Origin of the sequence: Lichenibacterium ramalinae, assembly GCF_004137085.1 — a bacterium.
GTDB classification, from domain to species: domain Bacteria; phylum Pseudomonadota; class Alphaproteobacteria; order Rhizobiales; family Beijerinckiaceae; genus Lichenihabitans; species Lichenihabitans ramalinae.
Genome location: NZ_QYBC01000026.1, coordinates 1 through 57671 on the forward strand (window position 1 = coordinate 1; position 57671 = coordinate 57671).

49 protein-coding genes, 1 tRNA gene and 1 pseudogene (1 of these 51 running past the window's edge) are annotated in these 57671 nt (G+C 69.5%); 23 read left to right on the plus strand and 28 right to left on the minus strand.

Going from position 1 to position 57671, the window contains the following annotated elements; all coding sequences use genetic code 11:
• Nucleotides 1–88 precede the first annotated feature (88 nt).
• Nucleotides 89–394 (plus strand): annotated as a pseudogene (locus D3272_RS23560) (zinc-binding dehydrogenase); the annotation flags it as partial.
• A gap of 1097 nt (nt 395–1491) precedes the next feature.
• Here the strand turns inward: D3272_RS23560 and D3272_RS23565 are convergent.
• From D3272_RS23565 to D3272_RS23590, 6 genes are all read right to left on the minus strand, one after another.
• The gene (locus tag D3272_RS23565; protein WP_129221663.1) at nt 1492–2247 is read right to left on the minus strand and encodes a hypothetical protein; all 756 of its coding nucleotides are present in this window, start codon (nt 2245–2247) and stop codon (nt 1492–1494) included.
• A gap of 769 nt (nt 2248–3016) precedes the next feature.
• Complete coding sequence (locus D3272_RS23570; protein ID WP_165361499.1) at nt 3017–5014, minus strand: DEAD/DEAH box helicase; 1998 nt, start codon at nt 5012–5014, stop codon at nt 3017–3019.
• A 752-nt stretch (nt 5015–5766) separates the two neighbouring features.
• Nucleotides 5767–6873, minus strand: a complete 1107-nt coding sequence (locus tag D3272_RS23575; protein WP_129221665.1) for a hypothetical protein — start codon at nt 6871–6873, stop codon at nt 5767–5769.
• Between the two features lie 1333 nt (nt 6874–8206).
• Nucleotides 8207–10639 (minus strand): AAA family ATPase, encoded by a 2433-nt coding sequence (locus D3272_RS23580; protein WP_165361500.1) that lies wholly within the window; start codon nt 10637–10639, stop codon nt 8207–8209.
• Nucleotides 10636–11205, minus strand: a complete 570-nt coding sequence (locus tag D3272_RS23585; protein WP_129221667.1) for a hypothetical protein — start codon at nt 11203–11205, stop codon at nt 10636–10638. The genes D3272_RS23580 and D3272_RS23585 overlap by 4 nt, the downstream gene beginning before the upstream one ends.
• Complete coding sequence (locus tag D3272_RS23590; protein WP_165361501.1) at nt 11202–12755, minus strand: SIR2 family protein; 1554 nt, start codon at nt 12753–12755, stop codon at nt 11202–11204. The genes D3272_RS23585 and D3272_RS23590 overlap by 4 nt, the downstream gene beginning before the upstream one ends.
• Nucleotides 12756–13163: 408 nt before the next feature.
• On the opposite strand from D3272_RS23590, the gene D3272_RS23595 reads away from it, so the two are divergent.
• Complete coding sequence (locus tag D3272_RS23595; protein WP_129221669.1) at nt 13164–13367, plus strand: hypothetical protein; 204 nt, start codon at nt 13164–13166, stop codon at nt 13365–13367.
• A 21-nt stretch (nt 13368–13388) separates the two neighbouring features.
• Nucleotides 13389–13658 (plus strand): hypothetical protein, encoded by a 270-nt coding sequence (locus D3272_RS23600; protein WP_129221670.1) that lies wholly within the window; start codon nt 13389–13391, stop codon nt 13656–13658.
• A 37-nt stretch (nt 13659–13695) separates the two neighbouring features.
• On the opposite strand, the gene D3272_RS23605 is transcribed toward D3272_RS23600, so the two are convergent.
• Together D3272_RS23605 and D3272_RS23610 are read right to left on the minus strand one after the other, a co-directional pair.
• On the minus strand, nt 13696–14268 hold the full coding sequence (locus tag D3272_RS23605) for a metallophosphoesterase family protein (protein ID WP_207210301.1): 573 nt from the start codon (nt 14266–14268) through the stop codon (nt 13696–13698).
• On the minus strand, nt 14265–16274 hold the full coding sequence (locus D3272_RS23610; protein ID WP_129221671.1) for an AAA family ATPase: 2010 nt from the start codon (nt 16272–16274) through the stop codon (nt 14265–14267). The genes D3272_RS23605 and D3272_RS23610 overlap by 4 nt, the downstream gene beginning before the upstream one ends.
• 186 nt (nt 16275–16460) lie before the next feature.
• On the opposite strand from D3272_RS23610, the gene D3272_RS23615 reads away from it, so the two are divergent.
• From D3272_RS23615 to D3272_RS23655, 10 genes are all read left to right on the plus strand, one after another.
• On the plus strand, nt 16461–16700 hold the full coding sequence (locus D3272_RS23615) for a hypothetical protein (RefSeq protein ID WP_129221672.1): 240 nt from the start codon (nt 16461–16463) through the stop codon (nt 16698–16700).
• Nucleotides 16701–16883: 183 nt separating this feature from the next.
• Nucleotides 16884–17060, plus strand: coding sequence for a hypothetical protein (locus tag D3272_RS27520; protein ID WP_165361502.1), 177 nt, complete (start codon nt 16884–16886; stop codon nt 17058–17060).
• Nucleotides 17061–17138: 78 nt separating this feature from the next.
• On the plus strand, nt 17139–17654 hold the full coding sequence (locus tag D3272_RS23620; RefSeq protein WP_129221673.1) for a hypothetical protein: 516 nt from the start codon (nt 17139–17141) through the stop codon (nt 17652–17654).
• A 529-nt stretch (nt 17655–18183) separates the two neighbouring features.
• Nucleotides 18184–18492 carry a hypothetical protein gene (locus D3272_RS23625; RefSeq protein ID WP_129221674.1) on the plus strand — a complete coding sequence of 103 codons (309 nt, stop codon included), beginning with the start codon at nt 18184–18186 and terminating at the stop codon, nt 18490–18492.
• Between the two features lie 306 nt (nt 18493–18798).
• Nucleotides 18799–19077 carry a helix-turn-helix domain-containing protein gene (locus D3272_RS23630; RefSeq protein ID WP_129221675.1) on the plus strand — a complete coding sequence of 93 codons (279 nt, stop codon included), beginning with the start codon at nt 18799–18801 and terminating at the stop codon, nt 19075–19077.
• A 12-nt stretch (nt 19078–19089) separates the two neighbouring features.
• Nucleotides 19090–19365: a hypothetical protein gene (locus tag D3272_RS23635; RefSeq protein WP_129221676.1), complete on the plus strand. Its 276-nt coding sequence runs from the start codon at nt 19090–19092 to the stop codon at nt 19363–19365.
• A 161-nt stretch (nt 19366–19526) separates the two neighbouring features.
• Entirely contained in the window at nt 19527–20234 is a 708-nt protein-coding gene (locus tag D3272_RS23640) for a hypothetical protein (RefSeq protein ID WP_129221677.1), read from the plus strand.
• On the plus strand, nt 20231–20797 hold the full coding sequence (locus tag D3272_RS23645) for a type IV toxin-antitoxin system AbiEi family antitoxin domain-containing protein (protein ID WP_129221678.1): 567 nt from the start codon (nt 20231–20233) through the stop codon (nt 20795–20797). Before D3272_RS23640 ends, D3272_RS23645 begins: the two co-directional genes overlap by 4 nt.
• A 176-nt stretch (nt 20798–20973) precedes the next feature.
• Nucleotides 20974–21426, plus strand: a complete 453-nt coding sequence (locus D3272_RS23650; protein WP_129221679.1) for a hypothetical protein — start codon at nt 20974–20976, stop codon at nt 21424–21426.
• 297 nt (nt 21427–21723) lie between these two features.
• Nucleotides 21724–22422, plus strand: a complete 699-nt coding sequence (locus D3272_RS23655; protein ID WP_129221680.1) for a hypothetical protein — start codon at nt 21724–21726, stop codon at nt 22420–22422.
• A gap of 120 nt (nt 22423–22542) precedes the next feature.
• On the opposite strand, the gene D3272_RS23660 is transcribed toward D3272_RS23655, so the two are convergent.
• From D3272_RS23660 to D3272_RS23685, 6 genes are all read right to left on the minus strand, one after another.
• Nucleotides 22543–22619 (minus strand) — tRNA-Pro (locus D3272_RS23660).
• Between the two features lie 105 nt (nt 22620–22724).
• Complete coding sequence (locus tag D3272_RS23665; RefSeq protein WP_129221681.1) at nt 22725–23612, minus strand: MBL fold metallo-hydrolase; 888 nt, start codon at nt 23610–23612, stop codon at nt 22725–22727.
• 62 nt (nt 23613–23674) lie between these two features.
• A complete protein-coding gene (locus D3272_RS23670; protein ID WP_129221682.1) occupies nt 23675–24670 on the minus strand; it encodes an ABC transporter permease in 996 nt (331 codons plus the stop codon).
• Between the two features lie 22 nt (nt 24671–24692).
• Nucleotides 24693–26231: a sugar ABC transporter ATP-binding protein gene (locus tag D3272_RS23675; protein ID WP_129221683.1), complete on the minus strand. Its 1539-nt coding sequence runs from the start codon at nt 26229–26231 to the stop codon at nt 24693–24695.
• 131 nt (nt 26232–26362) lie between these two features.
• Complete coding sequence (locus tag D3272_RS23680; RefSeq protein ID WP_129221684.1) at nt 26363–27328, minus strand: ABC transporter substrate-binding protein; 966 nt, start codon at nt 27326–27328, stop codon at nt 26363–26365.
• Between the two features lie 175 nt (nt 27329–27503).
• Entirely contained in the window at nt 27504–28544 is a 1041-nt protein-coding gene (locus tag D3272_RS23685) for an aldo/keto reductase (RefSeq protein WP_129221685.1), read from the minus strand.
• Nucleotides 28545–28706: 162 nt separating this feature from the next.
• Between D3272_RS23685 and D3272_RS23690 the strand changes: the two genes are divergently transcribed.
• The 5 genes from D3272_RS23690 to D3272_RS23710 all read left to right on the plus strand — a co-directional run bounded on the left by D3272_RS23690 (nt 28707) and on the right by D3272_RS23710 (nt 31984).
• A complete protein-coding gene (locus D3272_RS23690; protein WP_129221686.1) occupies nt 28707–29399 on the plus strand; it encodes a FadR/GntR family transcriptional regulator in 693 nt (230 codons plus the stop codon).
• Between the two features lie 87 nt (nt 29400–29486).
• A complete protein-coding gene (locus D3272_RS23695; protein ID WP_129221687.1) occupies nt 29487–29882 on the plus strand; it encodes a RidA family protein in 396 nt (131 codons plus the stop codon).
• Nucleotides 29883–29893: 11 nt separating this feature from the next.
• On the plus strand, nt 29894–30712 hold the full coding sequence (locus D3272_RS23700) for a creatininase family protein (RefSeq protein WP_129221688.1): 819 nt from the start codon (nt 29894–29896) through the stop codon (nt 30710–30712).
• Nucleotides 30713–30855: 143 nt separating this feature from the next.
• Complete coding sequence (hutC, locus tag D3272_RS23705; protein ID WP_129221689.1) at nt 30856–31596, plus strand: histidine utilization transcriptional repressor HutC; 741 nt, start codon at nt 30856–30858, stop codon at nt 31594–31596.
• A 205-nt stretch (nt 31597–31801) separates the two neighbouring features.
• Nucleotides 31802–31984: a hypothetical protein gene (locus D3272_RS23710; RefSeq protein WP_129221690.1), complete on the plus strand. Its 183-nt coding sequence runs from the start codon at nt 31802–31804 to the stop codon at nt 31982–31984.
• 24 nt (nt 31985–32008) lie between these two features.
• Here D3272_RS23710 and D3272_RS23715 read toward each other — a convergent pair whose 3' ends face one another.
• On the minus strand, nt 32009–34942 hold the full coding sequence (locus tag D3272_RS23715) for a bifunctional [glutamine synthetase] adenylyltransferase/[glutamine synthetase]-adenylyl-L-tyrosine phosphorylase (RefSeq protein ID WP_129221691.1): 2934 nt from the start codon (nt 34940–34942) through the stop codon (nt 32009–32011).
• 73 nt (nt 34943–35015) lie between these two features.
• Nucleotides 35016–38618, minus strand: a complete 3603-nt coding sequence (locus D3272_RS23720) for a hydantoinase B/oxoprolinase family protein (RefSeq protein WP_129221692.1) — start codon at nt 38616–38618, stop codon at nt 35016–35018.
• Between the two features lie 110 nt (nt 38619–38728).
• Between D3272_RS23720 and D3272_RS23725 the strand changes: the two genes are divergently transcribed.
• Entirely contained in the window at nt 38729–39253 is a 525-nt protein-coding gene (locus D3272_RS23725; protein ID WP_245496755.1) for a winged helix DNA-binding protein, read from the plus strand.
• Between the two features lie 21 nt (nt 39254–39274).
• Here the strand turns inward: D3272_RS23725 and D3272_RS23730 are convergent, their stop codons facing one another.
• Both D3272_RS23730 and D3272_RS23735 read right to left on the minus strand, forming a co-directional pair.
• A complete protein-coding gene (locus D3272_RS23730) occupies nt 39275–41626 on the minus strand; it encodes a xanthine dehydrogenase family protein molybdopterin-binding subunit (protein ID WP_245496756.1) in 2352 nt (783 codons plus the stop codon).
• Between the two features lie 42 nt (nt 41627–41668).
• Nucleotides 41669–42628 (minus strand): pirin family protein, encoded by a 960-nt coding sequence (locus tag D3272_RS23735; protein ID WP_129221694.1) that lies wholly within the window; start codon nt 42626–42628, stop codon nt 41669–41671.
• Nucleotides 42629–43033: 405 nt separating this feature from the next.
• Between D3272_RS23735 and D3272_RS23740 the strand changes: the two genes are divergently transcribed.
• Genes D3272_RS23740 through D3272_RS23750 form a run of 3 tightly spaced genes read left to right on the plus strand, consistent with a single transcriptional unit; the run spans nt 43034 to nt 45698 of the window.
• Nucleotides 43034–43588 carry a TadE/TadG family type IV pilus assembly protein gene (locus D3272_RS23740; protein WP_129221695.1) on the plus strand — a complete coding sequence of 185 codons (555 nt, stop codon included), beginning with the start codon at nt 43034–43036 and terminating at the stop codon, nt 43586–43588.
• Nucleotides 43588–44301 carry a TadE/TadG family type IV pilus assembly protein gene (locus D3272_RS23745; protein WP_129221696.1) on the plus strand — a complete coding sequence of 238 codons (714 nt, stop codon included), beginning with the start codon at nt 43588–43590 and terminating at the stop codon, nt 44299–44301. Before D3272_RS23740 ends, D3272_RS23745 begins: the two co-directional genes overlap by 1 nt.
• Complete coding sequence (locus D3272_RS23750) at nt 44286–45698, plus strand: pilus assembly protein TadG-related protein (protein WP_129221697.1); 1413 nt, start codon at nt 44286–44288, stop codon at nt 45696–45698. The genes D3272_RS23745 and D3272_RS23750 overlap by 16 nt, the downstream gene beginning before the upstream one ends.
• Nucleotides 45699–46157: 459 nt before the next feature.
• Here D3272_RS23750 and D3272_RS23755 read toward each other — a convergent pair whose 3' ends face one another.
• The 10 genes from D3272_RS23755 to uxaC form a co-directional block, all read right to left on the minus strand.
• Nucleotides 46158–46820: an ABC transporter permease subunit gene (locus D3272_RS23755; protein ID WP_129221698.1), complete on the minus strand. Its 663-nt coding sequence runs from the start codon at nt 46818–46820 to the stop codon at nt 46158–46160.
• Nucleotides 46817–47461: an ABC transporter permease subunit gene (locus D3272_RS23760; protein ID WP_129221699.1), complete on the minus strand. Its 645-nt coding sequence runs from the start codon at nt 47459–47461 to the stop codon at nt 46817–46819. Before D3272_RS23760 ends, D3272_RS23755 begins: the two co-directional genes overlap by 4 nt.
• Nucleotides 47458–48255: an amino acid ABC transporter ATP-binding protein gene (locus tag D3272_RS23765; protein WP_129221700.1), complete on the minus strand. Its 798-nt coding sequence runs from the start codon at nt 48253–48255 to the stop codon at nt 47458–47460. Before D3272_RS23765 ends, D3272_RS23760 begins: the two co-directional genes overlap by 4 nt.
• A gap of 313 nt (nt 48256–48568) precedes the next feature.
• Entirely contained in the window at nt 48569–50095 is a 1527-nt protein-coding gene (locus tag D3272_RS23770) for a UxaA family hydrolase (protein ID WP_129221721.1), read from the minus strand.
• Nucleotides 50095–51573 carry a mannitol dehydrogenase family protein gene (locus D3272_RS23775; protein WP_129221701.1) on the minus strand — a complete coding sequence of 493 codons (1479 nt, stop codon included), beginning with the start codon at nt 51571–51573 and terminating at the stop codon, nt 50095–50097. The genes D3272_RS23770 and D3272_RS23775 overlap by 1 nt, the downstream gene beginning before the upstream one ends.
• A 2-nt stretch (nt 51574–51575) precedes the next feature.
• Entirely contained in the window at nt 51576–52418 is an 843-nt protein-coding gene (locus tag D3272_RS23780; protein ID WP_129221702.1) for an ABC transporter permease, read from the minus strand.
• A complete protein-coding gene (locus tag D3272_RS23785) occupies nt 52415–53317 on the minus strand; it encodes an ABC transporter permease (RefSeq protein WP_129221703.1) in 903 nt (300 codons plus the stop codon). The genes D3272_RS23780 and D3272_RS23785 overlap by 4 nt, the downstream gene beginning before the upstream one ends.
• Nucleotides 53314–54405 carry an ABC transporter ATP-binding protein gene (locus D3272_RS23790; RefSeq protein ID WP_129221704.1) on the minus strand — a complete coding sequence of 364 codons (1092 nt, stop codon included), beginning with the start codon at nt 54403–54405 and terminating at the stop codon, nt 53314–53316. The genes D3272_RS23785 and D3272_RS23790 overlap by 4 nt, the downstream gene beginning before the upstream one ends.
• 48 nt (nt 54406–54453) lie before the next feature.
• On the minus strand, nt 54454–55626 hold the full coding sequence (locus D3272_RS23795) for an extracellular solute-binding protein (protein WP_129221705.1): 1173 nt from the start codon (nt 55624–55626) through the stop codon (nt 54454–54456).
• A 50-nt stretch (nt 55627–55676) separates the two neighbouring features.
• The gene (gene uxaC, locus D3272_RS23800) at nt 55677–57077 is read right to left on the minus strand and encodes a glucuronate isomerase (RefSeq protein WP_129221706.1); all 1401 of its coding nucleotides are present in this window, start codon (nt 57075–57077) and stop codon (nt 55677–55679) included.
• 160 nt (nt 57078–57237) lie between these two features.
• Here uxaC and D3272_RS23805 point away from each other — a divergent pair, with 160 nt between their 5' ends.
• Nucleotides 57238–57671 carry the 5' portion of a GntR family transcriptional regulator gene (locus tag D3272_RS23805; RefSeq protein WP_129221722.1) on the plus strand. The gene runs 238 nt beyond the window's last position, so 434 of the gene's 672 nt are visible here — the first part of the coding sequence; it begins with the start codon at nt 57238–57240; its stop codon lies off the right edge, out of view.

The window sequence follows — 57671 nt, forward strand, 5'->3', positions numbered from 1 at the left end:
ACCGGCGCAAGCCATCGTTGCACAAAGGCGCTATCTACCCGACTCCGGTCACCTCACGCCACCCCGTGGGTAATTACTCGAGCAGAGCCTCGCCGCCCTGGCGCCGTTCGGCCGCGTCGTGGTGTACGGCACCGGAGGTGGCGAGACCTCGTTCTCGCCACGGTCCTTGCTCGGCAGGAACCAGACCGTCACCGGCTACTACGTCTCCCATTGGTTCCAGACCCGTCCCAAGCAGTCGATGGAAGCCTTCCGAGCGCTGGTCGATCTGATCACGTCGGGGAGGATCCCCGACCCGGTCGCGCTCCGCCTGCCGCTCGAGAGGGTCGGCGAGGCGCACCGAATGATGCAGGCGCGCGAGGCCCTCGGGAAACTGGTGCTCGATCCCTGGTTCTGAACGGCCGGATGCTAGGCCGGCCCTGAGCGATCGGTCCCTGGCACGGCGAGCCTCCGCTCGCCGTGCCGGCGCTCCCGGGCGGTAGCGGGTGGCGGCGCCATTCCGCCGTCACGGTGACCCGGGCGAGTGTCATGCCCAACGACGGTTTCCGGACGAGCAACGGCCCAGCATGCCGAAGAAGCGGATCTCGGCCGATAGGGTGGCGCTCATCATCAGTGGCGAACGCCGATCGGGTCACGGGCCGCCAGGGGGCGCTTGGCCCCGCGATCGCGATCGTCGTCCTCGACAGCTGCGCTCCGGGCAAGAAGTCCCTCGGCGTGGAGGATCTATCCCGGGGCGCCGCACGGCCTCTGTTCGACGCACAAGAACGACGTCAACGCCGATCACCTGGCGTTCGCGAGAGGCTGAGCCCCTCCCGGTCGCGCCGGCTCACCCGAGCCGTCGCTTCCGCGCGCTACTGAACCGCGGGAGAGACAGCTATCGCAGCAGGGGCGGTGAACTGGGGATGCGCAGAGCCGTTGGAGAAGTTCAACGTGTTCCTGTCCCCAGGCTGAATCGCAGTGGACGGGGTGTTGCGGGGAAGCCGTGTCACCGAATGACCGACCAACGCCTGACCAGCCTTGACGGTCTGTCCAGGCTCGATCGACCCTTCTTGCGCCGCTGCCATGCCTACGAGCAGCGCAAGGAATGCCGTCGTGCAGAGTGAGCGCATCGCAGTACCCTCCAGAACACGATAGGTAGCGGTTCGTTCGACTTTGTAAAGGGTCTAAGGCCTACTTGTACGAAGGCAGGTCGATGGGCGTCTTGGTGCTGATCTTCGAATTCCCTGTCTTGGCACCGTTGACCATCAACGCGTTCGGCGTGTTAAACACCAGTTGCACATTGGTGATGTGGTCCAGGGACGTATTGAGTTCGGGAACGTATCCGCTCGCCGAGGCTAGGAGTGTGTACTTCAAATCAACCCCGAGCTTGGCGTCTAAGGTGAATTGCGGGAAGAACTCACCTAGTACGACGACATTGGACGGTTCGAATATGGTATGGGTCTTGCTAACCCAATCTGCAGCCTTGATTTGGAACCACTCTGCGAGGGTGCTGTTCTAGATGTATATCCTATCGAAGTTGACGAACTTCGCGAGCCTGTTCGAGTTGAGCAGCAGATCCTGTACGTCCTTGGCCGCGTCCTCCTTCGTCACGCTCGTCTCGAGCGGATAGAGGGACTTGTAGCAGTAAAATCCAGCGTCTTCCTCAGGTATCTGATTATATACGGTAGAATACCTTACCGCTCTCGGAACGTCAGGGTCATTCCTATTGATCAAACTCTCTTTCGGCCCGAGATCACTGTACTGCGCGACGCCGATCGGCGTGCCGAACTCGGCCGTCAAGGTGTCGACGTACGACGGGCCGAAGTGAGCATCCCGCAGATCTCCGGAGCGGAGCAGTTGCCCCAATGTCGTTCCCTTCGGATCGGACGAAGGCTTCTTCCAGTCGAGCCCGAAGCTGGCATTGTTTACGATAATATTCTTGGTATCCATGAAGACATATGATAGCTGCTTCGAATCTAGGGCGATATTCGCGTTGCTGCGAATGATGTCCACGTGCCTGTGATAGGAATTAGGGCTATCGAGAAACTCCGACTTCAGATTACGCGAAGCCTCCTCTGTTATGAGGCCCCTCAGCTTATTCTCTACGATGAATGTCGTGATCTCGCACCGAAGAGACTTGACGTAATCAGGATACCTTGGATGTTGTCCGTATAGAGGAATGTTACTCGGATCGGGGATCCTGTAAGGATCCAGCGCGCACGCGGAGATCGACAGAGACAGGGTCAAGGCGAAAAACAGTGCTGGCTTCATGGCAGCGACTCAATAAAAAAGGCGAGTATAGGACGATGTCTGTAGGTCCGCTGTGGCGTCCACGCCACACTTGGTAGAGATTATGGTTCGTCGTGCGGTCGAACTGGGCGCCGCATGACGACGCCGCCTTCCGATGAGGCCGATCCCATTCGCGTCCTCCCGACCCGATGCCGGCCGTCGCCGGCACCGTGCGAAGAGGCGCCATCGGCTGAGCCCCGGCCGCGTCGCGCCCGATCCTCCGCCGCGCCGAGATCGGCATGCACCATGACGTCGCCGGGCCCTACCTCGCCAACCACCCGCTGGAGATGGCCAGGCGCAAGGATGCCAGGCGGATCGACAACGGCATTTAGGTGCCGCTGTCGATAGCCGCCGGACAGACGACCGCCCCTTCGTCGTTCCGCGGCTACTCTCTCTCTGGTGTCGGAGAGACTTGGAGACCCTCCTGGTCACCTCCGTCAGGAGCCTTCGGTCGGGACATCGTCGCCCCTCCGCGCGAGGATGTCGTTGGCCAGTGCACGCGACGTCAGGACCGTCGGCGTCCCCCATCTCGCGCATCGAAGGCGCTCGTGAGCTCGCCCTGGGCGAAGATGACCTCGCGCTTCTGGCGTGGCATCACGGCGTCGAGGTCTCCGGTGTGTATCAGCGCCGAACTTTGACCCCACTCCTTACCCGCGCCAAGCCGCTGTAATGGCACAAGAAAACCATGTTGGGATGGGGTCACGATCGGCGCCGATCGTGACCCCATCCTAAAAGGCGAATCTACGAACTTTTACAGAAGGTTGAACGTGGAACTGAGAGGGGTCAAAGTTCGGCGCTTATTTACAACCTGCGGCCAGCCACGCTCAAGGCCGGCCGGCTCCAGACGCGCCGGAGGCCGGACGTCGAGGCTGCGGCACTCGGGGCACCGCCCGCAGCGCGGCGGGTCGGCCCCGGGCTCGATCGTCCCGAAGACGCCCGTCATCAGACACTCGCGACGCCGCCCCGCCATGAGGGCGAGGAAGGATCCGAACTCACGCGCGGCCTCGGCGACCTCCCTCGACCGCACGGCGAAGATCCGATCCCACGCCGCGGCGAGTTCCGAGCCCTGCCCGAGCAGGGCGTCGTCGAGCAGCACGAGGTCCCAGGAGGGTGGGCCGGCCTCGCGCTCGCCGACGGAGTCGACCCTCAGCGCCCCGGCGCGTTGCATTAGAGCAAGCAGGCTCCGGTTCCAGCGCCGGTTCTTCTCGCCCGTGCGCCTGCCGAGGCCCTCCCTCGCGGCGTCGAGCGGAAGTCGCAGGCGGCGGCGGTCGCGGTCCCACGACGCCGTCGCGGCCGCGGCCAGCGCCTGCCACCGGGCCTCTGCCAGGTCACGCGTGAGCCAGGACGACCTCGCCATGCGGGAGGCGTCCTCCTCGTCGCTGCCGTCGACCCCGGCCACCGTGCGCGTCCACAGCGTCACCGACACGCCCTGGTGACCGTCGCGCGACGCGCGCCCGACCTCCTGGTACCAGCGCGCGGGAGACTCCGGCAAGCACGCGTGGACCACGCTCCGCACCCCCGCCTTGTCGATGCCGAGGCCGAAGGCCGAGGTGGCGACCACGAGGTCCAGGCGGTCCGCCGCCCAGTCCTCGATGATCCGACGCCGCGCCGCGGGATCGGCGAGTTCGCCCGTGAACAGGGCCATCCGCTCGTAGCCCCGCTCGTCCCGGAGGCGATCGTGCAGCGCCTCCGCGTGCGTCACGCGGGTCGTGTAGACGATCGCCGGCCGGGGCACGAGGTCGATCGTCGCCAGGAGGGCCGCGTCGCGGGCCTCGGCGGCGTCGAACGGCGCCACGACCAGGTCGAAGTCGTACCGGGGGACGCGGGCGTGGATCTCGCGCCACTCGCCGTGCCCGTAGGCCTGACGCAGCGTTCTGCGGGCACCGTCGCCCAGCGTCGCAGACAGGAGCACCGTCCGGATTTCGGGGTTGCGGGCGCGGAGGGCCTCGACGAGCCCCGGGAGACGCTGGAAGTCGGGTCGGAACGAGCGGCCCCAACTCTCGACGACATGGGCCTCGTCGACGTAGACGGCGACCAGGCGGCCCGCGAGGCCGAACTTGTCCGCGGCCGGCGACGAGGCCTCGATCAACGCGTCGCGCGCGGCGCCGAACGCCGTCTCGGGCGAGAGCAGCAGGACGGGCACCTCGCCCCGCCGGAAGGCGTCCACGACCTGCGTCCGCGCGGCCGGGCCCATGTCGCCCGTGAGGCAGCGGCTGCCCTCGAGTCCGGGGATCCCGCCGAGGGTCCGCGCGTGGTCCTCGGCCAGGGCGATGGTCGGCGTGATCACGATGGCGCACGCGCCGGGGTCGGTCAGCCGCCACCAGGTCGGCCCCAACTGGAACAGGAGGCTCTTGCCCGTGCCGGTGGGCATGCTCACCAGCATCGAGGCGCCTCCAGGCATCGTCAGGAGGGCCCCGACGGCCGCCCGTTGCGTCTCGCTCCGGTAGGAGGCGTGTCCCGAGGCCCTTCTCAGGGCCGCGTCGGCGAGCGCGTCCGAGAAGGTGGTGCGGACGGTGGGGTCGACGCGAAGGGCCGTCGCGAGGCCGGGGGCGACGTCGGCGAGGCCCTCCTCGACGAGGCGCACCGCGCGGCCGCCGTCGGCCTGCGCCAGATGAAAGCGGCGCAGCGCCGCGAACTCGGGGGGCCGCAGCGCGAGGCCCTCGACGGCGAGGTCGCTCCGCCCGCCCGAGAGCCTCGCGATCTCCCTCAGGAGCGCCAGCCTGTCCCCGACCGCGGTCGCCGCCGCCATCGCCGACCGCGCGCGGGTCAGCGAACGCTCAAGCCACTCCGCCGCGGGGCTCAATCGGCTGGCCCCGTCCCGCGACCCGCTTGGCACCGCTCCGGGCGGTGCCAAGCGGGCGACGCGGACGTCGTCGCCTTGAGGCTCGGCGCGGGACCGTAACCGCCGCACTGCGCTTCCTGACCGATCAGGCGATCTATTCGTCCCATGCTCTCCGGCACCCGACCCTTCTCTGCCGCAGCATCCATCCGCAAACCCTACGAAACGGTAGCGCTGCGGACCAGGGCCCAACGTTAACGTGTGTAAAATCCAGAAACGTGAGACCGTCTGCGGGACAGCGCCGCGTGCTCGTGATCCCGGCTGCCGTGCCTCTGTCGAGCGTCGTACAGGCATGCCTGAGCAGATGACATATTGAAACAGCCTTGGCATCGGCCTGTTTAAGGGCTGGATGGCCCCGGTCAGGACGAGGTCCTGTGAGGCTCGGCGTCGAGCGGTGTCAAGCGCCATCCAAAACTGAATTTTGAGGAAACAAGGAACTGACCTTCGTGTATATCCCTCAGGTTAGGCAGATAAAGGTTAAAGCTAAGCACTTTTTGAGAGTATTTTGCTACGCTGTTTCCAGCGGAGTTGATAGTTATCACCGCGAATGGTGATCACAAAACTATTAACGTGGGCGGTCCAGAAGCGCTGCCGTGCTTCTCGCGAGTTTCCCGGAAAGCTGGGTTACGCGTCGCAAGATCACGCCGGACACCCAAAGCGGGTTAGTCGATGGAAGTCCCCACAGCAATGAATTCCTCGCGCTGGTTATCGATTTCATTCGTTTGTTCTTCATCTCCGCACTCACCCTCGAGGTACGTCTCGTCATTCAGGTCAATATCCTGATTATAAAATTCCTCGATGAAATATCCTTCGAGCGGCTTGTCTTTAGCTTCTAGTATCGGCTTAGTTACTCCAAAAAATGGAAGAACAAAGGGCTCGCCCCTCAATATACGGGCCTGCATTTTGCCCTCAGCGCGGTTTGCGTTTCGTTTCCACTTGACGACGTGTATATCAACGATCGGGACGCGAGTGGGAGGCGCTTCGGCTGTAGGCGCAGCGGCCGATTTTTGCGGCCGATGTAATCCAGCTGCCTTCGTGACTCTCGTCTTAATTAAGACGTCACCGGGTCGTATCTTCTGATATTCATTTGAACTCTGTTCGTTCAAAGTCCAGAGAAAATCGACATATAGGCGATCGTTGCCACCATAGTCATCAGGGTTAAGGTCTTCCTGCTCTTTCGTTACCCTCTCCGGCCTAGAGAGATCGAGATCGATTTGGGAGACAACATCTCGGTTGAATTCGCCATCGCGCTTGGTATAATTCGGCGCGATTATTGACCTGAAATAAAATCTTGGCATCACAATCCATAAACGCCCCCCGACTCGACCCCAAGTACCTTCGGCACAGTACCCCATGGTCATTAAATAAAATCGCAACCCGTACATCGATTTCATAGATAATAACGTCTTGAGATTGATGTGCGAATATTTGTCCTCACCCAATATCGCTTGGTACAAAGGACGTGACAGGCTGAATTCCAGTTCGCCCGCTTCTAGCCCAGCTTTAAGGATGAGTGGCGTAGCGGACTTAATTTTCTTTTGCGGACAGATCACGTCCTGGGTCGCTGTGATGCTTGTTGAAATCAGGCGCGTCAAAGATGCGTTCAACCTCTGACGGTTACCATGGAAGAGTTTGTGTATCAGCGGCTTGAACGGCACTTTCCATGTCAGATGACTCGGTGCGTCAGCGTCCGATTGCCATGTGGAACCGGCGATCTCCTGATCGGACATAAACTCATTGCAAATCGCCGCGAGCTTGAAGAATAGCACAAGGTCTCTTGTATTGGCGCCGCCCCTTAAAATGAGACTCCGCAGAAGCCACCCGGGGAAGGGAACCTCTATCGAATCATTGTCATGCGTATCGTCAGTAGGGTGAAAAAGAACGCCTCGAATTCGGGGTATACCGAACCTGAAAGTTGCCTTTCGATTGATTATTATCCGACGTTCAACTGCCCTAGCCAGTGACAGGATCTTGTCCGCATCCCAACCCGCGAAGCCGGTGGCTACGGCGCCAGGCTCGATGGACTCGCTGTCTAGCGGGAATGACATCAGGAATTGTCGTGCCGTTTCGCCGTCCCTGGGTGAAGGGGGCAGTGCGTCGTGGGCGGAGATTTGCGTGCTGCCGGGATAAGGACGACGGTGCGGCCGACGCAACCGGCCCCGTAAAGGCGGGAGGGAGGGAAAGGGACGTACATGATCCAACGGTCGACACTCTGGGATGAATGGACGAAAACGGCTTCGGTCGCGCATCATCCCGCGAATTGCAGGTCTCGTCGAGGTCGTCGCGAGATACACTCTCCTGGATGTGACCCACGTGAGGAACGATCCTGCCCGGCACGTAGGTGCGACGCAACGGACGCAGGTGCGACTCCGCGCTCAAAAGCGAGGCGGAATGCGGACCATCCATAAGTTGCATAAACAGGTAGAAAGCGGCCGATCCGAGTTGTCTGAACAAACTCTCTCATCGTATCCCTCATGCCGCGTCGAAATACCTTCGGAATAACCTTGGAGTTTTATGATCATTGCGGGAGGTAAGTGCCTTCGTACCCTCCGACGGGCTGTGGGATTTTGTAAGCGAGGGGGAGGACGGAAGGCTCGCCGGTTTATAGCGGCCCATTGCCCGGCGAGGCAGTTGCCGCGATTTACCTGCACCGGGTGAGCGGTGATAGCGGCCACAACCGATTGATAACAAGGCCGATGCGCGACGACGCGGGAAAGGGCCATCCCGGAAACTCCTTGCCTTGGTTCGGGTCGGTTCGAACAAAGTGGCTCACCTCCATCCACGCTGGAGGTGAAGTTAGCTCCTGAATGGCCTCAACGATCTTTGCTTAATTCCGGGGGTAATTGGCCTAAGCTTCTCGCGCTAGCATGTGAAAGTTTGTGTTAAATCGTGAGGCATGACTCTCGCTCCCGTGGTTCGGGCAGTTGGGCCTCGTTCGTGCCCTTCAGGCCGCGCCAGTCGGAAGGTACTGGTCCGCTCGTCTACGAGGCGCAGCGTCGATGCGCAGACCCGGAGACTTCGAAGCCGACATGGCCTACGGCCGAGTCTGATCATGGTGATCGTCCACTAGCAGGGAACGCGCGCCGCAAACTCACCCGGATGTCACGCCGCGATGGCGTTGTCCTCCTCGTAGATGACGGGCTCCCACGAGCATGTCGTCTCGCCATGCATGGAGCGACCCAACTCCACTTTAATAAGACGGTCACCGACAAAGGTGGGGCTGAGTTCAAGGGCGAGGTATTCAAACAGGGCTCGATCATGCACGGCGAGAACAACGCGCCGTCCGTGTTGTCGCTTCAATGTCCTGAGCAGCGCAGCGAATTGCGAGATATGTACATCATCCATGTTCTGCACTGGGTCGTCGATCAGCAACCAGGGAAGATCCGGCTCAACAGATAGATTGAGCGCCAGGAACAGCGTAAGGGCCGCGGTGTTGAGATTGCCCGCGCTCAGCATCGCCTTGGGATTTCCGCCCTTCCTACCCTGGCGATAGATGGTCTCCAGCTTGGCTTCCATGACTGTGCCGATCCTGCTGGGCATCGCGAAGGCGGGGACGAAGGGCTCTTCTGGTGCCAGGCGGATGAAGAGTTCCCGCCAGACCGCGTTCAGCCGTTCGTCGAAGACCTTTCGCACGATACGCGAGCGGCTCTCGTTGACCGTCCTGATCAGGCCCTTGGCCAACTCGATACGGCGGTCGGCCTCGTCCTTTGCCTTCTCAAGCCGGTCAAAGGCTCGTTGCTGGGTCTCAAGGGCTTCCCTTGCCGACTTGAGCTTCGCATCGATCGCCCGAAGCGAGACGAGCGCGAGCGTAGCCTTGCGGCGGCTCTCCTGTCGTTCGGCGAGCGAGGCCTCACGCTGAGCCACGGTTGATGCAAGTTGGGACAGCGCGTCGCCGATGGCGTCGTCCGTGCCCAGCGGCGCCTCGCCCGCTTGGACCGCGAGATCGGACGCGATCTCCCGCAACGTCGAGACGGCATTGTCGCGTCCGGCAAACTCGGCGAGGCGCTTCTCGGACGCCTGCGCCTTCGAGCGAAGCCTGTCACCCTCCGCCGCCTCGACCATCCGTGACTCGAGCGCCAGCCTGGCTTCCGACAGCGTCGCCCTACGCTCCTTCAAGGCGTCCCTGACGCCGTCCTCCACAAGTCGACCTGAGACCGCATCACGCTCCCGTTCGGCTTGCAGGAGCGCGCTCGCCGTCGTCGAACGATCCTTCGCCACGGCCTCAAGTCGCCCAGCCTCCTGTGTCAAGGCCGCGATACGTCTGGACAGGTGCGCAGCCAACGGCACGGACGAGACCTCTCGAAAGTTCCGGCCACAAACCGGGCAGTCGTCTTCATGCACATGGGGCACGACCTGAGTCAGAGCGCGGGCGAGTTGCTGGGCTACTCCCACGCTCTCCCCGACGGATCGGTCGAGCAAGGCGAGCCTGGCCTGGCCGCTGCGGATGTCCGAGGCGATCTGCTCCAACCGCGTATGATCGATGTCGTGTCCGTTTAGAACCTCGGTGCATCGAGCAACTTCTGCATCCACGCGAGCCGACGCGACCCGACATGCGTGCTGGTAGGTGACATCGGCCGGGTTTTCGGCGATGCCAAGGGCTCTCCCGATGTGGCCGAGCACATTTTCGAGTTCGCCACCGACCCCGTCGCGCCAAGCTCTTAAGGCCGAGTCGTTGGCACGGTGTTCCGCCTGCACGACGGTCAACGCAATCATGGCATCGGCACCCGACAGAACGCCCCACTCCTCCATCGCGACTGCTATCCGCCGACGCAACCTCGCCTGCTGCAACAGCGACGGCTCCTCGGATTGCTCCTTCAGGCGCTGAGCGAGGCGTTCGCGATCGTCGAGCAAGATCGTCAAACCCTCGTCGATCCCGGCGATGAACAGGCGCAGTTGTTCCTTCGCGAGTTCCAGGTCCGCTTCCGACGCGGCGACCCCGGCCCGGTCCGCGCGCAGCCTGTCACGTAGCCTGGGAATTTCGTCCTTGGCCGCAGCATACTGGGGCACCGGTTCGCGAAGACGGAGGACGTTCCCCGCAGTCCGCAGGCCGTCCGTAAGGGCATCGAGGCGGTCGAGGCCGAGAAGGTCCTTGACGAACCGCTGCAGGGCCGAGGGGCCCGACTTGCCATCGGGCGCCTCGTAAATCTCCAGCAACCGACCCAGCGTGGCCTGGGACAGGTAACAGCGTTCGCCATAGAACCTGGCAAGCCGGCCGCCGAGCGCAGGGGCACCTTCCACGCCGGCGGACGTGACCTTCAGCGACGTCTCGCCGATCCCGCCCGCCATCCGGGTCCGCAAACGCACCGAACCCGTGCCAACGGCCTGGTGCGGCAGGTACTTCAAATAATCCGGCTCCACCCGACTCATGGACGGCACGTCCCCCGTCAACGCGAGTTCGATGGCCGCCATGAGGCTCGTCTTGCCGGTCCCGTTCTGGCCATGGATCAAGACTACCGGTGCGTCGAGGGAAAGTGAGACGTGACCGCGAATGCTGCGGAAGTCCTCGACCGTCAGGTGTTCGATGGCGGACGTCACGAGGAGCCGCCCCGGTCGTGCCAAGCTTCCGCGAACGGTTCCGCGACGAGCGAGTGGAGCAGCCTCGCGACCGCAGCCTCCCCTCGCAGCGACGCGGCAACCAGGGCGGCAGACATCTCATCGTGCGTCTCCGGGACGGCGTCGCCGCCGGCCAGGACGTCATCTGCCGCGGGGTCGGGCAACCGGAGGGGCAGGAGAACGGCCAAGCGGTTGCGTAGGTCCGCCTCGTCCAATAAGTGTTCCACGGGTAGGACGCGGCAAACCCGGGCCATCCCCGACAGGTCCTCGGCACTAGGACGGCTTCCGACCACGACCGTGGTCAAGGGCCGGCGGGAGCCCATGACGTCCAGCGCCCTAGCGACCCCTTCAACCTTCTGCCTTGCTCTTTTGTCGAGGCCGGTCCCCATTTCCACGACCAAGACCAAATCGGTCGAGTGATTGCCGCCGAGTAGGGCCGCCGTGAAGTCGAAGTCGATCCCTCCGACTTTTATAGGCATTTTCTGGGGGCGATATCCTGCTTCCGCAAGAAGCCTGACCACTTGTTCGGCAGGTGTCGTCGCCATCATAATGCGGTCTCCTCCCGAAACCTGACCATGAGCATGTCAGCATCCCGGTTGGACGCAAGCAAGGCGCCGATGCTCACCTCGCGCACCCATGTCTTCCCTCGCCGGCCAAAAGAGCCACTCGGCGACCGCACCGAGGTCGGTGGGAGGGCCGAGCTGTGGACGATGATGGCATCGTCTTTGTCCTCCACGATTCCTAAGGCGCGCAACTGGATCGCGGACTCCGCGGTCGCCGAAAAGTAGATCCGCGCGGAACCGGTGCCGCTTTTCAGGACGGCTGCGGCGGCCTTTGGTAGGACCGGGTCGTCCGATGTTATGCTCCAATCGCCGGCCTCCAACCCCATCCCGAGAAGCCCGGCGCCGACTGACGCCTCCGGCAGCCCCGACGCCCGAACGTCGGCGTCATCCATGAACTGCTGGACCGGCGTGCTGGTGATGGGCTTGTAAATCCCTTCGCTTGGGCGGCGTCCTCTTCCCATGTGCAGCAAGGACATGACGTACCCGACCCTTCGGAGGAAGGATTTCGTCGACCCGTCATCCCACGCGTTGGATGACGCGATCTCATCCCTGAGCCTTGCCAAGCCCGCGGCGATCCGGGCCCCTTCCGGCCCAGGCAGCCGCGCCTCAGCCAAGTCGGCCAAGAAGCGCGCCTTCGTCGTGAGCACGTGGAGGAGGAGCGCCGGCAGGAGGCGGGACGCGTATGCGCGGACGAGTGCCTGCTCCTTAATGGCCGCCCTGGTGTAAGGTTTATATGCAGCCCCGTAGACGTTTTGAAGGAGCGCTTCCTGGTTCAGTCCGAGGGCCTGCTCGGAGAAGGCGTACGCCGGCGGGTCGCACGGCCATCCCCAGGCCATGTCCTTGGCCCCCGCCACGAACAGGTCCTGAATGTCGGCGTCCTGCGCCGAGAGCCCAAGCATTAGAGTGTGGCGGGTCGTCGCCAGTCCGACGAGGCAGTTTCGCATCGGGGCCGCCGGGTGGGGGAACGCGGTGACCTGCGGCTGCCTGCCGATTAATGCTTCCCTGTAACGGGCCGGGTCAGCCTTGGCCTTCACCGCGCAGCCATGAAACTTGTAGAGGTTCGCCCGAAGCGGCGTCTGCCGAAGGTCCATGGAGTCGGCGTGCGTCCGCATGACCAGGGCGGCCCCGACGAGTTCGGCCAGCGCCTTCTCCACGAGCCCATCCCAGTTCGCGCTGACGACCTCGGACGCCACGCCCTCCACGATCAGGGTCGCGACGCAGAGATGCTCGACATCCGGTTCCTTGCCGGGATCCGCATAGGTGTTGGGCACGTCGACGGCTTCCCAGAGCAGGTAGTCCTGGGGCTCGCCGTCGACCTCGACGTTCAGCATCTGCGCATACTGGTTGACTAGCCTTCCGGCGATGACGTCGAGGTCGGGCCAGGTGGCTGGGTCAGCATCGAGGTCGCAGCGGGCAAGCTCGTCCTTGGTCGGCCCGGCGACTGCCAGGACCCGGCCCAGCGCATCCCTGAACCGGCAGGCCGGGTTGCCCAGCTCGACCCGGGACTGGAGGAACCCGATGACCTTCTTCGTCACCGCCCTCAGGCCGGGCAAGCGATTCAAAGAGATCCCTGATCCCAACCACAAGGCGTAGTGGTCATGCGCCACGGCTTCAGCCAAGCCCACATGCGGGCCGTCCAGAAGGGTAAGCATCTCGGGAATGGTGATCGTTGCTGCTGTCGGAGGCATGACGGTCGGGTGAGGCCGCCCTGGAAAACCAGCGACGGCTTGGCTATGGATACGCCATTATATCGAAGGTTGTGCGGGTCAGGCCAGCCCTCGTATCCAAACTATCGATGTACCCGGTGGCTCGAAAGCTGCGGCACGCACGCCGCGATCTGCCATGCGGGCGCAAGGTCCACGCGAGCCAAGTCCGCGCCACTGGTCGATGTAGGCCGATGATCCCATCTTAATCGATCCGGCGAATGGTCTAGGAGCGAGAGCGTGATCCGCATCCTCCACACCGCCGATTTGCACATCGGGGCAACTCTCCGCAGACACGGCAGGGAGAGTGAGCAGTGTGCCGTGCTCGACTTCGTGGTCCCGGACCTGCGCAAGGCGCACACCGACGCGGCGCACGGGATCGCCGACCTGTCCAAACCGCGAGGGCTTGCCACGCCCATCTCGCGGCGACGCGCGACGTCCTGAATAGCAGACATCATCGGCAACGTGGGGCTCCGCCGTGACGACGCTCAGCGCATCTCCGAGGGCCGCTTCACCCGGGTCGAGGCCGACGTCGATCGCTTGCAGGGCGCCATCGTGCCCCGGGGCGAGCACGACGCCCACTGGGCCGACCAGCGCTCCAGGCACACCGAGATCCAGCGCCAGGTCGACGATCTCAGGGGCCGGATGGAGGGCATCTACTCGCCCAAGGACCAGATTCAGAGCATGCAGCGGCACATCGAGGACCTGGAGGCGAGCCGGGCGCGAGGGCGGTGAATAAAAGCTAAGCGGACGTAGCTTTCCTTTACTCCGCCTACAGTGACCCAGCGCGCATCGTCGCCCGCACCCCAGCGACCACGGCTTCGGCGGCCACCGGCGCCATGGATTGCATGTCGACGCCGACATCGATCCGGAATGCATCCTGGTGCGGTAGCCTGGAATTGCTCGGCGTCCCGTGGACGTGGCCATGGCACATAATACTCGTCACCGTTGCAGGTTGGCCCGAGACATGGTGCTGCCCGTTGTACGACGACCCTGGCCAAGACAGCATAGGGTAGTGGCACAGGACGAGTTTAACCCCATCCACGCGCTGAGACGCCATGTCGTGCACGCTGGCCCAAGCGCACCTCTTCACGTCATCGCCATCGTGGTTGCCGACGATCAGGTGCTTCGACCCGTTCAAGCGGCGGAACACCCGCTCGGCCGTCCCTTTCGGGCCGAGCGCGAAATCGCCCAGGTGCCACACCGTGTCTTTGCGGCCGACGACCGAGTTCCAGATCGAGATCAGGCCCTCGTCCATCGCGGCCACGTCGGCGAAGGGCCGGTCGCACATCGCAAGTACGCCAGCATGTCCGAAATGGGTGTCGCTCGTCAGGTAGATCGTCACGGTGTCAGATCCTGATAACGGCCACGGCGGCCTGCGCGGGTCGTGGTGTTTCCGGCCGCCGTCCGCTCGGGCGCCGGTCGCGGGCCGTCCACAACCGCACGCACCTCCGCCGCATCGAGGAAGCGCTGCTCCTGGAGGACGCCGGCCAGCCGCACCACCGCCTCCCTGCTCTCCGCGACGAGCGCCGTCGCCCTGGCATGGGCAGCTCTGAGTATCGCCTCCACCGCCGCCTCGATCCCCGGGTCGCTCAGGGCGTTGGCTACGGTATGCGCCCTCAGAGTCTCGCCCATGCCCCACATCGCCTGGGCCGAGGCGGCGAGGTTCGTGGCCTGGTGCAGGTCGATCTGCACAGTGGATCCGTGATCGCCGAGCAGCATGACCTCGGCCGCCATCGCCGCGAGCAAGACCGTCAGTTGCCTCTCGACGCCATCGCGCGTCGACAAGGGAAACGAGCGCGTGCACATTTCGCCTTCGTCGACGTCGAGATGGACGAGCGTGTGCGGGTCGGTCTGCAGGAGAGCCACCGCGTGACCGGCCTCGTGGATCGCAACTCGCCTATCGACCTCCGCCATACCCGGCCTTTGCAATCTCTCGATGCGCCGAGCCGTTAAAACGCTCACCAGATCACCTGGAGTGACGCGCCTCGCGTAGGTACGCCGCGCCAATCTCCTGGCATCACGCGAGGCCTGCTCGACCTCGGCCGGAGACATCCCCCGGCAAACTCTCGCCGCGCGGGCCAACTCCCCGTCGTCGATCACCGCATCGGGCCCGAGATGATGCCTGACGATGCCGACCATCGCCGCAGCGTCCGGGTAAGGCAGCACGACGTGACGATCGAGACGGCCAGGCCGCAACAGGGCCGGGTCGATCCGATCCGGGTGGTTCGTCGCCGCGACGACGATGATGCCGTTGCGCGGTACGGCCCCGTCGAGGAAAGCGAGCCAGGCATTGATGATGCTGCCATACCAAGAGTCATTCTGCGCGTTCAAACCTCTCACGCCCATTGTGTCGATCTCGTCGACAAACAGGACGAACGGGCCTTCCTTCGCTTTCTTGCGCCACGTGTCGAAGAATTTGGTCAGGCCCTTGGACATGCTGTCGCCGATGCTGCCACCCGCCGACGACCACTCCGTGTATGTCGTCGTGACCAGATCGACGCCGGCCTCCATCGCGAAGGCGCGGGCGAACGTGGTCTTGCCCGAGCCGGGCGGGCCGGAAATGAGGATGCCCCTGTCAACCTCGCTCCACGCCAACTGCCCGGCCGCATAGGCCCGCACGTCGACGGCGGCTTGCTTCCCCCATTCCCCGGCCGCGCCGAAGCCGGTCATCTCCGACAGGCGCTTGACCACGCCACTCGCGGCCCGACCCAGGGGCGCGGGCTCGTCGAGGCGACGCATCTCGTCCTCGACGGACTCGCGCTCGTCGTCGCGGGCCTTCGAAACGAGCTTGTATAATCGGCTGGCGCAGGTGATCGCGGTGCTGCCCTTGGCGATGCAGGCAACCGCATCCGAGAAACACACCGGAGGCCAATGGTCCTCAAGCTCGACGTGCTCGCCCGTGACCATGCGGATCGCCGCTTCCAGTCCTTCGGGGTGGTAGCGGTCCAGCAGCGGGACATATCGATCGGCGGTCACGGCGGCCTGCGCGGGGTGCACGTCGGAGATCTCGCCGACAATGACGACCGCCGGACGGCCCGTGTCCGACGCATCCTGCCGCCAGCCCGCGTGCCGCTTGCACTCGCGGACGATGACGACCGCCTCCTCGACGGGCACGTCGGGCCACCCCGAGGGGATGCGGCGACCGGAGTCGAGGACGGCCAGGATCAGGGACTCGATCGCCTCGCGCATGGGAGCCGCCATCGACGTGATGATCGTCACGCCCGCCATCAGTTCCTCAACCGAGATCTCCGCGTCGTCGAGCGCCACGGCGGCGAGGCACAGTGAGGGCCTGAGCAACTTTTCGTTGCGTTCTGTGGCGGCCATCAATGCGGGGACCCAGGCGCTCATATCGCTCTCCGTCGATTGTCGAGCGATAGATTGGCATGGAACGATTCAAGAACGGTTTCGGGCTTCGAACACGAACGCTTAATTCGACTCAACCAAAAATTTATATTGGTCGACTTGTAACCAAATCATTGTCGCTGGCTAGTGCCGGCCGGATCATCACTCCAACGCAGGAGTGGAGATCGGGCAATGGACGGTTCGGAGGCAAGGTCGGGCGACCACAACGACGCCGAGATCGACATCATCTCGCTCGCGATGGGTTGGGCCTGCCTCGGCCTGACGAGCGGCGTCCTCGCCGAGGGCCGGCTCAACGGCGCGCTCGACATCTCATGGGTGACCGTCGTGCTGCCGGTCCTGCTGCCGCTCTCCATGGCGATGGCGTACGCGACCGTGCTCACGCTGCGTGACCTCAGGGCGGCCCGCGCATGAGCATCACCGTGCAGCCCATTGAGACGGACGGCGCCCTCACGAAGGACGAGCGCGACCTGATCGCCGACGCACAGGCGGACGTTCTCGCCACGTTCCTTCGCCATCCGCTCGACCTCAATGGCGACATCGCGGTCCTCTCGGCCGTGGTCGGCTATCACCAACGCCGCCCGGACGACCGTCGACATGCTCCGCTACCGCGAGGGACTCGGCGAAGAGCCTGCCCCGGCAGCCTTGCTGGACTGGCGCGAGAGGGGCACCGACGAGGAACTGCTCGACATCGCCCGCGTCCTCGGGTGCGAAGAGCGGATCAGGGATGACCTCGACCACGTACCGCCCCGCGGCATGTGCTGGCGGTACTGACGCCGCGCAAATCGTTTGCCCTATTCGGGTAGCAGATCGACCATCCAACGTGCCCCATCGTGGGGCCAGGAGTTATTCATGTCCGAACGATCGCTCCGCATGCTGCCCGGTACCTCGCCCGATATGGTCATCGCCGCGTTCAACGCCCTGGCCGATCGCGTGGACGCCCTGGAGGCCAATGGCGAGGCCCACGAGGGCGGCGGGTCACTTCCTCTCACCCCCGAAGACGTCCGCCACGCAGCCGAGCACGCGGCGCACGAAACCCGTACCGCCTGCCCCGACTTCACCGCGCCTTGGACGCTGCACCTCGCGCCGGGATGCATCGCGGAGAACACCGAGAGCGGCAATCGTTTCGCCGTCGAGGCGACCGCGATCGTGCTGCGGGACCAGGTGAAGACCCAAGTGCTCAACCAAGCACTGGAGATGATCGACCCGGACGCGAAGGCGCGATGGGAGCCCGACCTCTATCGCACCCGCGAAGTCCGCAACGCGGTGGCCAACCTGCAACGCGTGCTCGGAATGGCCGAGAATGGTCTTGTGGATCGGCACACGGTCGACGCCGTGTTGCTCCTCGCTGAACTCGCCAAGCGTTGACGCCCTCGTCCCAGCCGGCGGTGGCCACTCAGTAACACCGGCAGTCCGCACGGCGCTCCATCAAGGCGCCAGGTGCGGGCAGAGCGCGACACTCAGGGGCCCGGAGACCACGGCCATGGTCCGGGCCCTTTCCGAAAACACCCAGAATATTGGCCATTCCGGCCCGATCCGCCCCGAATACCCAACTCTGGGTGTTCCGCCGGGAGCAGGGTATAAATAAGCGCCGAACTTTGACCCCGCTCCTTACCCAAGCCAAGCCGCTGTAATAGTAGAAGAAAACCATGTTGGGATGGGGTTACGATCGGCGCAGATCGTGACCCCATTTTAAAAGGCGAATCTACGAGCTTTTACAGAAGGTTGAACGTGGAACTGAGAGGGGTCAAAGTTCGGCGCTTATTTACAGTGGACGGCGTGTTCCGCACCCGGGGCCATCCCGACACCCACACGGCGTTCGCGTTCCAGGACGTCGACGAGGTCCGCGACCCCCTGGGCGGCATCCTGGCGACCACCATGATGGAGGCAGACTGACATGAAATCTTACCCGTACCTCGTGCTCGGCGAGACCAAGCACGAGTTCTTTCACGACGCTCTCACGAACACGTGGTGGGTGGAGGCGACCAGCACGGCGTGGGCCGTCGAAAGCGACGGCTCGAAGGGGGTGGCGCTCCGGGAGAGTCGGGGCACTCGGTCTGCCGACATCCGCCAGGCGATCGCCGAGGCAACCGACGCCGCCGTCAAGGCGAGGGCCACTGCGCTCCTCGCGGGTCCGTGGGCCGATGATTACCGTCAGATCATCGCCGACCCCACCCTGGTCGACGCGGCGGAGAAGACAGTATGAGGCCGCCTTCCAGCATCCGTCCGATCCCCATCGTGGTCCAGGCCTTCAGCACGTCAGCCGATCGGGCCGCACATGAGTTCGTGACGTCGACCACGAACCTCACCCCCGAGGAGCGCCGGAGGTCGACCGCGTACAACGGCAGAACCTCGCCCGGGCCCGTGAGGACCTCGCAGCCGCCGTCCGGGCCCAGGACCGTAACCGGCACTTCCAGGGAAAGAAGGAAAGCCCCGCGGTCTTCGCGGCCTACGACGCGGTGCGCGCGGCCGAGATGGCTATCGCGCGGCTGGAGAAGCAAAGGAGGGCGGCATGAAGGGGACACGCTGGACAAAACAGGATGTTGCGACGCTGACCCGCATGCACTCCGAGGGACGTACCGACATCAAGATCGGCGCGGCCATTGGCCGGATGAATAAGGCTGTCCATGCCCAGATCCATCGCCTCAAGGCTCACGGGGACGGCGAGGAGATCGAGAGCCACAAGCGGCGCTCGACGTGGACGCCGGCGAACATCGCCGAGGCTCATCGCCTTATAGCCGAGGGACAGACGCAGATGCAGGTCGCACGTCGTCTCGGCACGACCGAGTAATATGTGCGCAAAATGCTGGCCACCGCCGCCGACTCGGTGCCGGACGAGCCCGTGTCCGTCACCCGCATGGGACCCCGGCAGGTCTTCCGCGAACTGGAACAGGCCCGGGCGTCGATAACCTGGGCCGAGCGCAGGTACGCGGAGATGATGGCACCCGCCTACCAGGCGCTCGGGGATGCTCTCGATGTCGTCCACCAGATGTCCTCGCCCCAGCGCGATGCCGCGGCGGACATCTGCGCTTCACTGAGGGATCGCGGCTTCACGATGGTCGAGGCGTCGCGGGCCTGAGGAACAAGGAATGTTGCCGGTTGGCGAAATTGGATGTCCTTGAGCCCGAATGTTGCCGATCGGCGGCAGCGCCCTGACCACTCCCTACCGAATCATTTGTCGAATGCGACATGCCGCCTGACCCTGATCGTGCCCCGTGAGGCCAGCAGGGACGCCAACTGATGAGCAAGCACAGGACCCACAAGTTCGAGGATAACATCCGCCGGAATGTCCTCGCCGAGCAGCCGACCGCGCCGTCCGAAGTCGTGAAGGGCGAGGTCCGTCACCGGCTAGGACAGGAAGCCTTGAAAATGCGTCGGAACGGCGTGCCGCTGGCCATTGTCTCTACGGTCATCGGGTACAGCCGGACCTACCTGCATAGCGTCATCCTGGCAGTCGCGGAGCGACGCGCCGACCTCGCAACGAAATTCGTTCCACCGCTTGAAGCTTGGCTCGCCACCGACGCCGCGCACGAGCCCGCGCCGGAGCCCGAGGTGGCCTTCGAGCCCAGGGTCCGCTCGATTAGCTTCGAGGTGAAGAGCGAGTCAGAACCGACGGTCGCGGAACTGAAGGCTCGCATTAAGGCGCTCATGGATGAGGGTGAGGACAACGACGCCCCCCGGCGGAAGGTCAAGGCCAAGGACGAGAACGACGACGGTGAAGGACCCCGACCGGTGTACGCCTTGACGCCCCACACCCACTATGTCGTCCGTGATGCCGAGTTCGTGGTTGTCGACCATATGCACTGGCTCAAGCCGGGCGCCCAGGTCAGCTTCATGGCGGGCGGGTTGTTCGGACCCCGCCCGGTCCGTCGAACGGTGCTCTCGATTCAGGGAATGTATAGGTCCCGATGCCTGTCCCTGCAGGTCGGGGAGCCGGACCGGACATGACGGATGTGATGGACGGCCGCCTCCACCTCGTCGACGACCTTCTCGCCGCCGGCTTCGCGCTTTCGGACCTGCGGGCTGAGGAGCGGGCCGAGAAGGTCGTCGAGTACGTCTCAGGCGTGTGGATATCTCACCAGGCCTGGATGACCATTGGAAACGGCCTCGACCAAGCCGCGGCGACGCTTCTGCATCCCGGCGCGATCGTCTGTTTCCACTCCGCGATGCTGTGGCACCTTCTCGGGGACGATGACCCGCCGCGAGTATTCACCTCGGCGATCCCTGTTCCAGGCGTCGATTGGAACGAAGTCGACCGAACCGTTGGCGTGGACGTATTGGAGATCGCCGGCGTCACAGTGCGCGTCACCAGCGCCGCCCGGACTGTTGTCGACATGCTCCGGTTTCGAGAGGTCCTCTGCGAGGAGTCGGCCCGAGCCGCCCTGGTAGACTGGCGCGAGCGTGGTTCGGACGAGGACCTGCTCGACATCGCCCGCATCCTCGGGTGCGAAGAGCGGATCAAGGATGACCTTGAACACGTACCGCCGCTCGGCATGTGCTGGCGGTACTGACGCGGAGCAAATCATTGTCGCTGCCCGCTGACTAGCCGACTCTGACCCTGTGCCCGAACCGCCGACCAAGTCGAAACACACAGAATATTGGCTATTCCGGCCCGCCATGCCCCGAACACCCAAAATTTTGGGTGTTCCTCCGGGAGGTCGGGCCCTCACCCATCGTGGAGGACGAAATGCAGGACGACATGCGGTTGACGCTGCCGGCGAGCGGGCCGGAGCCGAAGGGTGCGCCGGCCGAGGTGCGCGTCATGCTGTGGGACGACGGATCGGAGGGAGGGCGAGGACGCTGCTACGTGTCGCTCTATGCCGAACCTGGGCACCCGTTGGTTATCGATCCCAGGGACTACGTGCCAAAGGCCCAGCCCGAGGACGAGCGCGTCATGATCCGCGCCGTATCGCCCGGGTGGCCGGGGCCCGACGACGACTCGGACACCTGGGTGCTCAACCCGAACGCTACGGGACACCGCGCACCGTTCTTCGCTGGCGACCTCGTGGTCGAGGCGAGCGGCTACAGGGGCATCCACCAGGTCGTCGCCGTCTCGGTGGACCCCGACGCCCCGACCCACCGTAGGCTCCGCCTCACGGTCAGGCGTACCGATGTGGTCGTCGACGCGGACGAGTTCTGACGGCTCCGATTATACCGCTCGTTATAATTTCGCGTCCAACCGCCCGAATTAGCCCGAGCGGTATAATTAGAGGCCCGCCCCGGAATATCGGCGATCGGCAACATCTCGACGTTTGGACCCGAATGTCGCCGCTCGGCGACATTTCGGCACCCGAGACCCGACTTCGCCGCTCGGCGAATTTTCACCTCCGGACCCCTGAAATTCGCCGAGCGGCGAAGTCGGCCCGGAACGCCACGGAACGGAATGCGGCCCGCTGCAGGGATGCCTCGGGCGGGCCTGACATAGGGAGCGAGGATCATGGACGAATTCGGCCCCTTCGCCCGCTGGCCCGACCCGCGGGCCTACGACCTCATCGCCGGGTACAACTGGGGACCTTTCCAGCGGGCGCTCCTGCTCGGCCAGGAGACCTGGGATCGAAGCGGGATGACGACGTCTCAGGCGCGGGCCCACGATACTGTGGTCGAGTGCCTGACCGAGCGCGGCTACGTGATTGCCCCCTCACCGGAGCACACCTCCGACGTCGTCACGATCAGCCTGCCCGGCCTCCCCGGCTACGATTCCAACCTGGATGCGATGATCGAGGCTTGGGGGATCCGGTCCGATCGCATCGTGCTCCTCCGCCTGGTCGGGCCTGTCGAGTACGTGGGCACACATCGGGTGCCCATCCTCCAGGGGACCACGTTCGGCGCGATCGAGGGCCAGACCGGCAAGCGGGCCATCGGCCTGCAGCGGGACGTGTACATCGTCGGCAGGATGGACGTGCGCGAGACGCCCGGGTTCGCACCGTATCGCAGCATCGGGGACCAGCGGTCCCGCGTCCGCACCACCCTTCGGCGGGCGCGCAACACGGCCCTGGTCGTCGACGAATGGATCCCGCACTGGGACGAACACGTGGCTGACCTGGCCCGCAAGGCGGAGGAGAAGCGCCTGGCCGAGGAACGGGCGCGGATCGAGGTCGAGCCGGTGGACGAGGACTTGGCAGCGTTCATGCCGTGACGGAACGGAACGGCCCGTGAAACACCGTCCCCGTGTCCCACTGTCCCCGGCACTGTCCCCGAACGCGAAACGGGCGACCCGTGGGCCGCCCGTTTTCGATGGTCAATAGAGGAAAAAGTGTGGTCGGAGTGATAGGATTCGAACCTACGACCCCCTCGTCCCGAACGAGGTGCGCTACCAGGCTGCGCTACACTCCGACACAACCGGGAACGCCGTCCCGGTGCGGCGTGTATAGCGGAGGCCCGGGCGCATCGCAAGCCCGCGAGCATGCGGGACGCGCGGTTTCGGCGCCCGAAGGAGAATCACGGCGCGCGGTAGGCGGAACCGTCCTCGGCGCGGGCCGGATGGTCGCGGTAGCGGCCCCGGGCGGGGCGGGCCACGGCGTCGAAGTCCCGGGCGAGAGCGTCGAGCGCGGCGCGCATCTCCGGGCCCTGCATGGCGCGGCCGTGCCCCGTGATGGCGAGGTCGGGGGCGAGATGGGCCAGGGCCTGCACCGAGGCCCGGGCCGCGTCCCAGTCCACCGTGTAGTAGCGCGGCGGCCCGTGCAGTTCGGGCGCCTGGACGGCCGTGGCATAGGCGGATTCCGCCGCCGTCGTCACCACGGCGTCGCCGGCGATCAGCGCGCGGTCGCCCTCGCGCCACAGCGACACGTGCCCGGCGGAATGGCCGGGCGTGTGAATCCAGCGCCAGCCGGGCAGGGGCGGCACACCCCCGTCCGCCGGCAAGGTCCGCAGGCGTGCCGACACGTCGACGGGCTTCGTCGGGTACAACGGCGACAGGGCCGCCATCAGGCCGCCGCCCACCGTCGGGTCGCCGGGCGGATAGGCGGCACGGCCGTCGAGGTAGGGGATCTCGTCGGCATGGGCGTAGACGGGCGCGTCCCAGGCCTCGGCGAGGTCCTCGAGCACGCCGACATGGTCGAAATGGCCGTGCGTCAACACGATGGCGGCGGGGCGGGCGCCGGGCCCGAACCGCGCCGCCGCGGCCGCCTCGATGAGGCGGCGCGTGCCGAACACCCCCGCGTCGACCAGCACCCAGCCGCGGTCGCCCGCGCCGGGCCGGCCGACGAACACGACGTTGGCGATGAGGGTGCGCAGATAGGCGATGTCGCCGGCGATCTCGCGGGTGCCGTCGTCGCCCGGCGCGTCGTCGACGCGGGCCCCCTCGTCGACCGGTTCCTGCTGGGCCATGGCGTTCCTCCTCCGAAGTCCCCCGTCAACGCGCCGCCGTCAGACGGGGTGCCGCGCGGGTTTCAGCGCCGCTTGCGCCGCAGTTGGTCGAAGTAGACGATCACGATGATCAGCCCGCCCGTGATGATGCGCTGCCAGAACGGGTTCACGGCGAGGAGGTTGGCGCCGTTGTTGATGGTGGTGAGGATGAAGGAGCCGAGCAGCGGCCCCTGGACGGAGCCGACGGCGCCGAAGAGGCTCGTGCCGCCGATCACCGAGGAGGCGATGGCCTGCAGCTCCCACCCCTCGCCCTGGGTGGCGTTGCCGATGCCGATCCGCGCCGCCAGCAGCACGCCCACCACGGCGGCGAGGCCGGCCGACACCATGTAGGCGAGGTAGATCATGCCCTTGACGTCGACGCCGGTGAGCCGCGCGGCTTCCGCGTTGGAGCCGATGGCGTAGAGGTAGCGACCCCAGCGCGTGTGCTGCAGCAGCACGTAGGCCGGCACCGCCACCAGGATCACCATCCAGAACAGCGATGGGATGCCGAGGAAGCTCGACAACGAGAAATCCGTGAAGGATCCCGGCAGGCCCGAGATCGTGGCGCCGTTGGTGACGAGAAGCCCGATGCCGCGCAGCGCCGTCAGGGTCGCCAGCGTCATGATGAAGGGCGGCAGCCCGAGCTGCACGATGCCGAAGCCGTGGAAGGCCCCGATGGCGACGCCCATCAGCACCGTCAGCGCCACGGCGCCGGCGATGCCGAAGCCGTGCACCATCATGAGCGACACGGCGACGCTCGACACGCCGACCACCGCCCCCACCGACAGGTCGATTCCGGCCGTGATGATGACGAAGGTCTGGCCGACCGCGATGATCGCCACCATGGCGCCCTGGCGCATCAGGTTGGACAGGTTGCGCTCGGTGAGGAACGTCTCGGTCGAGATCGACAGCGCGATCCACAGGACGAGCAGCAGGCCGAACAGCGTGAGGCTGAGCACGAGGCCCATGCGGGCCCCGCGCGGCGCCCGCGGCGAGGGCGGGGCGGCGGTCGAGAGCGGGTCCTGGGTCTGGACGGTCATGACGGAATCCTCGGAAGGGAGATCACGCGCCGATGGCCTCGGTGAGGACGGCTTCGGGGTCGGGCTTGGCGCCGGAATGGCTCGCCACCAGCCGGCCGCGGCGGAAGACGTGCAGCGTGTCGGCGAGGTCGTAGACTTCGGGAAGGTAGGACGAGATCAGGATGATGGCGGCGCCGCCCTGCAGCAGGCGGGCGAAGATGCGGTAGATCTCGGCCTTGGTGCCGACGTCGACCCCGACGGTGGGCTCGTCGAAGATGTAGAGCTTGGCGCCGTGGGCCAGCCACTTGCCCACGACGATCTTCTGCTGGTTGCCGCCGGACAGGCTGGACGCATTGGCGTCGCGCGACGCGGTCTTGATCTGCATGTCGCGGATCTGCCGGTCGGCGGCGGCGCGTTCCGCGCCCCGGTCGAGCAGGGCACCGCGCACGAGCCGGTCGTAGATGGCGAGGTTGACGTTCAGCCCGACGCCGAGGTTGAGGCACAGGCCCTGGTCGCGCCGGCTTTCGGGCACGAGCGCGATGCCGCGGCGGATCGCGTCGGCCTCGTTGCGGATCGCGACGGGCACGCCGTCGAGCACCATGCGGCCGCCCGTCCTGGCGTGGCGGCCGAAGACCGTCTGGACGAATTCGCTGCGGCCGGCCCCGATGAGGCCGTAGAGCCCCACCACCTCGCCGGCCCGGACCGTCATCGACACGTCGGAGAAGCCCGGCCCGGACAGGTTCTCGACGCGCAGCACCTCGGGGCCGAAGGCCACCGCCTCCTTGTAGTGGACCTGCGCCACCGAGCGGTTGATCATGCCCCGGATGAGGCTCGCCTCGTCGGTGTCGGCGACGCGCTGGGTCGACACGAGCGCGCCGTCGCGCAGGATCGAGACGCGGTCGGCGAGCTCGAAGACCTCCTCGAGCCGATGGCTGATGTACACCACCGTCACGCCCTCGGCCTTGAGCCGGCGGATGAGCGTGAAGAGCTGGGCGGCCTCCTGGCGCGTGAGGTATCCGGTCGGCTCGTCGAAGATGAGGAACCGGGTGCCGCGCGTCGCCGCGCGGGCCGTGGCGACGAGCTGCTGCTGGCCGATCGTCAGGTCCGACAGGGTCGCGTCGGCCCGCAGCTTGAACCCGAGGTCGTCGAGCACGGCCTGGCCGGCCCTGACCATGGCGCGGTGCCGCAGAAGGCCGAAGCGCGTCGTCTCGTCGCCGAGGAACAGGTTGGCGGCCACGCTGAGGTGGCGGCACAGCACCACCTCCTGGTGCACGGCGTTGATGCCGAGCGCCAGCGCCTCCTGGGGCGAGCCGAGCGGGACCGGGCGGCCCTCCCACAGCAGCTCGCCGCCGCTGCGGCGGTGCACGCCCGTCAGCAGCTTGATCAGCGTGGACTTGCCGGCGCCGTTCTCGCCCACGATGGCGTGGATTTCGCCGGGCGCGAAGTCGAGGTCGACGGCCTTCAGCGCATGGGTGGCGCCGAAGCGCTTGTCGAGCTTCTGCAGCGCCAGCACCGGAACCGCCGCGGCGGGCTCGGCCGGCGCGTCGGGGGAGGCCGCATCGATGAGGGCCGCGTCGGTCATGGGGCGGTCTCGCGGGAGGGCAGGGGCGAGACCGGCCCGGCGGGGCCGGGCCGGTGGTGTGGCGCGGGGCCCGGCGGGGCCGGGCCGGTGGTGTGGCGCAAGGCCCGGCGGGGCCGGGCCTGGTGGGGACCTCAGTTCAGCTTGGGGTCCAGCAGCTCCTGGCTGCGGGCCGAACCCATGTTGGCCTTGGTGATGACGTTGACGCCCGTGTCGACGTCGGCCGGGACCTTCTCGCCCTTGGAGGCGGCGAGGGCGGTCTTGATGCCGTCGTAGCCCATGCGGAACGGGTCCTGCACCACGAGGCCGTAGATGGCGCCGTCCTTGAGCAGGCCGACCAGCTTCGGGTCGGAGTCGAAGCCGATCAGCGTCAGCTTGTCGCCGAGCTTGTTCTCCGCCACCGCCTGGCTCGCGCCCTGCGCCATGATGAGGTTGGACGCGAAGACGCCGACGAGCTTGGGGTCGGCGGTGAGGATGTCGGTCATGATGTTGAGGCCGGTCGTGGCCTGGCCGTCCGCCACCTTGTCCTGGGTGAGCTTCAGGCCGGGATACTTCTTCAGCTCCTCCTTGAAGCCCTGGGCGCGCTGGTCGAGCGAGCCCACGCCCGGCAGCGAGGTGATGAGCGCCACGTCGCCCTCGGCCTTGCCGGTCTTGGCCTTGACGCCTTCGGCCAGAGCGTCGGCGGCGGCGCGCCCGCCCTGGACGTTGTCGGTCGTCAGGAAGGACGTGAAGGCCTTCGAATCGGCGCCGGAATCGATGCCGATGATCTTCACCGACTTGGCCGCCTCGGTGACGGGCTTGCCGAGCGCGGCGAACTGGGTCGGCGAGATGACCACGGCGGCCGGTTTGCCCGAGACGGCGTTCTCGAGGATCGTGATCTGGCCGTCGATGTCGGATTCCGACTGGGCGCCGAGTTCCGGGACCTTCACGCCGAGGTCCTTGCCGGCCTTGCGGGCGCCGGCCAGGACGATCTGCCAGTAGTTCGAGGTCGTGTCCTTGACGATGATCGGGATGGTGGTGTCGGCGGCGCGGGCCTGGGAGCCCGCCAGGGGCGCCAGGGCGGCGGACAGGATCAGGGCGGCGGCGAAAGCGGTCTTCATGGTGTCCTCCGGTGTGTGTCGATCGGCCGGGGCGCTCTCACGGCGCCCTCGACGGTGTCCGGGGCGCCCTCACGGCGCCCTGTTCGATGCCGGCGCCCTCACGGCGCCTCTTTCTGTGCGGGCGCTCTGCGGCGCCTTGGCGGGGTGGACCCCGCGGGACGGGGATCGGCCCGGTTCAGTGTCCGGCGGGGACCGGCGAGGCGGGGTCGAGCAGGCCGTCGCGGGCCAGCGCGGCCCAGAATTCGGCCGGGATCGACCGCTCGAAATCCGCCACGTTGGCGCGCAGTTGCCCGGGCGACTGCGCGCCCGCCACGACGGACACGACGGCGGGATGGGCCAGCGGGAACTGCAGCGCCGCGGCCGTCAGGGGCACGGCGAAACGCGCGCAGGCGTCCCGCAGCGCCGTCACGCGCGCGACGACCTCGTGCGGCGCCGCCGCGTAGTCGAAGGTCGCGCCGCCGGCCAGGATGCCGGAATTGAAGGGGCCCGCCGCGACGACGGCGGTGCCGGCCCGGGCGCAGGCGTCGAGCAGCGGCAGTGCCCGCTGTTCCAGCAGCGTGTGGCGGCCCGCCAGCAGCACGGCGTCGAGCTCCGCCTCGTTCAAGGCGTCGGCGACGACGGCGGCCTCGTTGACGCCGAGCCCGATGCCGCCGACGCGGCCCTCGCGCCGCAGCCGTTCCAGCGCCCGGAACCCGCCGCCGCGGGTCAGCGCCTCCCAATGCAGGTCGTGCGCCGCGCCATGGGTGTAGCGGCCGATGTCGTGGACGTAGAGGAGGTCGACCCGCGGGATGCCGAGCCGCTGCTGGCTGTCCTCGAAGGACCGCAGGATGGCGTCGTGGCCGTAATCGTAGCGGGCCGGGAAGGGCAGGGGCGCCACATAGCCGAACTCCTCGGCCGCCACCGCCTCGGCCGGCACCATCAGGCGCCCGACCTTGGTGCTCACCCGGTAGGCGGTGCGCTCCCGCTCGGCGAGATAGACGCCGACGCGGCGCTCCGAGCGCGTGTAGCCGTAGTAGGGGGCGGTGTCGAAGTAGCGGATGCCGGCGTCCCAGGCGGCGTCGAGGACAGCGACGGCGGTGTCGAGCGGCATGGGCTGGAACAGGCCGCCGATCTGCGCGCAGCCGAGGCCGAGGGCCGTGACGGCCAGGCCCCCGCGCGGCAGCGCGCGAAGCGTCGACGCCTTCAGCGGCTCGCATGCCGGCACCGCAGCGCCCATCCCGACCTCCCGCAGCCGCTCGCCATGTGGTCTGGCCAATACGACGACCGCAGGCTGGATCAATCGCCAACGGCTGTCAAGGCGGGGCGGGTTGACCTGTCGCCGGCCCCGGCGCCATCATCGGCACCAAGGTCCGGTCAGGCCAATATCGGGGGAAACGGCATGGGCAGGGCGCGCGACGGCGGGGAAGTGCGCCGCCTCTACCAGGATGTGGCGGACGAGATCCGCGCCCTGATCCGCGCCGGGCAGTTCCCGCCCCAGACCCGCCTTCCGGCCGAACGCGACCTCGCCCAGCAGCTGAACGTGTCGCGTCCTTCGCTGCGCGAAGCCTTGATCGCGCTCGAGATCGACGGCACGGTCGAGATCCGCATGGGCTCGGGCGTCTACGTGCTGGAGCCGACCGACCGCGGCCCCACCCTGACCCGCGCGCTCGGCGAAAGCCCGACGGAGTTGATGCAGGCCCGCGTCGCCGTGGAGGGCGCGGTGGCGCTGCTCGCCTGCGCCCGCGTGTCGCCGGCCTTCCTCGACCGGCTCGGCACGGTCGGCACCGCCATGCTGGGCGCGGTCGAGGCCGGGGTCGACCCCATGGCGCAGGACCGGGCCTTCCACATGGCGATCGCCGAACAGACCGGCAATTCCGTGCTGTCCCGCATCGTCGCCTCGCTGTTCGACGAACGTTACAGCCGCATCTCGGCCCGCCTGAGCTCGCGCTACGAGGACCGCCGGTCGTGGATGGCGGCCGCCGAGGAACATGCCGCCGTCCTGCGGGCGCTCGCGGCGCGCGACAGCCTCGCCGCCCAGGCCGCCATGACGCGGCACCTGCAGCTGTCGGCCGAGCGCTGGATCGACCCGTGACGGCCCCGCGCCGGCGGAACACGCCTTGCATGCGACCCGGCGCCGGCCGGGCCCGCCGGGCCCGGCGAAAGGATCCCGCGTCGCCCCATGCTCGCCCGTCTCGCCCCCGCCGCCCTCCACCCGCCCTTCGCCCGCTATGCCCACGGCGTCGCCGTGCCCGCCGGCGCCAGGACCGTCTTCTGCTCGGGCCAGCTCGGCATCGCGCCCGACGGCGCCGTGCCGGCCGACGTCGAGGGCCAGGCGGCGCTCTGCTTCGCCGCCATCGCCGCCATCCTGGCCGAAGCCGGCATGGGGCTCGCCGACCTCGTGCGCCTCAACGCCTATGTGACGCGGCGCCAGGACATGGCGGGCTACATGGCGGCGCGCGACCGGGCCCTGCCGGGCGATGCGCCGCCGCCCGCCTCGACGCTGATGATCGTCGGCGGCTTCACGCGGCCGGAGTTCCTCGTCGAGGTCGAGGCCGTCGCGGCCCGGCTGGATTGAGGGCGCGGATCATGGCGTTCCGCACCAAGTTCTGGGCCGAGATGACCTGGACGGACTTCCGCGAGGCCGACATGGCCTCGGCCATCGCGGTGCTGCCGGTGGCGGCCATCGAGCAGCATGGGCCGCATCTCCCGGTCGGCGTCGACACGTTCATCATGGAGGGTTACCTCGCCGCCGCCGTGGCGCGGCTGCCGGACGACCTTCCGGCGCTGGTGCTGCCCGTCCAGGCGGTGGCCAAGTCGAACGAGCACCTCGCCTTCCCCGGCACCCTCACCTTCTCGGCCGAGACCGTGATCCGGGCCTGGCGCGAGATCGGCGAAAGCGTGCACCGGGCGGGGGTGCGCAAGCTCGTCATCGTCAATTCCCACGGCGGCAACATCCCGCCGCTCGACATCGTGGCGCGCGAACTGCGGGTGCGGCTCGGCATGCTGGTGGTGGTGGCGAGCTGGAGCCGCTTCGGCTACCCGGCCGGCCTCTACGGGCCGGGGGAAGCCGTGCACGGCATCCACGGCGGCGAGGCCGAGACGTCGCTGATGCTGGCCTTCCGGCCCGAGCTCGTGCGCCGCGAGGCGGTGCGCAACTTCGTGCCCAACTCGGTCGCCATCGCCGAGGAGTTCACCTGGCTGCGCGTCACCCAGCCGGTCGGCTTCGGTTGGATGGCGCAGGACAATTCCGCCGAGGGCGCCATGGGCGATGCCGCGAGCGCCACGGCCGAGAAGGGCGTCGCCACCGCCGACAACGGCGCCGCCGCCTTCATCGCCCTGCTGCGGGACGTCCAGCGCTTCGACGTCGCCCGCCTGGCGCAGGGTCCGCTCGCCCCGGAGCCGTGAGGGCCGGCCATCGCGCGACTGCCGGGCTCGCCGTGCTGGCGCTTTGCGGTGCGGCGCTGTAGGGGCGGGCCGGGGACCGGGCGAAGAGCCGGGGCCTCGCCGCTCCCGTCCGGGCCGCGGCGGGGGGCGGCGATGGCGAGCAGATGAAGAGACCGACGGGCACGGCGACCGACGCCGCGCTGCCGCTCTATGCCGGCGTGAAGCAGTGGATCGCCGGGCGGATCCGCAGCGGCGAATGGCCCCCGCGCCACCGCATCCCTTCCGAGAGCGAACTCGTCGACGCCCTCAAGGTCAGCCGCATGACGGTCAACCGCGCGCTCCGCGAACTGTCGCTCGAAGGGCTGCTGGTGCGGATGCAGGGCCTCGGCTCCTTCGTGGCCGAGGACAAGCAGCCGCTCGACGTCTTCGAGGTGCGCGACATCGCCGAGGAGATCGTGGCGCGCGGCCGCGCCCATTCGGCGACGGTGGTGGGGCTGGAACGGGTGCAGGCCTCCGCCGACATCGCCGAATCGCTCGGCGTGGCGGTCGCCGCCGCGGTGTTCCGCTCGATCCTGGTGCACCGCGAGGACGGCGTCCCCGTCCAGCTCGAGACCCGGCACGTCAACCCGGCCGTGGCGCCGCACTACCTCGACCAGGACTTCGCCCGCGTCACCCCGAGCCAGGTGCTGACCGGCGTCGGGCGCTGGACCGAGGCCGAGCACCGCGTCGAGGCCGTGCTGCCGACCGCCTGGGAGAGCCGGCTGCTCGGCATCTCGCGGGCCGAGCCCTGCCTCCTCATCCGGCGCCGTACCTGGATCGGCGACAGCGTGGCCTCCAGCGTCCGCCTCGTCTTCCCGGGCGGGCGCTACAGGATCGAGAACCGGCAGCGCTCGCCGGCGACCTGACACTGCGGGCCACGTCTCGAGGCGGGGCGGCTTTGACCCACCGGTATATGACTAAATAAAAGGCATATTGGGTCCATAATGCACAAACAGTAAGCGCTAGATGTGCAACATAGCTCCGTCGATGGGCATTATGCTTCCATAGCGTTCATGCATCCAGCGGCATCGCCGGGCCGGGATCAGCAGGGAACGCAACCGGGAGTGCAACATGGACAGGTCGAAGCGCGACGCGAGGACCACGGGGCAGGCGGTGGCGCCGGGGACGGAGGGCGGCAAGGTCCTCAAGTTCACCCCGCGCTTGCCCAAGCCAGCCTTCACCGATTACGGCAGCGGATGGTATCATCAGGCCGCGATCGACGGGGCCGATCAGGGGGGAAGCGCCCAGCGCTGATCCGGCCTCCCGGGCCGGCGAGGCTCAGCCCGCGCCGCCGAGGAGCCGGTCGGAGATCGCCCGCACGGCCGCGCGGGTTTCGCCGAGTTGGGCCGCCAGCGTGGCGAAGTCGGGCAGGCCGGACGCACCCGCGATACGGCGCCGGAGTCCCTCGCCGGCCAGGGTCGGGTCGAACGGGCCGTCGACCGCGAGCCGCACCCGCTGCAGGACGTCGCCGAACAGCGTCGAGGCTTCGGCCAGCGCCGCGGCGTCTCCCGGAGAGAGGAGCCGAAGAGCGCGTGCCGCCTCGAAGACCGCTGTCGTCGGCAGGCCGATCAGCGCCGGATGGGCGGCGGCATGGCGCAGGACGACGAACTGGGCGAGGAACTCGACGTCGAGCTGGCCGCCCGCCGCGAGCTTGAGATCCCAGGGACCGGCCGCCGGTTTGCCGCGCGCCACGAGGACCCTCAGCGCCGCGATGGCGGGGCCGAGGGCGTCGCCGCGCGGGCGCATGAGGCTGTCGTGCACGGCCGCGGCGACGCGTTGCCCGAGCCCGGCGTCGCCCGCCACGACGCGCGCCCGCGTCAGCGCCATCCGCTCCCAGGTCTCGGCGTCCCCGGCCTGGTAGTGCACGAAACCGCGGAACTGCGTGGCAACGGGTCCCTGCGTGCCGGACGGGCGCAGCCGCATGTCGACGGCGTAGAGCGGCCCGCGCCGCGTGGCGGCGGTCAGCGCCGCGATCAGCCGCTGCGTCAGACGGATGTAGTAGCGCGAGGCCGCGAGCGGGCGCGGGCCGTCGCTTTCCGGCCCGGCCGGGTCGGCGTCGTAGATCACCATGAGGTCGAGGTCGGAGGCGGCCGTCATCTCGCGCGAGCCAAGCTTGCCGAGCGCGACGACCGCGAGCGTGCCACCCGGCACCCGGCCGTGGTCGTCCGCGAAATCCCGCTCGACCCGGGCCAGCAGCCCGCGCAGCACGGCCCCGGCGAGGTCCGCATAGCGTTCCCCGGCACGGCGCGGCGCGATGGCGCCCGAAAGCAGGCCGAGGCCGATGAGGAAGGACTCCTCGCGCGCGATGTCGCGGGCCCGGTCGAGCACCTCCTCGGTGGTGCCGGGGGCGTCGGCGATGCGGGCCGCGACCTCGGCCGGCGCGGCCTCGCGCTGCAGGGCGGGGTCGATGGCGGCATCGAGCAGGTGCGGGCGCGACGCCACCGTGGCGGCGAGGCGGGGCGCCACGCCCAGCATGTCCGCATAGAGCTGGCGCAGCGCCGCGTTGGACCGCAGGATGCTGAAGAGTTCCGTCGCGGCCGGCATGCGGCTCAGCGCGGCGTCGAAGCCCGTCAGCGCGGCATCGGGGTCGCCGGAGCGCGAGAAGGCCGCCAGCAGGTCCGGCACGAGATCGGTCAGGACCTCGCGGGCGCGCGGGCCGCGGACCGCCGGGCGACGCCCGAAGTGCCAGCCCCGCACGGTCTCGACCGCCTCCGCGGCGCGGGCGAACCCCATGCGGCGCAGCGTCTCCACCGTGCCGGGGTCGATGGCGTCACCCGAGAAGACGAGGCTGCCGGCGGCGGCGTCGAGCCCGGGGGCATGTTCGAAGAGCCGCGCGTAATGGGCCTCGACGGTGGACAGCGCGGCGACGAGCGCGGTTTCGAAGCCGGCGCGGTCGGCGAAGCCCGCGAAGAGGCCGATGCGGCGCAGGCCGTCGGCGTCGGTGGGCAGGCGCTGGGTCTGCTCGTCGTCGACCATCTGCAGGCGGTGTTCGAGCCGGCGCAGCAGGCGGTAGGCGCCGGCCAGGTCCTCGGCGGCGGCGGCGTCGATCCAGCCGTCCCCGGCGAGGGCCGCCAGCATGTCGAGCGTGCGCGGGCCGCGCAGCTCCGGCCGCCGGCCGCCGAAGATCAACTGCTGGGTCTGGACGAAGAACTCGATCTCGCGGATGCCGCCGCGCCCGACCTTGAGGTCGTGGCCCGCCACCGCGACGGCGGCATGGCCGCGCACGGCGTGGATCTGCCGCTTCATGGCATGGATGTCGGCGATGGCGGCGTAGTCGAAGTAGCGGCGCCACACGAAGGGCGCGAGTTCGTCGAGGACGCGGCGCCCCAGCGCGAGGTCGCCGGCGACGGGCCGCGCCTTGATGTAGGCGGCCCGCTCCCAGTTCTGGCCCAGGGCCTCGTAATAGGTGAAGGCCGCCGGCAGCGACACCGCAACCCCGGTGGAGCCGGGGTCGGGCCGCAGGCGGAGGTCGACGCGCAGCACGTAGCCGTCGCCGGTGCGCTCGCCGAGCAGCTTGACCAAGCCCTTGGTGAGCCGGACGTAGAAGCTCGACGGCACGGCGCCGGCCATCAGCCGCGGCGCGTCGGGGTCGTAGAAGACCACGAGGTCGATGTCGCTCGAATAGTTGAGTTCGCCCGCGCCGCCCTTGCCCATGGCCAGCACGGCGAGGCCGCAGCCTTCCGCGCCCCGCCCGGGACCGAGCCGGCCCGCCGCCACCGCCTCCCGCAGCAGCACGTCGAGCGCGGCCGACACGGCGCCGTCGGCGAAGCGCGTCAGCGCCGCCACGACCGCGTCGACGTCCCAGACGCCGCCGAGGTCGGCCAGCGCGACCAGCAGGGCCACCTCGGCCTTGGCGTGGCGCAGCGGCGCGGCGGCGGCGGCCGGCGTCGCGGCCGCCGCGCAATCCGCCGCCATGCCGCGGAGGCAGGCGTCGAGCGTCTCCGCGGGCGGGCCGCCCAGGATGCGGGCGAGCCGCGCCGGGTCGGTGCGGACCAGGCGCCATAGGTAGGGGGAATGGTCCGCCACCGCCGCCAGCAGGGGCGGCACGCCGGGCTCCGCCAGCAGCGGCCCGAGCCCGTGGTCGCCCGTCAGGCCCGCGACCCAGTCGGCGACGCGGTCCGCCGCCGCCTCCGGCCGGTCCGGCCGCGGGGCCGTGGCGAGGCACCGCGCGAGGCTCCCCTCCGGCGCCCGATCCTGCCCGTGCTCGCCCATGGCGGGTCGCCTCCCATCGTCCAAGCGGCCGGGCGGGCCGGTGGCCGGTCCGGTCCCGCCCACAGTGCGCCGTTCAGCGCGCCTCGGCCGGCCGCCGGCCATAGCCGCCGCCGGTCGGGGTGCGGATCGTGATGGCGTCTCCGGCTTCGAGCTTCGTCTGCGCGCAGCCCCCGAGATGCTCCTCCGACCCGTCCCGCCGCCGCACGACATTGTCGCCGAGTTCGCCCGGCTCGCCCCCGTCGAGGCCGAAGGGCCTGATCCGCCTGTGGCCGGACAGGACGGCGCAATCCATGGGCTGGAGGAACCGGATGGTGCGCTCGGTGCCGTCGCCGGCGTTCCAGCGCCCGCGCCCGCCCGAGCCCCGGCGGATGTGGAAGTCTTCCAGCACCACCGGGTAGCGCAGCTCCAGGATTTCGGGGTCGGTGAGCCGGGAGTTGGTCATGTGGGTGTGGATGCCGTCCACCCCCGAGAAGCCGGGCCCCGCCGGCGCGCCCGAACAGATCGTTTCGTAATATTGATAGGTGGCGTCGCCGAACGTCACGTTGTTCATCGTGCCCTGGGCGGCCGCCAGCGTGCCGAGGGCGCCGAACAGGCAGTTGGTGACGGCCTGGCTCACCTCGACGTTGCCCGCCACCACGGCCGCGGGGTGGCGCGGCGACAGCATGGTGCCGTCCGGCACGACGATGCGCACGGGGCGCAGGCAGCCGGCGTTCATGGGGATGGCGCCCTGGACCAGCACGCGGAAGACGTAGAGCACGGCCGCCCGGGTCACGGGGCTCGGGGCGTTGAAGTTGTCGTCGCGCTGGGGCGACGTCCCGGTGAAGTCCACCGTCGCGACGCGGGCCGCGCGGTCCACCGTGATGGCGACCCGGATGTGGCAGCCCTGGTCCATCTCGAGGTCGAACCGCCCGTCGGCGAGGGTCGCCACCACGCGGGCGACGCTTTCGGCGGCATTGTCCTGCACGTGGCCCATGTAGGCCCGCACGACGTCGAGGCCGAAATGCCCCACCATGCGGCCGAGCTCGGCGACGCCCTTGGCGTTGGCGGCGATCTGCGCCTTGAGGTCGTTGACGTTCTGCACGACGTTGCGGACCGGGTAGGGCCCGGAGGTCAGGAGCTGCACGAGTTCGGCTTCGCGGAAGCGGCCGCGGTCGACGAGCTTGAAATTGTCGATGTAGACGCCTTCCTCCGCGATGGTGCGGGCCAGCGGCGACATCGAGCCCGGCGCCGTGCCGCCGATGTCGGCGTGGTGCCCGCGCGACGCGACGAAGAACAGGAGTTCGTCGGCCTCGCCGAAGACCGGCGTCACCACGGTGATGTCCGGCAGGTGCGTGCCGCCGTTGTAGGGAGCGTTCAGGGCGAAGACGTCGCCCCGCCCCATGGCGCCGCCGAAGGCGTCGATGACGCTGCGGACCGACATGTCCATGGAGCCGAGGTGCACGGGCATGTGGGGGGCGTTGGCGACCAGCGACCCGTCGCGGTTGAAGACCGCGCAGGAGAAGTCGAGCCGCTCCTTGATGTTCACCGAATAGGCGGTGTTCTGCAGCGTCAGGCCCATCTGCTCGGCGATGGACATGAAGAGGTTGTTGAAGACCTCCAACAGCACCGGGTCGGCATCGGTGCCGGCCGGCGCCGCGGCGGCGAGGGCCGCGACGCGCTGCAGGATGACGTGGTCGCGCGCCGAAACCTCGAGCTGCCAGCCGGGCTCGACCACCACGGTCTGGTTGGGCTCGATCAGCAGTGCCGGCCCCGCCACCCTGGCGCCGGGCCCGACTTCGGCCCGGAAGAACACCGGCGCGTCGTGCCAGGCACCCTGGGAGAAGAACCGCGTCCGCTCGGCCGGCGCGGGAGGGGCGGCGTCGGTCGGCCGCTCCGGCTCCTCCGCCGAGCCGCCGCCGCCCACCGCCTCGGCGACCAGCGCGTCGAAGGCGAGCGGCTTGTCGGCGTCGACGAATCCGAAGCGGGCGAGATGGGCGGCGTCGAAGGCGGCCCGCATGTCGGCCACCGCCCCGAAGGGCACCGCCAGTGCCGTGTCGGTGCCGGCATAGCGCAGGTGCGCCTCGCGCCGCAGCGCGATGTCGGCGGCCGGCACGCCCTGGCGGGCCACCTCGTCTCGCGCGTCCTCCGCCAGCGCCGCCAGGCCGGCCTCCGCCGCCTCCCGGCCCGCCTCGGCGAGCGGGGCATGGAAGGTGCGCTGGCGCGTCGCCCGGATGGCGGCCAGCCCCATGCCATAGGCCGAGAGCACGCCGGACAGCGGGTGCAGCATCACGGTGCGCATGCCGAGCGCGTCCGCCACGAGGCACGCATGCTGGCCGCCGGCGCCGCCGAAACACTGGAGCGCGTAGCGGGTGACGTCGTAGCCGCGCTGCACCGAGATCTTCTTGATGGCCGAGGCCATGTTCTCGACCGCGATGCGCACGAAGCCGTCGGCCACGGCCTCCGGGCCGCGGTCCCCCGCCATGCCGGCGGCGAGGTCGGCGAACTGCGCCTCGACCCCGGCGCGGTCCAGCGGTTCGCGGCCCTCGGGCCCGAAGATCTTCGGGAAGAAGGCCGGCTGCAGCTTGCCCAGCATGACGTTGGCGTCCGTCACGGTGAGGGGGCCACCGCGCCGGTAGGCGGCCGGGCCGGGGCTGGCGCCGGCCGAATCCGGGCCGACCGTGAAGCGCGCGCCGTCGTAGTGCAGGACCGAACCGCCGCCCGCCGCCACCGTGTGGATCAGCATCATGGGGGCGCGCATCCTGACGCCCGCCACCTCGGTCTCGAAGGCGCGCTCGTAGTCGCCGGCGAAATGCGACACGTCCGTCGAGGTGCCGCCCATGTCGAAGCCGATGACGCGGTCGAAGCCGGCGAGGCCCGCCGTCTCGATGCAGCCCACGACGCCGCCCGCCGGCCCCGACAGGATGGCGTCGCGCCCCTGGAACAGCTCCGCCGCCGTGAGGCCGCCAGAGGACGCCATGAACATCAGGCGGCAGCCGCCGGCCTCGCCGCCGAGCTCGGCCGCCACCCGGTCGACGTAGCGCCGCAGGATGGGGGACAGGTAGGCGTCGACCACCGCCGTGTCGCCGCGCCCGACGAGCTTCACCAGCGGGCTCACGGCGTGCGACGGCGACACCTGGGTGAAGCCGATGGCGCGCGCGATCTCCGCCACGGCGGCCTCGTGCGCCGGAAAGGCGTAGCCGTGCATGAACACGATGGCGCAGGCGCGAATGCCGTCGGCATAGGCCGCCTCCAGCGCCTGCCGGGCCGCCTCGGCGTCGAGCGGCAGTTCCACGGCGCCGTCGGCGCGGACCCGCTCGGCGACCTCGACGACGCGCTCGTAGAGCTGTTCGGGCTTCTCGATCTTCTGGGCGAAGATGTCGGCCCGGGCCTGGTAGCCGATGCGGAGCGCGTCGCGGAAGCCGCGCGTCGTCACCAGAAGGGTCCGGTCGCCCTTGCGTTCGAGCAGGGCGTTGGTGGCGACCGTGGTGCCCATCTTCACGGCGGCGATGCGCTCGGCCGGGATCGGGGCGCCGGGCGCCACGCCGAGGACGTCGCGGATGCCCTGCAGGGCCGCGTCGGGGTAGCGTTCGGGGTTCTCGGACAGCAGCTTGCGCGCCACGAGCCGCCCGTCGGGGTCGCGGGCCACGACATCCGTGAAGGTACCGCCGCGATCGATCCAGAATTCCCACTTGGTCACGGCCGCACTCCCGCTGTTCAGCCCGGCCAATGTCGACGAAACATCGACAAAGTGTCAATGTCGCGGTGTGGGGACCGGCGGGGGCGGGCCGGGAAGGCGGGAGAAGCACCGTGGCGGAGCAGGGCAGCGCGTTCGACGGGCCGGTGGTGTCGTCGGCTCATCTCGCGGCGGGCGCCATGCCGGCGCTGTCGGAATTCGAGTTCGGCACCATCCTGGTGTCGCACGCCTTCGAGCGCTGGATGGTTCGCTGCATGGCGGCGGCCGGCGTGCCGGACCTGTCGCCGGTGGACGTGCTGGTGCTGCACGCGGCCCATCACCGCGACCGGCCCAAACGCATGGCCGACCTCTGCCTCGTGCTGAACATCGAGGACACCCACGTGGTGAGCTACGCGGTGAAGAAATTGGCCCGGCTCGGCCTCGTGGCGACCCGCCTGCAGGGCAAGGAGAAGCTCGTCGCCGCGACCCCGGCGGGGGCGGAGGCCTGCCGGCGCTACGGCGAGATCCGCGAAGCGCTCCTCGTCCGGTCCGTCGCCGCCCTGGGCCTCGACCGCGCGGCCCTGTCGACCCTGGCCGCCCAGATGCGGGTGCTGTCGGGCCATTACGATCAGGCGGCCCGGGCGGCGGCCTCGCTGTGAGGCCGGCGCGCGGGCCCGCCATCAGGCGGTGCCGGCCCCCTGCTTCGCCCGGATCGCCCGCCAGATGCGCGCCGGGGTCGCCGGCATGTCGAGGTGGTCGATGCCGAGCGGTGCCAGCGCGTCGATGAGGGCGTTCATCACCGTCTGGGGCGCCGCGATGGCGCCGGCCTGCCCGGCACCCTTGACGCCGAGCGGGTTGGCGTGGCTCGGGACCGGGAGGGAGGCGAGCTCGAACCCCGGGAGGTCGGCGGCCCGCGGCAGCTGGTAGTCCATGAAGGACGCGCTGAGCAGCTGTCCCGCGGCATCGTAGACGGTGTGTTCGAACAGCGCCTGGCCGATGCCCTGGGCGAGGCCGCCGTGCACCTGGCCGGCCACCAGCAGCGGGTTCACCAGCGTGCCGAAATCGTCGACCGCCACGTAGCGCTCCAGCGTCGCCCGGCCGGTCTCGGGGTCGACCTCGATCTCGGCGGCGTGGCATCCGTTGGGGAACGTGATGGCGTCGAGCGCCGTGTCGACCAGGACGGCGAGGCCGTCCCGGCCGCCGCCGGCCGCCAGCTCCGGGTCGCGGGCGGCTTCCGCCACGGCGTCGAGCGTGACGGACCCGCCCGGCGCCGCGAAGGCGCCGTCGGCGAAGCGCAGCGCCGCGCCCTCGCATTGCAGCAGCTGCGCCGCGATGGCGCGGGCCCGGTCGAGCAGGGTTTCGATGGCCTCGACCAGGGCGGCGCCGCCCTGGTGGAGCGAGCGGGCACCGCCGTGGCCCTTGCCGCGCGGCACGCGGCGCGTATCGGCCTGCACCAGCCGGAACCGTTCGACCGGCAGGCCGAGGCGGTCGGCGGCGACCTGGGCGAAGCTCGTCTCGTGGCCCTGGCCGTTCGACTGGGTGCCGACGAGCAGGCTGACGCTGCCGTCCCGCTCGAAACGCAGGCCCGCGCATTCGCCCGGCCGGCCGCGGGCCGTCTCGAGGTAGCAGGCGAAGCCGAGCCCGCGCAGCCGGCCCCGCCGGGCGGCCTCGGCCCGGCGCTCCGGAAAGCCCGCGGCATCGGCACGCGCCGCGGCGGCATCCAGCGTCGCCGCGAAGGCGCCGCGCTCGACCGCGACGCCGAGCGCGCCCCGGTGCGGGAAGACCGACAGGATGTTGCGGCGGCGCAGCTCCAGCGGCGGCATCCCGAGGCGCCGGGCGGCGATGTCGACGAGGCGCTCGACGAGGTAGTTGGCTTCGGGCTTGCCGGCGCCCCGGTAGGCGTCGACCGGCACGGTGTTGGTGAAGACGCCCCTGACCACGACGGAGATGGCCGGGATGGCGTAGACGCCGCCCATGGCGCTCGCCGCCGCGGCCGTGGGCACGAGCGGGCCCAGGGCCGACAGGTAGGCCCCCATGTCGGCCGCCGTCTCGACCTCCAGCGCCAGGAAGCGCCCGTCGCGGTCGAGCCCCAGCCGGGCCCGCGTGCGGTTGTCGCGTGCCTGGGCCGAGGTGAGGAAATCCTCGCTGCGGCTCGACGTCCACCGCACCGGGCGCCCGAGCCGCCGCGCCGCGGCCAGCACCAGAACGTATTCGGGATGCAGCACGTTCTTCGGGCCGAAGCCGCCGCCGACGTCGGGGGCCGAAACGTGCACGGCATCCTCGGGCAGGGCGAAGACGCTGCCGGCCAGCTGGCGGCGCATCTCGTGGACGCCCTGGCCGCTGAGGAGCAGGTCGAACGCGCCCGAGGCCGGATCGTGACGCCCGACGGCGGCCCGCGGCTCCAGGGGCGCCGCCACGAGACGGTTGTTGTCGAGCGTGAGGTCCACCACGGTCTCGGCCCGGGCCATCGCCGCCGCCACGGCCTCGGCGTCGCCGCGGCGGTCCAGGAAGGCGAGGTTGCCGGGCGCCTCGTCCCAGATCCGGGGCGCTTCCGGACTGAGGGCCGCCTCGACGCCGACCGCGGCCGGCAGGTGCTCGTAGGCGACCGCCACGGCCTCGGCGCCGTCCTGCGCGGCCTCGCGCGTCGTCGCCACCACGAAGGCGACGGGGTCGCCGACGTGGCGCACGCGCCCGCGCGCCAGGGCGGGCCGCGGCGGCACGCGGAGCGACGCCGCCTCGGGCAGTTCGACGTCGCACGGAAGGTCGCCGACCCCGTCCGCGGCGAGGTCCGCCTCGGTGAGCACCGCCACGACGCCCGCCGTCGCCAGCGCCGCCGCGACGTCGATGGACAGGATGAGGCCGTGGGCCAAGGGCGAGCGCACGGCGCAGCCGAAGAGCTCTCCCGCCACCGGCATGTCGTCGATGTAGCGCCCCTGTCCGGTCAGGAAGCGTCCGTCCTCGAGCCGGGGGCGCGGGCGGCCGACCTCGGGCGGCCGCGCGGCCGGCCGCGTCGCGTCCTCGTCCGGCGTCACGCGGCGGATCCGCGCCGTCGCCGCGATGCCATGGCGCGGCCCTCAGGCGGGAAGCGGGATGAACTCGCCGCGGTCGTCCGGCGGGAGGTCGAAGAGCCCCTGACCCCAGCCTCCACCCTGCTCCTGCCCCCAGGTGCCGCGGCGCCACTCCTCCTTGGCAGCCTCGATCCTGTCGAGGCTCGACGAGACGAAGTTCCACCAGACGTGGCGCGGGCCGTTCAGCGTGGCCCCGCCGAGCGCGACGAGCCGGGCACCCGCCGCCCCGGCCGAGACCGTGATGGGGTCGCCGGGACGGAACACCATCATGCGGCCGGCCTCGAACGACTGCCCGGCGACCGCGATGGACCCCTCGACGACGTAGATGCCCCGATCCTCGTGGTCGACCGGCAGCGGGAAGCGGGCCTGCGGGGCGAGCGTGACGTCGAGGTAGAAGGTGTCGCTGTGGAGCCGGGCCGGGGCGGTCTCGCCATAGGCGCGGCCGAGCACGAGCCGGGCCGAAACACCCTCGGCCTCGATCACCGGCAGGGTGTCCCGGCCGTGGTGCTCGAAGCTCGGCGCGATCTCCTCCTTGTCCTCGGGCAGGGCGATCCAGGTCTGGATGCCGAAGAGCGCATGGGGCGACTGCCGGGTTTCCGGGCTGGTCCGCTCCGAATGCGTCACGCCCCGGCCCGCCACCATCCAGTTGACGGCGCCGGGCAGGATGATCTGGTTCGACCCGATGCTGTCGCGGTGGTGGAACTCGCCGCGGTACAGGTAGGTGACGGTGCCGAGCCCGATATGCGGGTGGGGCCGGATGTCGATGCCCTTGCCGGTCAGGAACTCGGCCGGTCCCGCCTGGTCGAAGAACACGAAGGGACCGACCATCTGGCGCTGGGGCGCGGGCAGGGCGCGGCGCACCTCGAAGCCGCCGAGGTCGCGCGCCCGCGGCACGATGACGGTCTCGATGGCGTCGACGGTCGTGGCATCGGGGTAGCCGGCGGCCAAAGACGGGTTCCAGCTCATCTCAGCGCTCTCCGTGATCGCGCGGGACTATGCGACGGCGCTTCGGGCAGGTCCACCGCAGCGCTGCCGCAGCCTGCGGCGCCATGGCCTGCCCCGCGACCTCCCGTCCAGACTCGCCCCCGGCAGAGCCGGACCGGATCCGACGCAGCGTTCTTCGCGCCGTGCAGTAAGGGAACGGTAGTCAAAGCGACAGGAATGCCCGGGCAACCCGCGCGAATCGACCGCGAAGCCGGCATCGCGCCCGCGGCCGCCAGCCCCTGTTAACGGACGCGACGCCATGACGGACGCAAAGGCCGTCATGCCGCGTCCGGGATCACCGTGCTCACAGACCTGACCAAACGACCGGAGGGAGCCCGACCGACAGAGCCCGCAGGCGGCCGTGCGGCGGACGTCCCGCGCGCCGGCATGCGGTCCGGACCCTTCGGCCGCCTGGCGCGAGACAGGCGCGGCGCCGCCGCCGTCGAATTCGCGCTGGTGGGCAGCGCGCTCGTCATGACGATCGTGTTCCTCATGATGGTCGGCTTGTTCCTCTACATCAACCAGGCCCTGGACCGTGCGACCGACCTCGCGGCCCGGCAGATCATGATCGGCACGGTCCAGAAGGCCAACCTGAGTCAGGCCGCCTTCCGCACCACGGTCGTGTGCCCGGCGCTCCCGGCCCCGATCAACTGCGACGACGTGATCGTCAACGTGCAGACCTTGGCCAAGGCCGCCCAGCCGGGCGGCTATTACGCGCTCGTCAACGCCAACCAGACCGGCCTCGTCGTGCCGGCGCTGTCCAACGCGACCGCGCAGTTCAACCCCGGGACACAGGGCGCCTACGTCTACCTGCAGGTCGTGTATCCGCTGACCATCCTGCCGGCCTTCATGACGTCCATGCTGGGGGCGAACTACAGCTACAAGGGCGCCCCGGCCTACCTCACGGTGGCGACGGCCGCCTTCCGGAACGAGCAGTACTGATGCGCCGCCCCGGCCCGCTTCCCCGCCGGTTCCTGGCCGCCGAGGCCGGCACGTCGGCCATCGAATTCGCCCTGGTCCTGCCGGTGCTGGCGCTTCTGTTGCTGGCCGGACTCCAGGTGGTGCTCTACGTCAACGCCACCCGCAGGGTCGAGCTGGTGGCCAATTCCATCAGCCAGATGATTTCCCAGGCGGCGCCGGCCACCCCCAGCAGCACGACCGCGACCGTGAACGCGCTCGACCTGCACTTCAGCTACGATTCCGCGCTGGTCCTGTTCCCGTACCTGATGCGCGACGCCAGCCGCCAGGGCGTCGCCTGGTGGCAGGACATCACCATCGACTATGCCTCGATCCAGTTCACCCAGACCAGCCAGAGCTGTTCCGGCGCGACCGACCAGAGCGCCTGTTACGTCGCCAACGTGGTCTGGACCAGCACGGGCACGGCCGGCAACAGGAACCGACCCTGCGTCGTCGCGCAGGCCGCCGCCGACGACACCGCCGCTCCCTCGCCCAAAACCCTGCCGCGCTCCGTGTTCGGGTCGGGATCCATCATCGCGGTCGACGTGTCCTTCACCTTCGTGCCGACCTTCGGGTCGCAGTTCCTGCAGCCGATCCAGATCACCCGGTCGGTCTTCGTGCAGCCTCGCTACGCCTCGCTGATCAAGTTCGACACCTCCGGCAACGACGGGATCGCATCGACATGCCCAGGCTTCTGACCCGACGCGCGCGGCACAGGGCCCGCTTCGAGCGCTTCCGCCGGTCCGAAGGCGGGAATGTCGCCATCGTGTTCGCCGTCTGCCTGCTGCCGCTCGTCGGGCTCGTGGGGCTCGGCATCGACTACGGCGTCGCGCTCAGCGCGAAATCCAAGCTCGACAACGCCGCCGACGCCGCCGCGATCGCCGCCGTGGCGACGGCGAAGGCCTATGTGGCGGCCAACCCGAACGACGCGAACCTCACCGCCAACGCCATCGCGGCCGGCAAGGACCGGGCGAACCGCGCCTTCGCCGTCAATGCCGCCAGGGTCCCGTTCACGACCGTGCAGGTCCCCGCCATCACGCTCACACGCAGCGCCCAGACCTTCTCGGCATCGGTGCAGTACCAGGCCGTGGCGCGGAACAACTTCGGCCAGATCTTCAGGCAGGCCTCGACCAACCTCGGCGGCAACACGGCCGCGGCGGCGGACATCCCGAGCTACCTCGACTTCTACCTGCTGGTCGACGTGTCGGCGTCGATGGGCCTGCCGTCGACGCTGAGCGGGCAGAACTACCTCGCCGCCAACAACGGCAATTGCCAGTTCGCCTGCCACTTCCCCGACCAGGTCGGCGGCTACAATTTCGCCGTGAGCCACAACATCCAGCTGCGCTCCGGCGCCGTCAACAGCGCGGTGTGCGGTCTCCTGGGGCTCGCCAGGACGCCGAGCGTGCCGAACCAGTATAGGGTCGGTCTCTATCCCTTCGTGACCCAGATGGCGACGCTGTCGCCGCTGTCGTCGAACTACGCGGCGCTGTGGTCTGCCGCCACCTGCGACCAGGCCAATCCCACCGCGTTCACGACGCTGCTCGATTCGGGCGCCACCCAGCTGTCGACCTTCGGCGACACCAGCACGGGCGACGGCAGCGGCGGCACGCATTTCGAGACCAGCCTCGCCAGCATCCAGGCGACGATCGGCCCCTACGGCGACGGCTCGTCGGCCACGAAGTCGAAGCCCTTCGTCTTCCTCATCACCGACGGCATGGAGAACACGCAGCAGTTCGCCCTGTCATCCGGCAACAAGTGGTACTACCCGGGGGGCTCGTCCATCTCGCAGCAGAGGAACCGCTCCTGGTGGACCGGGACCAACCCCGTCGCCATCGACCCGAACCTGTGCGCGGCCCTGAAGGCGGCCGGGGCGACGGTGTCGATCCTCTACATCCCCTACACGACGCTGACGGTGACGGACCAGAATACCTGGGAAACGCAGCAGGCCAATGCCGCATCCGCCAACATCCCCTCGGTGCTTCCGCAATGCGCGACGCCGGGCTTCTTCCAGACCGCCAACACCCCCGCCGACATCAACAACGCCTTGGCGGCCATGTTCAACCAGGCCATCCAGGTGGCGCATCTGCTGAAGTGACGGACGGATCGGCGCCGGGCCGACGCGCGGTCCCGGCGCGGTACGCCCGCCCGCCGCAACGGCAGGCCGGCCTCGACCAGCAACGGCGCGATGGGACGTTACGACAAGTTATCGGGACGCTCAGGCATGGCGGCCCGATCGACCTTGCCGCAAGGTGACGGGACTGGCCCTGGAGCTTCAGGGCTGGCGTAGCCTACGGGTCACGGCTTCGCCCCTCAGCAGGGGCGCGCTTACCGGGCGAAGCCGTGAGACGGTTCCGGCCCCTTTCGAGGCCGGTCGTCCCCCGTGATGCACCACAAGTGGGCAGCCGGTGCAAGCGGCATCGCGCCGCCCTGGCGTGCAAATCACCGACCGCGCCGGCCCTTTTGCCACCGGTCCATCATCGCGGCGCCGACGGTGCGAAACCGCGCTTGCTCCCGCCGACGGCCTCATGGCGTCGATCCGCCGGGCCCGCTTGCGTCACGCCGCGGGGCGACGGCGGCGGCGCTCCAGCCTGGCGATCGCCAGCAGCGCCGGGATCGAGACGGCGGCATAGAGCAGGGCGGCCAGCAGCAGCACGGGGACGCCGGCCCCCTCCGCCCGCCCGGCTCCCTGCAGCGCCCGCCCCGTGAGTTCCGGCAGCCCGACCGCCACGGCGAGCGAACTGGCCTGGAACAGCAGCAAGGCGACGCCGATGAGGCCCGGGACGGCGAGCCGCAGCCCCTGCGGCAGCAGCACGAACCGCAGGACGTCCCCGAACGGAAGACCCATGGCGGCGGCGGCTTCGCGCTGGTCCGCCGGGACCGCGTCGAGGCCGGCCCGGATGACCGTCCCGGCGCCGGCGCAGGCCGCCCAGCCGAGCGCGAGGCTGGCGGCGGCGAAAGGGGACAGCGGCATTCCGGCGGCGGGCAGGCCGAGCCCCGCGGCCTGCAGCAGGATCAGCACCGGTGCGCCGCGGCCGGCGCCGGCCACGGCCAGGGCCGCCCAGCGCAGGGCGAGGTCGCGCGCGCCGAGGCCGAGCGCCAGGACGAGGCCGAGCGGCAGGCCGGCGAGCAGCGACACGCCGGTGACGGCCAGGCTGAGTTCCAGCCCGTCGAGCAGCGCCGGCAGGGCGTCGCGCCAGATCGTCAGCGATGCGGTCATCGGGCCGCCGCGGCCCGCAGGTGCAGGGCCGCCCGGCGCCCCACGGCGGCGACCGCCAGGCCGAGGACGAGGTAGAGCGCGCCCGCCGCCGCGAAGCTCGCCAGCGGACCGGCGCCCGCCCGCGCGGCACGGTCCGCCTCGGCGGCGATGCCGCTCACGCCGAGGAGGGACGCGATGGCGGAATCGCGCAGCAGCCCCGCCGCGAGCCCGGCGGCGGCCGGCAGGGCGGCGGCCAGGAGTTGCGGCGCCAGCACGTCGCGGATGCGGGAGTGCCGCGGCAGGCCCAGCGCCGCCGCGGCCTCCCACTGGGCGGCGGCGACGGCGGACAGCGCCCGGCGGTAGATCTCGGCCATCTCGGCGGCCGCGACCAGGCCGAGGCCCGCCACGGCCGCCGCCCAGGGGGCGATCGGCAGGTCGGCGGCGGCAGCGACGGCGCCGGCGAGCAACAGCCAGAGCAGCGGCGGGACCGCCCGCAGGAGCAAGATGACGAGGCCGGCGAGGAGCCGCGGCAGCGGGACCCGCGACAGCCGCAGCGCGCAGAGCCCGAGCCCCAGCACTGCGCCGGCCAGCCAGGACAGCGTCGCGACGCCGAGGCTCCACGGGAGACCGGAGGCGAGCGCCGCCAGCAGGCTGCCGGTCATCGGTTCAGCACGGCGTCGAGGAAGCGGCGGGCGCGATCGCTGCGCGGGTCGTGGATCACCTGTCGGCTCGCCCCCTGCTCGACGACGCGCCCCTCGGCCATCACGACCACGCGGTCCGAAACCGTCTCGGCGAACTGCAGCTCGTGCGTGGCGACCAGCATGGTCATGCCGTCGTCGGCGAGGCTGCGCATCAGCGCCAGCACCTCGCGCCCGGGCTCGGGATCGAGCGCCGCCGTGGGCTCGTCGAACAGCATCAGGCGCGGCTCGATCGCCAGGGCGCGGGCGATGGCGATGCGCTGCTGCTCGCCGTCCGAGCAGCGCGACGGCGTGTGATGCGCCCGGCCGGCGAGCCCGACGCGCTCGAGCAGGGCGAGGCCGCGTGCTTCCGCTTCGACCCGCCCACGCCCCAGGACGCGCTCCAGCGCCAGGCTGACGTTGCGCAGCACCGTGAGGTGCGGGAACAGGCCGGGCGAGCGGAACACCATGCCGACCATGCGGCGCAGGTCCGACAGTTCCGCCCGGGTCGGGGGATGGCCGGCCTCGATGGACAGGCCGCCCACCCGCACGCGGCCACTGGTCGGCGGCTCGAGCTGGTCGATACAGCGCAGCAACGTGCTCCTGCCCGACCCGCCCGGCCCGATCAGCGACACGACCTCGCCGGCGCGCAGGGTGAGGTTGATGTCGTCCAGGACCACGAGCGCGCCGAACCGTTTCCCGACGGCGTCGAGCCGCAGGACCGGTTCGCGCGCCAGTACGGTGACGCCGGCGGCCCGCATCCCGGAATCGAGGTTCATCGCGCTCGGAGGCTCCCTAGAGGCGTCCCGGCCTCGTCCCGGAAGCTGGAGCGAATCCGGCGGCCGCGCAAGCGCTTCGCGCGACGCGGCCGGCCCGCGGATTGAGCCCCGCCGTGCCGTGGAGCGGATCAAGGTCGAAGCGCCCTGGCCGGGTCGCCCGGCGCTCCCAGGTGGACCCCGTCGAGTCTGGGCCCCTTCAGCGCCTCCAGGCCGACGCCGCGGCTGTGCTCGATCCTGAACCGGAGCGACGGCGAAAGCGCCCCAGGTCGCGTCCGAGGGATGGGGTCGCGGCTGCTATGCCGGGCCGCCGTCCCTACATGGTGGCGCCGATCTGCCAGGGCACGAATTCTGCGTCGCCATAGCCCAGCGCTTCCGACTTCGACTGCTCGCCCGACGCCACGGCCAGGATGCGGTCGAAGATCTGGCGGCCCTTGTCGGCGATCGACACGCCGTCGAGCACGTCGCCGCAATCGATGTCCATGTCGTCCGTCATGTGCCTCGCCATGTCGGAATTGGTGGCGAGCTTGATCGAGGGCGTCGGCTTGCAGCCGTAGGCGGAGCCGCGGCCGGTGGTGAAGCACAGGACGTTGGCGCCGCCCGCGACCTGACCGGTCGCCGAGACGGGGTCGTAGCCCGGCGTGTCCATGAAGACGAAGCCATGGTCGGCCACGCGCTCGGCATAGCGGTACACGGCGGCGAGGTTGCGGGTGCCGCCCTTGGCGGCGGCGCCGAGCGACTTCTCCAGGATGGTGGTGAGGCCGCCCGCCTTGTTGCCCGGCGACGGGTTGTTGTTCATCTCGCCGCCGTTGCGGCGCGTGTAGGCTTCCCACCAGTGGATCGTATCGACGAGCTTCTCGCCCACCGCCCGGTCGACGGCGCGACGGGTGAGCAGGTGCTCGGCGCCGTAGATCTCGGGCGTTTCGGACAGGATGGCGGTGCCGCCGTTGTCGACGAGCAGGTCGGCGGCGGCGCCGAGCGCCGGGTTGGCGGTGATGCCCGAATAGCCGTCCGAGCCGCCGCACTGGAGCGCCAGCACGAGTTCGGAGGCCGGGATGGCTTCGCGGCGGGCGGAGGCGGCGCTGGGCATCATCTCGCGCAGGCGCGCCACCCCGGCCTCGACGGTGCGGCGCGTGCCGCCCTCGTCCTGGATCGTCATGGTACGGAAGCGCTCGCCCTCGACGAGTCCGTATTCGGACTTCATGCGGCCGATCTGGAACACCTCGCAGCCGAGGCCGACCAGCAGCACGCCGGCGATGTTGGGGTTGGTGGCGTAGCCCCACTGGGTGCGCTTCAGCGCCTCGAAGCCCTCGCCCTTGTCGGCCATGCCGCAGCCGGTGCCGTGCACCAGCGGGATCACGCCGTCGATCGTGGGGTAGTCGGCGAGGATGCCGGAGCGTTCGACCTCCTTGGCGATGAACCGCGCCACCGAGGCCGAGCAGTTCACCGAGGTCAGGATGGCGAGGTAGTTGCGGGTGCCGGCGCGGCCGTCGGCGCGGCGGAACCCCTGGAAGGTGGCGCGCTCGGCCTCGGGCAGCAGCGTGTCGGGCCGCACGCCTTCGCCGAAGCGGTAGTCGCGGTCGAAATCCTCGCCCATGGCGAGGTTGTGCTCGTGCACCCAGTCGCCGGGAGCGATGGCCTTGGTGGCGAAGCCGATGATCTGGCCGAACTTCAGCACCGGGGCGCCGGGCGCTATCGCGGCCGTGGCCATCTTGTGCCCCTTGGGCACGCGCGCCGCCGCCACGACGCCGGACGAGGTGGCGTCGCCGGGCTGGGCGACGTCGATCGTCACGACGACATTGTCCTCCGGCTGGAGGCGCAGGGTGCGGGCGGGGCTGGACATCATGGCACTCCGAAGCGGGCGACCGCCGCGGCGGCGCCCTCGCGCATCAAACCCGACAGCGCGGCCGTGACGGCCCCGGTGAAGCGCTGGTCGGCGGGAAGGTCGCGGCCGAAGACGGCGTCGAGACCCAGCAGAGAATCGGCGATCGCCGCCGCATCTTCAAGGCCCGCGGTGCGGCGGCGCAACTCGTCCGCCAGGGGGTCGCGCAGGTCGATGGCCTCGCCCCGCTCGTCCCGGCCCGTCGCGTAGCGCATCCAGGCCGCGACGCCGAGCGCCAGCCGGTCGATCGCGGCGCCCGCCGCCAGCCTGTCCCGCACCGTGCCGAGCAGGCGCTGCGGCAGCTTCTGCGTCCCGTCCATGGCGATCTGCCACGTGCGGTGGCGCAGCGCCGGGTTGCGGAAGCGCGCGACGAGCGAGTCCGCATAGGCGGCGACGTCGAGCCCCGGCACCGGCGGCAGGGTGAGGGCGGCTTCCTCCAGCATCAGCCCGCGCACCAGCGCGGCGAACCCCGGCGCCGCCATCGTGTCGGCGACGGTCTCGTGGCCGGCGAGATAGCCGAGATAGGCCAGGGTGGAATGGCTGCCGTTGAGCATGCGCAGCTTGGCGAGCTCGAAGGGCGCCACGTCGGCCACGAAGGTGGCGCCGGCGCGGGCCCAATCCGGGCGGTCGCGCGCGAAGTCGTCCTCGATGACCCATTGGGTGAAGGGCTCGGTGGCGATCGGCCAGGCGTCGTCGAGGCCGAGCGCCTCCGCGATGCCGGCGCGGTCCCGGTCGGTGGTGGCCGGAACGATGCGGTCCACCATGGTGGAGGGGCAGCGCAGCTCCGCCTCGAGCGCGCGGCCGAGCGCCGGGTCGCGCAGGGTGGCGAAGCGCACCAGCACGCGGCGCAGCGTGGCGCCGTTGTGGGGAAGGTTGTCGCAGCACAAAGCCGTGAAGAAGGGCAGGCCGGCGGCGCGGCGGCGGCGCAGCGCCTCGACGATGAAGCCCGGCGCCGAGCGCGGCGCCCCGGGGTGGGCGAGGTCGTGCACCACGTCGGGGTGGCGTTCGTCGAGCTCGCCCGTGGCGGGCGAGTGGCAATAGCCCTTCTCGGTCACGGTGAGCGACACGATGCGGGTTTCCGGCGCGCTCATGGCGGCCAGCAACGCATCCGGGTCCTCGGGCGCGACGAGGAGGCGGGTGACGCTGCCCACCACCTGCAGGCGCTCGCCCGAGGCGTCCCGCACGGCGAGGGCGTAGAGCCCGTCCTGCGGCGCCAGCGCGTCGCGGGTGTCGGGCGAGCGCAGCGAGGCGCCGAGGATGCCCCAGCGGGGGTCGCCGCCGGCCAGCACGGCATCCGTGTAGGCCGCCATATGGGCGCGGTGGAAGGCGCCGATGCCGAGGTGGACGATGCCGGTGGTCAGCGCGGCGCGGTCGTAGCCCGGGCGGGCGACGGCGCCGGGCAGGCCGCCGAGCGTGGCGGCGGAAAGGCGTTCGGCCATCGTCAATGCGCTCCTTGCGTCTTGGACCGGGCGACGATCTGCGTCGGGTTGACGAAGCGCAGCGCCAGCAGGAGCCACACCAGCGTCGTCACCATGTAGACCACCGCCATCACGTCCACCTCCTGGCCGGCGCGCACGCCCGACGCGAAGACCGCGTAGTAGAGCGCCACCACCAGCGTCTGGCTGGTGGGCCCCGCGGTGAGGAAGGTCAGCTCGAACATCGCCACCGTCCGCACCAGCACTAGCAGCAGCGCCGCCAGCACGCCCGGCAGCAGCAGCGGCAGGAGCACCCGCGCGAAGAGCTGCGGGGTGGAAGCGCCGAAGACCCGGGCCGCGGCCTCGACCCGCGGGTCGATCTGCTCGATGAAGGGGATCATCACCAGCACCACGAAGGGCACGGCCGGCACGAGGTTGGCCAGCACCACGCCCCAGAAGGAGCCGCCGAGGCCGACGCGGTAGAGCAGCGTCGCCATCGGGATGCCGTAGGTGAGCGGCGGCACCAGCAACGGCAGCAGGAACACCAGGGTGGCGGCCCGCTTGCCCGGGAAATCGCGCCGCGCCAGCGCATAGGCGGCGGTGACGCCGAGGGCGCCCGAGATCAGCACCACGGCGCCCACCACCTCGAAGGTGACGACGAGCACGTCCGTCAGGCCGAACTCGTCCCAGGCGTCGGCGTACCAGTGGGTGGTGAAGCCGGCCGGCAGCCAGGTGCCGAGCCAGCGCGTCGAGAGCGAGTCGATCACCACCGTGGCGATCAGCGCCAGGAGGTTCAGCACGAAGACCGCCACGACGGCCCAGACGGCCGTGCGCCAGAGCTTCGATCCGATGCCTGAATCGCGGATCATCCCTTCGTCCCCCCGACCGGGCCACGGTAGAACAGCGAGCGCAGCCCCAGGGCCGCCAGCACGACGACGAGCTGCACGGCGCCCATGATCATGGCGATGGCGGAGCCGAGCGAGGCGTCGTACCGCTCGAAGGCCGCCTGGTAGGCCGCGATGGAGATGACGTGGGTCGAGCCCGCCGGGGCGCCGAGCAGCACCGCCGACGGGAAGACCGCGAAGGCCTGGACGAAGCTCAGGCAGAAGGTGACGGCGAGGCCCGGCACCAGCAAGGGCAGGAAGACGCGGGCGAAGCGCCGCGCCGCGCCCGCGCCCAGCGTCGCCGCCGCCTGTTCGAGCGCCGGGTCGATGCCGCTGACGTAGGACAGCGTCAACAGGAAGGTGAAGGGGAAGCCGGTGATCACCAGCGAGGCGAAGACGCCCCAGTAGTTGTTGGTGAGCTTCATCGGCGAGCCGATGACGTGCAGCCACAGCAGGACGCGGTTGAACCAGCCCTGCGGGCCGAGGTAGGTCAGCAGCCCCTGCGCCACCAGCACGGTGCCGAGCGTCACCGGCAGCACCAGGATGGTGGTGAGCAGCCGCTGGTGGCGCATGAGCCGCACCCGGAAGGCGATCGGCACGGCGAGCAGCAGGTTGAAGAGCGTCGTCGGCACCGCCAGGATCAGCGTGTTCCACACCGTCTCGCGCAGGAACGGGTCGCTGAAGAACGTGGCGTAGCTTCCGTAGAAGGGGCCGGCCTTGGGCGCCAGGGACAGCGCCAGCCCGTAAAGGAACGGGTAGACGAAGAGGCCCAGGATGGCGAGCAGCGCCGGGACCACCAGCAGCGTCGTGCCGTCGATGCCGCGCGCGGCGAGGCGCAGGCGCAGCGGCACGCCCGGGCTCGCCGGGGAAGCGAGCGCCGTCATGCCTCGTCCCCCGGAAAGACGAGGATCTGGTCGGGCCGGGCGCCGAGCGTGACGCGCTCGCCCGCCGACACCGGCCGGTCGCTGCGGAAGAACAGCTCGGTGCCGTCGATGGCCTGGGCGGCGCCGAAGAAGGCCCGGCCGCGGTATTCGCTGATCCGCACCGTCGCGACGATGCCGGAGCTTCCCGCCACGAGGTCCTCGGGGCGCACCATCAGGGTCACGGGCTGGCCGGCCGCGACGGGTTGGCGCGCCTGGACCTCGACGCGCGAGCCGCAGGCTTCGACGGTTGTGCGGCCCGCGGCCGTGCCGGCGACGCGCCCGGGGAGCTTCGAGCGATAGCCCATGAACTCGGCGACGTCGGCGTGTTCGGGCCGCTCGTAGAGGTCCTCGGGCGTGCCGGTCTGGCGGATCAGGCCGTCGCGCATCACGACGATCCGGTCGGCCATGGACAGGGCCTCGTCCTGATCGTGGGTGACGTAGACGGTGGTCGACCCGATGGCCTCGTGGATGCGGCGGATCTCGGCCCGCATCTCGAGGCGCAGCTTGGCGTCGAGGTTCGACAGCGGCTCGTCCATCAGCACGACGGGCGGACGGATGACGATGGCGCGCGCGATGGCGACGCGCTGTTGCTGGCCGCCCGACATCTGCCCCGGTAGCTTGTCGGCCTGGGCGGACAGCCGCACCAGCGCCAGCGCCTCGTCGATGCGCTTGTCGGCTTCGCGGCGGGGCACCCTCTGCATGTCGAGCCCGAAGCCGACGTTGCGGCGCGCGCTCATGTGGGGAAAGAGCGCGTAGCTCTGGAACACCATGCCGAAGCCGCGCTTCTCGGGCGGCAGTTCGTCGATCCGGCGCTCGCCGAGCGAGATGGTGCCGCCCGACAGGGGCTGAAGCCCGGCGATGCAGTTCAGCGCCGTGGTCTTGCCGCAGCCCGAGGGACCCAGCAGGGCGATGAACTCGCCGGGCCGGATCACGAGATCGAGCCCTTTCAGGGCCTGGAAGCCGCCGAAGTCGCGCCGGAGTCCGGCGAGGCGCAGGGCTTCGCCGGAGGGGGCCGGACGCGGCGTGGACGGGTCGCGGTTGGTCGCCATCGACATGGTCATGAGGTTCGAACCCTTGGCGGTGCGGTGTCGGCCGGATCAGCCCTTGCCGGCGCCGATGCGCTGGTCCCAGAGCCCGAAGGCCGAAACCATGCTCTTCGCGTCGAGCGGCACTTCGAGCGGGTGGTCGGCGATGAGCGCGTCGTATTCGGGGCGCCCGAAGGTCTTGATGGCCTCCTGCGAGTCTTCTGGCGCCATGGCGAGCGTCACGCCCTTCACGGCCGGGCCGGGATAGAAGTAGCCCTGGTCGTAGGCATAGGCCTGGCTCTTCGGCTGCAGCATGAAGCCCATGAGGTCGATCAGCACGGCGAGCTTGTCGTCGGCGACGCCCTTCGGCACCACCATGTAATGGGCGTCCGTCACCCAGTGGAACCCCTGCAGGGCGCCGATGGCGGCCTCCTTCGGCACGATGCCGAGGACGCGCGGGTTGATGTCCCAGCCGGTGGTCGAGACGATGATGTCGCGCGTGCCCTCGCCGAGCTCCTTCATCGTCTGGGTGGTGCCGGCGGGGTAGTATTCGATGTTCTCGCCCAGCGCCTTCAGGTAGTCCCACGTCTTGGACCAGCCGTTGACGGGGTCGAGCGGCGCGGAATCGCCCAGGATGTAGGGCAGGCCCATCAGCCAGGTGCGGCCCGGGCCGGAGTTCGACGGGCGCGCGTAGATGAACTTGTTCTTGTTCTGCTTGGTGTAGTCGAGCAGCTCGGCGGCGCTCTTGGGCATGGCCTTGACTCGGTCGGGCATGTATTCGAGCAGCGGGCCCGACGGGTAGTAGCTGACGACGCGGCCGTGGTCGGCCGCGATGGCCTGCATCTTCAGCGCCTGGGGCAGGTAGACGGAGGCCGGGTCGGGCAGGTCGGCCGCATAGGGCTTGAGATCGAGCCAGATCCCCTGGTCGAGCCCGGCCGACAGGGCGTCGGGCCCCGTCAGCACGAGGTCGATGTCCATGTGGCTCGCGTCCTGCTGCGCCTTGATCTTGGCGGGCAGTTCGGGCGCCGGCGCCTTGGTGAAGACGAAACGCGACACGGCGTCGGGCTTGGCCTTGCGGTAGGACTCGATGGCCTTCTGGGTGAGGGCGAGATTGCCGGCGACGTCCACCACCGTGATGGTGACGGGGCTCTTGGGCATGGGCAGCGCCGCGAAGGCGCGGGCCGGGGCGAGGCCGGCGAGCGATGCGGCGCCGAGGCCGCCGAGAACCTGTCTGCGATCCACCATTCTGGTCTCTCCCTGTGCGGTTTCTTGGCGTCGTGAGGCCGGACCCGGCGTCACAGCCGGTAGGCCCGTTTGGCGAGCCCGTAGGCGAGGTCCTGGGCGAGGTCATGCGCCTCGTCCTCGTCGAGCCGGTGTTCGGCGACGAGCCGCGCCAGGTAGTTGCAGTCGATGCGGCGCGCCATGTCGTGGCGGGCCGGGATCGACAGGTAGGCGCGGGTGTCGTCGTTGAAGCCGACCGTATTGGCGAAGCCCGCCGTCTCGGTGGCGATCTCGCGGAAGCGCAGCATGCCCTCGGGGCTGTCGAAGAACCACCAGGGCGGCCCGAGCCGCAGAGCCGGGTAGTGGCCGGCCAGGGGGGCGAGCTCGCGCCCGTACTGCGCCTCGTCGAGCGTGAACAGGATCAGCGTCAGGCGCGGGTCGTTGCCGAAGCGGTCGAGCAGCGGCTTCAGCGCATGCACGTAGCCGGTCGGCTGCGGGATGTCGGCGCCCTTGTCGGGTCCGAAGCGCTCGAAGACCAGCGGGTTGTGGTTGCGCACCGATCCCGGATGCAGCTGCATGACGAGCCCGTCCTCGACGCTCAGGGCCGCCATCTCGGTCAGCATCTGGGCGCGGAAGAGGTCCGCGTCGGCGGGCGAGGCGGGGCCGCGCACGACGCGGTCGAACAGGGCCGCGGCTTCGCCGGGCGGCAGGTCGGCCGTGCGGGCCGAGGGGTGGCCGTGGTCGGTGGCGGTGGCGCCGAGCGCCTTGAAGGCGGCGCGGCGCGCCCGGTGCGCCGCGAGATACCCGGTCCAGCTCACGGCCTCTCCGGCGAGGGCGCAGAAGCGCTCGACGTTGTCGCGGAAGCCGGTCCGGTCGGGGTCCACGACGGCGTCGGGACGGTAGGTCGGCACGACCCGGCCGTGCCAGCCCGACTGGCGCATCGCCCGGTGATGGCCGAGGTCGTCGAGCGCCGAATCCGTGGTGGCGATGGCCTCGATGTTGAAGCGGTCGTAGAGGGCGCGGGGCCGCATCTCGGGGCGCCCCAGTGTGTCGGCGATCCGGTCGTAGAGCCGGTCGGCGTTGCTGTCCGTCAGCCGCTCGTCGATGCCGAACACCGATTCCAGCGCATGCTCGAACCACAGCCGCGTCGGCGTGCCGCGGAACAGCGGGAAGTGGTGGGCGAACAGGCGCCAGATCGTGCGCCCGTCCGCCTCGGTCGGGCCGCCGTCGCGCCGCGGCACGCCGAGCGCTTCCAGGGGCACGCCCTGCGAATACAGCATGCGGAACACATAATGGTCCGGCACGACGAAGAGCTGGGCCGGGTCCGGGAAGGGCTTGTCCTCGGCGTACCAGGCCGGCTCGGTGTGGCCGTGGGGCGAGATGATCGGCAGGTTCGCCACCGCACCGTAGAGCCGGCGCGCGATGCCGCGGGTTCCGGGGTCGGCGGGGAACAGCCTGTCGGGGTGGAGGGCCATGGAGCGTTTCCGGTGCGGAAGGTGTCGATCCGCTTGGCGCCCATCATCAACTGATATACTAGTATGTCAATAGGGGAGGGCCATGGACCGGACGGGAGCGAGATCCGACACCGCCGCGCCGCGCATCCGGCGCCCGGACGTGCCGCGTCCGGCGACCCGCATGGCGGTGTCGCCGTCGGGCGCCGTCACGGCGGCGGGCGCTATCGCGGCGGCCCTGCGGGACGAGATCGCCGGCATGGTGCTGCTGCCCCGCACGCCCCTGCGCGACGCCGTGCTCTGCGAGCGCTTCGGCACCAGCCGCACCCCGGTGCGGGAAGCCCTGATCCGGCTCGGCGAGGAAGGCCTCGTCGACATCGTGCCGCAGTCCGGCACCTTCGTGTCGCGCATCCCGGTGGACGCCATCCCGGAGGCCGTGCTGGTGCGCCAGGCGCTCGAGGGCGTCACCGTGGAGGCGGCGGCACGGGCCCCGTCCGGCGACCTGGCCCGCGTCGATGCGGCGCTCGACCTCCAGCGCACCCTGGCGCACCGCCGCGACACGCGGGCCTTCCACGAGGCCGACGAGGCCTTTCACGAGGCCCTGGCCCTGCTCGCCGG

Coding starts and splice junctions, on each gene's coding strand:
- D3272_RS23570 (WP_165361499.1), bottom strand. CDS start 5,014: ATGGCGGCGGCGACCGCGGTCGGGGACAGGCTGGCGCTCCTGAGGGAG.
- D3272_RS23635 (WP_129221676.1), top strand. CDS start 19,090: ATGCTGGCCACCGCCGCCGACTCGGTGCCGGACGAGCCCGTGTCCGTC.
- D3272_RS23670 (WP_129221682.1), bottom strand. CDS start 24,670: ATGACCGTCCAGACCCAGGACCCGCTCTCGACCGCCGCCCCGCCCTCG.
- D3272_RS23625 (WP_129221674.1), top strand. CDS start 18,184: ATGAAATCTTACCCGTACCTCGTGCTCGGCGAGACCAAGCACGAGTTC.
- D3272_RS23685 (WP_129221685.1), bottom strand. CDS start 28,544: ATGGGCGCTGCGGTGCCGGCATGCGAGCCGCTGAAGGCGTCGACGCTT.
- D3272_RS23565 (WP_129221663.1), bottom strand. CDS start 2,247: ATGAAGCCAGCACTGTTTTTCGCCTTGACCCTGTCTCTGTCGATCTCC.
- D3272_RS23765 (WP_129221700.1), bottom strand. CDS start 48,255: ATGAACCTCGATTCCGGGATGCGGGCCGCCGGCGTCACCGTACTGGCG.
- D3272_RS23735 (WP_129221694.1), bottom strand. CDS start 42,628: ATGAGCTGGAACCCGTCTTTGGCCGCCGGCTACCCCGATGCCACGACC.
- D3272_RS23675 (WP_129221683.1), bottom strand. CDS start 26,231: ATGACCGACGCGGCCCTCATCGATGCGGCCTCCCCCGACGCGCCGGCC.
- D3272_RS23630 (WP_129221675.1), top strand. CDS start 18,799: ATGAAGGGGACACGCTGGACAAAACAGGATGTTGCGACGCTGACCCGC.
- D3272_RS23710 (WP_129221690.1), top strand. CDS start 31,802: ATGGACAGGTCGAAGCGCGACGCGAGGACCACGGGGCAGGCGGTGGCG.
- D3272_RS23610 (WP_129221671.1), bottom strand. CDS start 16,274: ATGAGCGCCTGGGTCCCCGCATTGATGGCCGCCACAGAACGCAACGAA.
- D3272_RS23655 (WP_129221680.1), top strand. CDS start 21,724: ATGGACGAATTCGGCCCCTTCGCCCGCTGGCCCGACCCGCGGGCCTAC.
- D3272_RS23690 (WP_129221686.1), top strand. CDS start 28,707: ATGGGCAGGGCGCGCGACGGCGGGGAAGTGCGCCGCCTCTACCAGGAT.
- D3272_RS23620 (WP_129221673.1), top strand. CDS start 17,139: ATGTCCGAACGATCGCTCCGCATGCTGCCCGGTACCTCGCCCGATATG.
- D3272_RS23650 (WP_129221679.1), top strand. CDS start 20,974: ATGCAGGACGACATGCGGTTGACGCTGCCGGCGAGCGGGCCGGAGCCG.
- D3272_RS23615 (WP_129221672.1), top strand. CDS start 16,461: ATGGACGGTTCGGAGGCAAGGTCGGGCGACCACAACGACGCCGAGATC.
- D3272_RS23680 (WP_129221684.1), bottom strand. CDS start 27,328: ATGAAGACCGCTTTCGCCGCCGCCCTGATCCTGTCCGCCGCCCTGGCG.
- D3272_RS23695 (WP_129221687.1), top strand. CDS start 29,487: ATGCTCGCCCGTCTCGCCCCCGCCGCCCTCCACCCGCCCTTCGCCCGC.
- D3272_RS27520 (WP_165361502.1), top strand. CDS start 16,884: ATGCTCCGCTACCGCGAGGGACTCGGCGAAGAGCCTGCCCCGGCAGCC.
- hutC (WP_129221689.1), top strand. CDS start 30,856: ATGAAGAGACCGACGGGCACGGCGACCGACGCCGCGCTGCCGCTCTAT.
- D3272_RS23790 (WP_129221704.1), bottom strand. CDS start 54,405: ATGGCGACCAACCGCGACCCGTCCACGCCGCGTCCGGCCCCCTCCGGC.
- D3272_RS23770 (WP_129221721.1), bottom strand. CDS start 50,095: ATGTCCAGCCCCGCCCGCACCCTGCGCCTCCAGCCGGAGGACAATGTC.
- D3272_RS23640 (WP_129221677.1), top strand. CDS start 19,527: ATGAGCAAGCACAGGACCCACAAGTTCGAGGATAACATCCGCCGGAAT.
- D3272_RS23745 (WP_129221696.1), top strand. CDS start 43,588: ATGCGCCGCCCCGGCCCGCTTCCCCGCCGGTTCCTGGCCGCCGAGGCC.
- D3272_RS23700 (WP_129221688.1), top strand. CDS start 29,894: ATGGCGTTCCGCACCAAGTTCTGGGCCGAGATGACCTGGACGGACTTC.
- D3272_RS23760 (WP_129221699.1), bottom strand. CDS start 47,461: ATGACCGGCAGCCTGCTGGCGGCGCTCGCCTCCGGTCTCCCGTGGAGC.
- D3272_RS23780 (WP_129221702.1), bottom strand. CDS start 52,418: ATGATCCGCGATTCAGGCATCGGATCGAAGCTCTGGCGCACGGCCGTC.
- D3272_RS23585 (WP_129221667.1), bottom strand. CDS start 11,205: ATGATGGCGACGACACCTGCCGAACAAGTGGTCAGGCTTCTTGCGGAA.
- D3272_RS23775 (WP_129221701.1), bottom strand. CDS start 51,573: ATGGCCGAACGCCTTTCCGCCGCCACGCTCGGCGGCCTGCCCGGCGCC.
- D3272_RS23785 (WP_129221703.1), bottom strand. CDS start 53,317: ATGACGGCGCTCGCTTCCCCGGCGAGCCCGGGCGTGCCGCTGCGCCTG.
- D3272_RS23715 (WP_129221691.1), bottom strand. CDS start 34,942: ATGGGCGAGCACGGGCAGGATCGGGCGCCGGAGGGGAGCCTCGCGCGG.
- D3272_RS23795 (WP_129221705.1), bottom strand. CDS start 55,626: ATGGTGGATCGCAGACAGGTTCTCGGCGGCCTCGGCGCCGCATCGCTC.
- D3272_RS23665 (WP_129221681.1), bottom strand. CDS start 23,612: ATGGCCCAGCAGGAACCGGTCGACGAGGGGGCCCGCGTCGACGACGCG.
- D3272_RS23755 (WP_129221698.1), bottom strand. CDS start 46,820: ATGACCGCATCGCTGACGATCTGGCGCGACGCCCTGCCGGCGCTGCTC.
- D3272_RS23645 (WP_129221678.1), top strand. CDS start 20,231: ATGACGGATGTGATGGACGGCCGCCTCCACCTCGTCGACGACCTTCTC.
- D3272_RS23750 (WP_129221697.1), top strand. CDS start 44,286: ATGCCCAGGCTTCTGACCCGACGCGCGCGGCACAGGGCCCGCTTCGAG.
- D3272_RS23740 (WP_129221695.1), top strand. CDS start 43,034: ATGCGGTCCGGACCCTTCGGCCGCCTGGCGCGAGACAGGCGCGGCGCC.
- uxaC (WP_129221706.1), bottom strand. CDS start 57,077: ATGGCCCTCCACCCCGACAGGCTGTTCCCCGCCGACCCCGGAACCCGC.